This is a genomic window from Streptomyces sp. 3214.6 (assembly GCF_900129855.1).
Lineage (GTDB): Bacteria > Actinomycetota > Actinomycetes > Streptomycetales > Streptomycetaceae > Streptomyces > Streptomyces soliscabiei.
Map to the genome: position 1 here is coordinate 2,686,814 of NZ_LT670819.1, position 57,671 is coordinate 2,744,484.

40 protein-coding genes, 1 tRNA gene, 3 rRNA genes and 1 pseudogene (2 of these 45 running past the window's edge) are annotated in these 57,671 nt (G+C 68.4%); 13 read left to right on the forward strand and 32 right to left on the reverse strand.

Annotated features, from left to right (window positions below):
• The 3 genes from B5557_RS11955 to B5557_RS11965 form a co-directional block, all read left to right on the forward strand.
• Positions 1-3,815: the 3' portion of an ATP-dependent helicase gene (locus B5557_RS11955; protein WP_079659107.1), read on the forward strand. It extends 1,150 nt beyond the left edge of the window; only the last 3,815 of its 4,965 coding nucleotides appear in the window; its start codon lies off the left edge, out of view; the stop codon is at positions 3,813-3,815.
• A 61-nt stretch (positions 3,816-3,876) separates the two neighbouring features.
• On the forward strand, positions 3,877-4,719 hold the full coding sequence (locus tag B5557_RS11960) for an Fpg/Nei family DNA glycosylase (protein WP_079659108.1): 843 nt from the start codon (positions 3,877-3,879) through the stop codon (positions 4,717-4,719).
• A 47-nt stretch (positions 4,720-4,766) separates the two neighbouring features.
• A complete protein-coding gene (locus tag B5557_RS11965) occupies positions 4,767-5,531 on the forward strand; it encodes an SDR family NAD(P)-dependent oxidoreductase (RefSeq protein ID WP_079659109.1) in 765 nt (254 codons plus the stop codon).
• Positions 5,532-5,601: 70 nt separating this feature from the next.
• On the opposite strand, the gene B5557_RS45030 is transcribed toward B5557_RS11965, so the two are convergent.
• The 10 genes from B5557_RS45030 to B5557_RS12015 all read right to left on the reverse strand — a co-directional run bounded on the left by B5557_RS45030 (position 5,602) and on the right by B5557_RS12015 (position 20,512).
• The gene (locus tag B5557_RS45030) at positions 5,602-5,871 is read right to left on the reverse strand and encodes a hypothetical protein (protein WP_099935825.1); all 270 of its coding nucleotides are present in this window, start codon (positions 5,869-5,871) and stop codon (positions 5,602-5,604) included.
• Positions 5,872-6,006: 135 nt separating this feature from the next.
• Positions 6,007-6,477, reverse strand: coding sequence for a Dps family protein (locus B5557_RS11975; protein ID WP_079659111.1), 471 nt, complete (start codon positions 6,475-6,477; stop codon positions 6,007-6,009).
• A 240-nt stretch (positions 6,478-6,717) separates the two neighbouring features.
• Positions 6,718-7,098 (reverse strand): helix-turn-helix domain-containing protein, encoded by a 381-nt coding sequence (locus B5557_RS11980; RefSeq protein WP_015657463.1) that lies wholly within the window; start codon positions 7,096-7,098, stop codon positions 6,718-6,720.
• 109 nt (positions 7,099-7,207) lie between these two features.
• Positions 7,208-7,753, reverse strand: a complete 546-nt coding sequence (locus tag B5557_RS11985; RefSeq protein WP_079659112.1) for a CinA family protein — start codon at positions 7,751-7,753, stop codon at positions 7,208-7,210.
• Positions 7,750-8,526, reverse strand: coding sequence for a CDP-diacylglycerol--glycerol-3-phosphate 3-phosphatidyltransferase (gene pgsA / locus B5557_RS11990; RefSeq protein WP_079659113.1), 777 nt, complete (start codon positions 8,524-8,526; stop codon positions 7,750-7,752). Before pgsA ends, B5557_RS11985 begins: the two co-directional genes overlap by 4 nt.
• Positions 8,523-9,992, reverse strand: coding sequence for a 30S ribosomal protein S12 methylthiotransferase RimO (gene rimO, locus B5557_RS11995; RefSeq protein ID WP_079659114.1), 1,470 nt, complete (start codon positions 9,990-9,992; stop codon positions 8,523-8,525). Before rimO ends, pgsA begins: the two co-directional genes overlap by 4 nt.
• An 89-nt stretch (positions 9,993-10,081) precedes the next feature.
• On the reverse strand, positions 10,082-10,921 hold the full coding sequence (locus B5557_RS12000; RefSeq protein ID WP_079659115.1) for a helix-turn-helix domain-containing protein: 840 nt from the start codon (positions 10,919-10,921) through the stop codon (positions 10,082-10,084).
• 254 nt (positions 10,922-11,175) lie between these two features.
• Positions 11,176-13,905, reverse strand: a complete 2,730-nt coding sequence (locus B5557_RS12005) for a DNA translocase FtsK (RefSeq protein ID WP_173877668.1) — start codon at positions 13,903-13,905, stop codon at positions 11,176-11,178.
• A 196-nt stretch (positions 13,906-14,101) separates the two neighbouring features.
• Entirely contained in the window at positions 14,102-14,788 is a 687-nt protein-coding gene (locus B5557_RS12010) for a response regulator (RefSeq protein ID WP_079659117.1), read from the reverse strand.
• Positions 14,789-15,049: 261 nt separating this feature from the next.
• A complete protein-coding gene (locus B5557_RS12015; RefSeq protein WP_099935828.1) occupies positions 15,050-20,512 on the reverse strand; it encodes a HAMP domain-containing protein in 5,463 nt (1,820 codons plus the stop codon).
• Between the two features lie 376 nt (positions 20,513-20,888).
• Between B5557_RS12015 and B5557_RS12020 the strand changes: the two genes are divergently transcribed.
• Complete coding sequence (locus B5557_RS12020) at positions 20,889-23,630, forward strand: SpoIIE family protein phosphatase (RefSeq protein ID WP_079659119.1); 2,742 nt, start codon at positions 20,889-20,891, stop codon at positions 23,628-23,630.
• Between the two features lie 58 nt (positions 23,631-23,688).
• Here the strand turns inward: B5557_RS12020 and B5557_RS12025 are convergent.
• The 8 genes and pseudogenes from B5557_RS12025 to thyX form a co-directional block, all read right to left on the reverse strand.
• Positions 23,689-23,761, reverse strand: a tRNA-Thr gene (locus tag B5557_RS12025).
• A gap of 75 nt (positions 23,762-23,836) precedes the next feature.
• Positions 23,837-23,923: pseudogene (locus B5557_RS45035) on the reverse strand (DegT/DnrJ/EryC1/StrS family aminotransferase); the annotation flags it as partial.
• A 104-nt stretch (positions 23,924-24,027) separates the two neighbouring features.
• A 5S ribosomal RNA gene (gene rrf, locus B5557_RS12030) occupies positions 24,028-24,144 on the reverse strand.
• Between the two features lie 87 nt (positions 24,145-24,231).
• Positions 24,232-27,352, reverse strand: a 23S ribosomal RNA gene (locus B5557_RS12035).
• A gap of 313 nt (positions 27,353-27,665) precedes the next feature.
• Positions 27,666-29,191 (reverse strand): 16S ribosomal RNA (locus B5557_RS12040).
• The 16S, 23S and 5S rRNA genes sit together here, the layout of an rRNA operon.
• 527 nt (positions 29,192-29,718) lie before the next feature.
• Positions 29,719-31,404 carry a ribonuclease J gene (locus B5557_RS12050; RefSeq protein ID WP_079659120.1) on the reverse strand — a complete coding sequence of 562 codons (1,686 nt, stop codon included), beginning with the start codon at positions 31,402-31,404 and terminating at the stop codon, positions 29,719-29,721.
• Positions 31,405-31,532: 128 nt separating this feature from the next.
• Positions 31,533-32,432: a 4-hydroxy-tetrahydrodipicolinate synthase gene (gene dapA, locus B5557_RS12055; RefSeq protein ID WP_079659121.1), complete on the reverse strand. Its 900-nt coding sequence runs from the start codon at positions 32,430-32,432 to the stop codon at positions 31,533-31,535.
• Between the two features lie 215 nt (positions 32,433-32,647).
• Positions 32,648-33,388 carry an FAD-dependent thymidylate synthase gene (thyX, locus tag B5557_RS12060; protein WP_079659122.1) on the reverse strand — a complete coding sequence of 247 codons (741 nt, stop codon included), beginning with the start codon at positions 33,386-33,388 and terminating at the stop codon, positions 32,648-32,650.
• A 216-nt stretch (positions 33,389-33,604) separates the two neighbouring features.
• Between thyX and B5557_RS12065 the strand changes: the two genes are divergently transcribed.
• Together B5557_RS12065 and B5557_RS12070 are read left to right on the forward strand one after the other, a co-directional pair.
• Positions 33,605-33,841 (forward strand): hypothetical protein, encoded by a 237-nt coding sequence (locus B5557_RS12065; RefSeq protein ID WP_079659123.1) that lies wholly within the window; start codon positions 33,605-33,607, stop codon positions 33,839-33,841.
• 91 nt (positions 33,842-33,932) lie between these two features.
• The gene (locus B5557_RS12070) at positions 33,933-34,487 is read left to right on the forward strand and encodes a hypothetical protein (RefSeq protein WP_079659124.1); all 555 of its coding nucleotides are present in this window, start codon (positions 33,933-33,935) and stop codon (positions 34,485-34,487) included.
• A 68-nt stretch (positions 34,488-34,555) separates the two neighbouring features.
• Here the strand turns inward: B5557_RS12070 and B5557_RS12075 are convergent, their stop codons facing one another.
• The 5 genes from B5557_RS12075 to rpsO form a co-directional block, all read right to left on the reverse strand.
• On the reverse strand, positions 34,556-35,011 hold the full coding sequence (locus B5557_RS12075; protein WP_079659125.1) for a hypothetical protein: 456 nt from the start codon (positions 35,009-35,011) through the stop codon (positions 34,556-34,558).
• A 13-nt stretch (positions 35,012-35,024) separates the two neighbouring features.
• A complete protein-coding gene (gene dapB / locus B5557_RS12080) occupies positions 35,025-35,777 on the reverse strand; it encodes a 4-hydroxy-tetrahydrodipicolinate reductase (protein WP_079659126.1) in 753 nt (250 codons plus the stop codon).
• Between the two features lie 26 nt (positions 35,778-35,803).
• Positions 35,804-37,183 carry a M16 family metallopeptidase gene (locus tag B5557_RS12085; RefSeq protein ID WP_079659127.1) on the reverse strand — a complete coding sequence of 460 codons (1,380 nt, stop codon included), beginning with the start codon at positions 37,181-37,183 and terminating at the stop codon, positions 35,804-35,806.
• Positions 37,180-39,423, reverse strand: a complete 2,244-nt coding sequence (locus B5557_RS12090) for a polyribonucleotide nucleotidyltransferase (RefSeq protein WP_079659128.1) — start codon at positions 39,421-39,423, stop codon at positions 37,180-37,182. Before B5557_RS12090 ends, B5557_RS12085 begins: the two co-directional genes overlap by 4 nt.
• Positions 39,424-39,808: 385 nt before the next feature.
• Positions 39,809-40,096 (reverse strand): 30S ribosomal protein S15, encoded by a 288-nt coding sequence (gene rpsO / locus B5557_RS12095; protein ID WP_003993372.1) that lies wholly within the window; start codon positions 40,094-40,096, stop codon positions 39,809-39,811.
• Between the two features lie 286 nt (positions 40,097-40,382).
• Between rpsO and B5557_RS12100 the strand changes: the two genes are divergently transcribed.
• Positions 40,383-40,676, forward strand: coding sequence for a DUF397 domain-containing protein (locus B5557_RS12100; protein WP_079659129.1), 294 nt, complete (start codon positions 40,383-40,385; stop codon positions 40,674-40,676).
• 111 nt (positions 40,677-40,787) lie between these two features.
• Here B5557_RS12100 and eccD read toward each other — a convergent pair whose 3' ends face one another.
• Positions 40,788-42,299: a type VII secretion integral membrane protein EccD gene (gene eccD / locus B5557_RS12105; RefSeq protein WP_173877669.1), complete on the reverse strand. Its 1,512-nt coding sequence runs from the start codon at positions 42,297-42,299 to the stop codon at positions 40,788-40,790.
• A gap of 229 nt (positions 42,300-42,528) precedes the next feature.
• Between eccD and eccCa the strand changes: the two genes are divergently transcribed.
• From eccCa to B5557_RS12135, 5 genes are all read left to right on the forward strand, one after another.
• Complete coding sequence (eccCa, locus tag B5557_RS12115) at positions 42,529-46,509, forward strand: type VII secretion protein EccCa (protein ID WP_079659130.1); 3,981 nt, start codon at positions 42,529-42,531, stop codon at positions 46,507-46,509.
• A gap of 179 nt (positions 46,510-46,688) precedes the next feature.
• Positions 46,689-47,123, forward strand: coding sequence for a hypothetical protein (locus tag B5557_RS12120; RefSeq protein ID WP_079659131.1), 435 nt, complete (start codon positions 46,689-46,691; stop codon positions 47,121-47,123).
• A gap of 18 nt (positions 47,124-47,141) precedes the next feature.
• A complete protein-coding gene (locus B5557_RS12125; RefSeq protein WP_079659132.1) occupies positions 47,142-48,950 on the forward strand; it encodes an alpha/beta hydrolase in 1,809 nt (602 codons plus the stop codon).
• A gap of 44 nt (positions 48,951-48,994) precedes the next feature.
• Positions 48,995-49,525, forward strand: coding sequence for a hypothetical protein (locus B5557_RS12130; protein WP_079659133.1), 531 nt, complete (start codon positions 48,995-48,997; stop codon positions 49,523-49,525).
• A gap of 110 nt (positions 49,526-49,635) precedes the next feature.
• Positions 49,636-50,082, forward strand: a complete 447-nt coding sequence (locus B5557_RS12135; protein WP_079659134.1) for a hypothetical protein — start codon at positions 49,636-49,638, stop codon at positions 50,080-50,082.
• 637 nt (positions 50,083-50,719) lie between these two features.
• Here the strand turns inward: B5557_RS12135 and B5557_RS43655 are convergent.
• Positions 50,720-50,935, reverse strand: coding sequence for a hypothetical protein (locus B5557_RS43655; RefSeq protein WP_143688169.1), 216 nt, complete (start codon positions 50,933-50,935; stop codon positions 50,720-50,722).
• Positions 50,936-51,433: 498 nt separating this feature from the next.
• On the opposite strand from B5557_RS43655, the gene B5557_RS12150 reads away from it, so the two are divergent.
• Positions 51,434-51,721, forward strand: coding sequence for a GntR family transcriptional regulator (locus B5557_RS12150; RefSeq protein ID WP_079659136.1), 288 nt, complete (start codon positions 51,434-51,436; stop codon positions 51,719-51,721).
• A 194-nt stretch (positions 51,722-51,915) separates the two neighbouring features.
• On the opposite strand, the gene B5557_RS12155 is transcribed toward B5557_RS12150, so the two are convergent.
• The 7 genes from B5557_RS12155 to B5557_RS12185 form a co-directional block, all read right to left on the reverse strand.
• The gene (locus B5557_RS12155; RefSeq protein WP_079659137.1) at positions 51,916-52,218 is read right to left on the reverse strand and encodes a WXG100 family type VII secretion target; all 303 of its coding nucleotides are present in this window, start codon (positions 52,216-52,218) and stop codon (positions 51,916-51,918) included.
• Between the two features lie 86 nt (positions 52,219-52,304).
• Positions 52,305-52,643, reverse strand: a complete 339-nt coding sequence (locus B5557_RS12160) for a WXG100 family type VII secretion target (protein WP_079659138.1) — start codon at positions 52,641-52,643, stop codon at positions 52,305-52,307.
• Between the two features lie 92 nt (positions 52,644-52,735).
• Positions 52,736-54,010, reverse strand: a complete 1,275-nt coding sequence (locus B5557_RS12165) for a S8 family serine peptidase (RefSeq protein ID WP_079659139.1) — start codon at positions 54,008-54,010, stop codon at positions 52,736-52,738.
• A gap of 28 nt (positions 54,011-54,038) precedes the next feature.
• On the reverse strand, positions 54,039-55,751 hold the full coding sequence (locus B5557_RS12170; RefSeq protein WP_079659140.1) for a WXG100 family type VII secretion target: 1,713 nt from the start codon (positions 55,749-55,751) through the stop codon (positions 54,039-54,041).
• On the reverse strand, positions 55,751-56,185 hold the full coding sequence (locus B5557_RS12175; RefSeq protein ID WP_231976339.1) for a hypothetical protein: 435 nt from the start codon (positions 56,183-56,185) through the stop codon (positions 55,751-55,753). Before B5557_RS12175 ends, B5557_RS12170 begins: the two co-directional genes overlap by 1 nt.
• Positions 56,186-56,340: 155 nt before the next feature.
• A complete protein-coding gene (locus tag B5557_RS12180; RefSeq protein WP_173877670.1) occupies positions 56,341-56,880 on the reverse strand; it encodes a hypothetical protein in 540 nt (179 codons plus the stop codon).
• Positions 56,858-57,671: the 3' portion of a WXG100 family type VII secretion target gene (locus B5557_RS12185; protein ID WP_079659142.1), read on the reverse strand. 476 nt of this gene lie beyond the right edge of the window; only the last 814 of its 1,290 coding nucleotides appear in the window; its start codon lies off the right edge, out of view; the stop codon is at positions 56,858-56,860. The genes B5557_RS12180 and B5557_RS12185 overlap by 23 nt, the downstream gene beginning before the upstream one ends.

Sequence of the window (57,671 nt, forward strand, 5' to 3'; positions counted from 1 at the left end):
TGGTGGTCCAGGTCGAGTCCCCGCCCTCGGTGGCCTCCGGCCTCCAGCGAGTCGGCCGCGCGGGACACCAGGTGGGCGCGGTGTCCACGGGCGTCGTGTTCCCCAAGTACCGCGGCGACCTCGTGCAGGCGGCGGTGGTCACCGAGCGGATGCGCACCGGCTCGATCGAGTCCCTCAGGGTGCCCGCCAACCCGCTGGACGTCCTCGCCCAGCAGCTCGTCGCCATGACGGCGCTGGACACGTGGCAGGTGGACGACCTGCTGGCCACGGTCCGCCGGGCCGCCCCCTTCGCCTCCCTCCCCGAGTCCGCGTTCACGGCCGTCCTGGATATGCTCGCGGGCCGCTACCCGTCCGACGCGTTCGCCGAGCTGCGCCCGCGCGTGGTGTGGGACCGCGTCGCCGGCACGGTCACCGGCCGCCCCGGTGCCCAGCGTCTCGCCGTCACCTCCGGCGGCACGATCCCCGACCGTGGCCTCTTCGGTGTCTTCCTCGCGGGCGCCGACCCCAAGAAGGGCGGTGGCCGGGTCGGCGAACTCGACGAGGAGATGGTCTACGAGTCCCGCGTCGGCGACGTCTTCACCCTCGGCACCAGTTCCTGGCGCATCGAGGACATCACCCGCGACCGCGTCCTGGTCTCCCCTGCCCCGGGTGTCCCGGGCCGCCTGCCCTTCTGGAAGGGCGACCAGCTGGGCCGCCCGCTCGAACTCGGCCGCGCGGTGGGCGCGTTCCTGCGCGAGGTCGGCTCGCTGGCCAAGGAGGACGCCCGGCTCCGCCTGCTCACCGCGGGCCTGGACGCGTGGGCGGCCGACAACGTGCTCTCCTACCTGGACGAACAGCGCCAGGCCTGCGGCCATGTCCCGGACGACCGCACGATCGTCGTCGAGCGCTTCCGCGACGAACTCGGCGACTGGCGGGTCGTCGTCCACTCACCCTTCGGCGCCCAGGTCCACGCCCCCTGGGCTCTGGCCCTGGGAGCCAAGCTCTCCGAGCGCTACGGCATGGACGCCCAGGTGATGCACGCCGACGACGGCATCGTCCTGCGGCTGCCCGACGCCGACCTCATGGGCCTGGACCTCCTCGACCAGGAGCCGATGAAGGCCGGCACGGAGTACGACGCCGAACAGGCGCCCGTCGGCGCGGCGGACGTCGTCTTCGACAAGGGCGAGGTCGACCAGATCGTCACCGACCAGGTCGGCGGCTCGGCCCTGTTCGCGGCGCGCTTCCGCGAGTGCGCCGCCCGCGCGCTGCTGCTGCCGCGCCGCAACCCCGGCAAGCGGACCCCGCTGTGGCAGCAGCGCCAGCGCGCCGCCCAACTGCTCCAGGTGGCGAGCGAGTTCGGTTCGTTCCCGATCGTCCTGGAAGCGGTCCGCGAGTGCCTCCAGGACGTCTTCGACGTTCCCGGGCTCGTGGAGCTGATGGGCGACCTGGAGTCCCGCAAGGTGCGCCTGGTCGAGGTCACCACCCCGGAGCCGTCCCCGTTCGCACGCTCCCTCCTCTTCGGCTACGTCGCGCAGTTCCTCTACGAGGGGGACTCCCCGCTCGCCGAGCGCCGCGCCGCCGCCCTCTCCCTCGACTCACGCCTGCTGGCCGAGCTGCTCGGCCAGGCGGAACTGCGCGAACTGCTCGACGCCGAGGTACTCACCGAACTGGAACGGGAACTCCAGTGGCTGACCGAGGACCGCCGGGCCAAGGACATCGAAGGTGTCGCGGACCTCCTGCGCCTCCTCGGCCCGCTCACCGACGCCGAGCTGGCCGAGCGTGGCGCCGAACCGCACTGGGCGCGGGAGCTGGCCGCCGCCCGCCGCGCGATCCGGGTGCGCATCGCGGGCGCCGACCACTGGGCCGCGATCGAGGACGCGGGCCGGCTGCGTGACGCACTCGGCACGGCACTGCCGGTAGGCGTGCCGGAAGCGTTCACGGAGCCGGTCAAGGATCCCCTCGGCGACCTTCTCGCGCGCCACGCCCGGACCCACGGCCCGTTCACGTCCACCACCGCGGCCGCCCGCTTCGGCCTCGGTGTGGCGGTGACGGAGGGCGCCCTGCAGCGGCTCGCGGCGAGTGGGCGCGTCGTCCAGGGCGAGTTCCATCCGGCCGGCATGGGCCAGGAGTGGTGCGACGCCACGGTCCTGCGCAGGTTGCGCCGCCGCTCCCTGGCCGCGCTTCGGCACGAGCTGGAGCCGGTCCCGCCGCCCGCGCTCGCCCAGTTCCTGCCGCAGTGGCAGCACATCGGCACGGGCCACTCCCTGCGCGGCATCGACGGACTGGTGCGGGCCGTCGAACAGCTCCAGGGAGCCTCCGTTCCCGCCTCGGCCCTGGAGAAGCTCGTCCTGCCGTCCCGGGTGCGGGACTACACCCCGGCGATGCTCGACGAGCTCACCGCGGCCGGAGAGGTCGTCTGGGCGGGGGCGGGCGCCCTCCCCGGCAAGGACGGCTGGGTCTCCCTGTACGTGGCGGACGCGGCGCCTCTGCTGCTGCCCCCGCCCCACCCCCTGGAGCTGACGGCACTGCACCAGTCCGTCCTGGATGCCCTCTCCGGGGGCTACGGCCTGTTCTTCCGCCAGATCGCCGACCAGATCCGCGCCACCACCCACCCCGACGCCACCGACCCCCAGCTCGCCGACGCCGTCTGGGACCTGGCCTGGTCCGGCCGGCTCACCAACGACACCCTCGCCCCCATGCGTTCCCTGCTGGGCTCGGGCCGCACAGCAGGCTCCACGGCCCACCGCGCCAAACGCACCATCCCGCGCGGCCGCTACGGTTCGCTGACGGCCGCGGCGCGCCCCGCCTCCCGCAGCGGCCCGCCGACCGTCGCCGGCCGCTGGTCGCTGCTCCCCGCCCACGAGCCCGACCCCACCGTCCGCGCGCATGCTCTCGCCCGCACGCTCCTCGACCGGCACGGTGTGGTGACCCGGGGCGCGGTCGCCGCCGAGGGCGTCGAGGGCGGCTTCTCGGCGACGTACCGCATCCTGTCGGTCTTCGAGGAGAGCGGTCAGGCGCGACGCGGCTACGTCGTGGAAGGCCTCGGCGCCGCACAGTTCGCCATGGACGGCGCCGTGGACCGTCTGCGCGCCGTAGCAGCCGCCCGGGACCGCGGCGAGCCCCTGCCCGGCCCGAACACGGCCACGAACACCGGCACGGACAGAGGCACAGGCACGCCCAACGGCTTCGCCTTCCCCGACGGCCTCCCGTCCGACGACGCATGGGACCTTCCCGACCTCGACGCCGCGTTCTCGTCCCCCTTCGACGCCCCGAAGGCCCCCGCCGCGCCGGATGAGTACGTCTCCCCCCGGGACTTCGCCTCCCCGGGCGCCGGCGGCCCCCGGGGTGGCGGCTTCCCGACCGGCTCGGGCTTCCCCGGCCGTCCCGACCGCGGCCAGGCCCCCCACGGCCGCGGCCCCCACCGCACCACGTCCCGGGCCTCCCGCGCCGTCGTCCTCGCCGCCGCCGACCCGGCGAACGCGTATGGCGCAGCCCTGGGCTGGCCCGAGCCGCCGAGCGGCGCCGGGCACAAACCGGGCCGCAAGGCCGGTTCCCTGGTGGTGCTCGTCGACGGCGAGCTGACGCTCTACATGGAGCGCGGCGGCAAGACCCTGCTGGCCTGGCCCGCCACCCCGGACGGCGAGGACACGCCCGCCCACGACCCCCGACTGCACGCCGCCGCCGAGGCCCTCGCCGATGCGGCGCGCGCGGGCTCCCTCGGCACGGTCACGGTGGAGCGGGTCAACGGCGCCTCGGCCCTCACCTCCCCCATCGGCGCCCTCCTGGAAGGAGCGGGCTTCATCGCGACCCCACGGGGCCTACGGCTGCGCGCATGACAATAAACCGTGTGCCCCGTCACCTGCCACACGGCCTCCACCCGCATGTCACCCTTGACCCATGCCCGAAGGTGACACGGTCTGGCAGGCCGCGAGGCGACTGCACGACGCCCTCGCCGGCAAGGTACTGACCCGCTTCGACCTCCGCGTCCCCAAATACGCGACCACCGACCTCACCGGCCGCACCGTCCTTGACGTCACCCCGCGCGGCAAACACCTCCTCACCCGCATCGAAGGCGGCCTGACACTCCACTCGCATCTGCGGATGGACGGCTCCTGGAAGGTGTACGCGCACGACCAGCGCTGGACCGGCGGCCCCGCGCACCAGATCCGGGCGATCCTCGGCACCCCCGACCGCACCGCTGTCGGCTACCGCCTGCCCGTCCTCGACCTCCTGCGCACCACCGACGAAGAACGAGCCGTCGGCCACCTCGGCCCCGACCTGCTGGGCCCCGACTGGGACCCCGAGCGCGCCCTCGCCAACCTCCTCACGGACCCCGCCCGCCCCCTCGGCGAGGCCCTCCTCGACCAGCGCAACCTCGCCGGCATCGGCAATGTCTACAAGAGCGAACTCTGCTTCCTCCTCGGCGCCACCCCGTGGCTCCCCGTCGGGGCGCTCCCCGCCGACCGCGCCGGGAAACTGCCCGGCCTCGCCAAGAGACTGCTGGAGACCAACCGCGACCGCCCGGTCCGCAGCACGACGGGCCGCCGCGGCCAGGACCTGTTCGTGTACGGCCGCGCGCCCCGCCCCTGTCTGCGCTGCGGCACACCGGTGTGCGCGGCCGACCAGGGCGATGGTTCCCGCGAGCGCCCGACCTACTGGTGTCCCACCTGCCAGACAGGCCCCGCCCCCGCTCCGGGCTCCTCACCGACCCGCCGCATCCGTCCGCGCACCACCCGCTGACCGCCGACCAATTGACGGGCCGTCAGAAACGCTCGTACCGTCCTTTCATGGCCGTGAAGGCGTACGACCTCACCGGACGCACCGCATTCGTCACCGGCGCCGCAAGCGGAATCGGCCGCGCCTGCGCCGTACTGCTCGCCCAGGCTGGCGCCACCGTGCACGGCGCCGACCGCGATGCACAGGGCCTGCACGAGACGGCGACCCTGATCAAGGACCAGGGCGGAACCGCACACACCCACCACCTCGACGTCACTGACCGCGTCCAGATCCGGCAGGCCGTCGAGTCCTGCGAGCGGCTGGACGTCATGGCGGCGGTCGCCGGGATCATGCACAGCAGCCCGGTCCTGGAGACCCGCGACGAGGACCTGGACCGGGTCCTGGCCGTCAACTTCAAGGGCGTGCTGTACGCCTGCCAGGAGGCGGCCCGGCTGATGCTGGCGCGCGAGAGCGGCGGCAGCATCGTCACCATGGCCTCGGGCGCCGTGGACACCGGCGGCCCCGGGCTGCTCTGCTACGGCGTCGCCAAGGCCGCCGTGGTCCAGTTGACGAAGACGCTCGCCACCGAGGTCGGCCGGTACGGCATCCGCGTCAACGCCGTCGCCCCGGGCTGGATCCGCACCCCCATGACCGACCGACACGACGCCGGCACACAGGCGCACACCGAGGCGCTCATGTCGCGCATGTCACCCCTGGGGCGGGTCGGCGAACCGGAGGACATCGCCCACGCCGTCCTCCATCTGGCCTCGGACGCCTCGTCGTTCACGACGGGCCAGATCCTCCGTCCGAACGGCGGAGTGGCCATGCCGTGGTAGCCGCCTCTCCCACAGCCCGCTCGGGCCCCGTTCACAACTCACCCAGGCCCCTTCCCCGGCGGACAGTCCCTCAACAGCCTTGACGACCTCGGCCTCGCTCCGGCCCTGATGCACTACCGCCCGCTGCCCCTCCTCCACCTCCGGGCCTTCGCCTCCCCTCGCGCCGCACCGCCCGCCAAGCACTCCTCCACCGACCTCCCGCGAGGGCCCCCGCCGCCCGCGCCTTGGCCACGCAGTGCACCGGCAGCAGGCTCAGCCCCCACCCCCCGGCGGCCACCGCCCCCTCCAGCACCCCGGCGTCGGACGTCACGGCGAGCCTCACCACGGCCCACCACCACATCGCACCCAGTCCCAGTGCGAGCCCCAGAACGGCGCCCCGTCCCGCTGTTCGCCCCGCCGCGGCCGTCACGCCAACCACACCACCCGAAGGGCCCCTGCCCGCCGTTTCACACGCCTCAGGCGTCTCACAGGCGTCTCACGCGTTCTCCGCCTGGAACATCCAGTGATGCTTCTCCAGGTCCGCGGTGATCCCGATGAAGATGTCCTGGCTCACAGGATCCGGGTCACCTGTGGCCGCCACCCGTTCCCGCATCCGGGTGATGACCGCGCCCAGCGCCGCGACCAGCGTCCCGACCGCGTCGGTGTCCTTGACCCAGCCGTCCGACACCGCGCCGATCCCGCTGCCTGCCGCCACCGTCGCGGCCCGCCCGTCCGGCGAGACACCCAGCGCCGAGGCCCGCTCGGCCACCGTGTCGGAGTGGGCACGGGCGACGTCCACGACCTCGTCGAGCTGAAGGTGCACGGACCGGAAGCGAGGCCCCACGACGTTCCAGTGGACCTGTTTGGCAACGAGGGACAGGTCGACCAGGTCGACGAGCGCGCCCTGCAGTGCCTCGGAGACGGTCTTCAGGTCGGCGTCGGACAGGGGACTCTTCACGACGTACATCCGTACCTCCGGTGGTCGGCCCCCATGGCATCCGTGGCTCCCCACGGCTCCCACGCGTCCGCGGCTCCCCCCGCGCCCCTCCACCATGACCTCAGCGCCCAACACCGGCAAACGGACGCGAAAAACCCCGACCGCACTCCTCCGGGTCTCCCCGGAGAAGCCCCGGCCGGGGCCTCACACATTCCTGCCTGCGTGCCTACAGGTGCCTGCGTGGCTTCACACGCCCCCGCGGGTGAAATCTCACGCGGCGACCACGTCCACCGCCTCGGCGGGCGCCTTGATGGTCACCCGCTCCGGTGGCACACCGGTCACCGACACGGAACCCAGCATCGGACGAACCGACGTGGGCACAGGCTCGCTGGGGGTTGCCGCTGCAGACTGGGCCAGCTCGGCGAGAGCGAGCTCGTCGCTCACTTCCCGCATGAGCTCGGACATCCGTACGTCCAGCGCGTCGCAGATGGCGGAGAGCAGCTCGGAGGAAGCCTCCTTCTGCCCCCGCTCCACCTCGGAGAGATAGCCGAGTGAGACTCGGGCGGACGAGGAGACTTCGCGCAGAGTACGGCCCTGGCGCTGGCGCTGCCGACGCAGCACGTCACCCAGCAGGCGACGGAGCAGAATCATCGGTGGCTCCCTCCTCGGACCGCGTAGCCGCATCCTTCACGCCCCACCGTACCGCCTTGCGCTGCGGCCGTGCGGGGAGCGATGTCGTGTTCACTCAGGGCTGCAAACATCAAAACCCCCCGTTCTGTTCCGTATCCTGTGCCCGCTCGTTCCCGGTGTGTTCGCCCGCCAGCTCTGTCAGGAGCAGTGCGAGTACGCTCCGTACACTCTCTCTACGAATTTCCGCCCGGTCGCCGTTCAACCGCAGGGCCTCCACTTTTCCGCCAGCGGCGGAACCGGAATCCGCCCCGAACGGACCGTCCACGGCCACGAAGACCGTTCCGACCGGCTGCCCGTCCTGAGGATCGGGACCGGCCACCCCGGTCGTAGCGACGCCCCAGTCGGCGCCGAACGCCCTGCGCACGCCGGCCGCCATCTCTGCCGCCACCTGCGCGTCCACCGCTCCGCGAGCGGCCAGCAGACCGGCGTCGACGCCGAGCAGCTCGTGCTTGAGGCCAGTGGCGTAGGCGGTGACCGAACCCCGGAAGACCTTGGACGCCCCCGGAACCGATGTGATCTCCGCCGCCACCAGACCACCGGTCAGCGACTCGGCCACGGCGAGCGTCTCTCCGTTCACTGTGAGTAGTCGCACCACGTCGGTGGCCGTGGAATTCACGCTTCCGTCTCCTCCGACGCGGCCCGACGCTCGGCGATTCCCTGCCTGCGCAGCACAATGGCCTGTCTTACGTAGTCGAGTCCGGTCACCACGGTCAGCACGACCGCCGCGGCCATCACCCACCACCTCAGGGTGGCCAGCCACCCCGTCAGCGCCAGGACGTACATCCCGACGGCCACGCCCTGGGTGAGCGTCTTGAGCTTGCCGCCCCGGCTCGCCGGGATGACGCCGTACCTGATGACCAGAAAACGCAGCAGCGTGATCCCGAGTTCCCGGCCGAGGATCACGATCGTCACCCACCACGGCAGGTCGCCGAGCGAGGAGAGACAGATCAGCGCCGCTCCCATGATCGCCTTGTCGGCGATGGGGTCGGCGATCTTCCCGAAGTCGGTGACGAGGTCATACGTCCGTGCCAGGTGCCCGTCGAACAGGTCGGTGATCATGGCGACGGCGAAGGCCGCCCAGGCGAGCGAACGCCACGCCGGGTCGTAGCCGCCGTCGGCCAGCATCAGCGCGACGAAGCCGGGCACCAGGACCAGCCGAAGCATGGTCAGCAGATTGGCGATGTTCCAGACGCTCGCCTGGTTGACGGCGGCGGCCGCCAGCTTCGCACCCCGCGGGGGCCTGCCGGCCTCCTGGCCGTCGACGGCGGCAAATGGGACGTCGGAGGCATCGGACGCGTCGGAGGCCGGGCCGGAGACCGGGCTTGCGGGCACGGCGCTGCTCTTGGCCTGCGAGGAGCCGCCCGCAGCCGATGCCGGAACACCCGTCATCTGCCCGCCTCCTCACTACACCCGAGCGAACCCTGCAGAGGCTCGGCCACCAGGTCGACACCCTCCGTACCGACCACCTTCGCCTCGACCATACGGCCGACGCTCAGACTTTCGCCCGATGTGAGCAGCACCTGGCCGTCCGTCTCCGGCGCCTGGTGCGCGCCGCGGCCGTACACGCCCTCCTCGTCCACCGACTCCACGAGGACGTGCACGGTCTCGCCGAGGCGCTCCTCGGCGCGCTGCGAGACGAGTTCCTCGGCGAGCCGGGAGACCCGGGCGAGCCGCTCGGCGACGACGTCCGCGTCGAGCTTGTCGTCGTACGTCGCGGCCTCGGTGCCTTCCTCGTCGGAGTAGCCGAAGACGCCGATCGCGTCCAGCCGCGCACCGTTCAGGAAGCGCTCCAGCTCGGCCAGGTCGGCCTCGGACTCGCCGGGGAAGCCCACGATGAAGTTGGAGCGCACGCCCGCCTGGGGCGCCTTGCCGCGGATGGTGTCGAGCAGCTCCAGGAAGCGGTCGGTGTCGCCGAAGCGGCGCATCGCGCGCAACACGCCGGGCGCGGAGTGCTGGAAGGACAGGTCGAAGTAGGGCGCGATCTTGGGCGTGGAGGTCAGCACGTCGATCAGGCCGGGCCGCATCTCGGCCGGCTGGAGGTAGCTGACGCGCACCCGCTCCAGGCCGTCGACCTCGGCGAGCTCGGGCAGCAGCGACTCCAGCAACCGGATGTCACCGAGGTCCTTGCCGTAGGAGGTGTTGTTCTCGGAGACCAGCATGATCTCCTTGACGCCCTGCTCGGCCAGCCACCGCGTCTCGTTCAGCACGTCGCTCGGCCGGCGGGAGATGAACGAGCCACGGAAGGACGGGATGGCGCAGAAGGAGCAGCGCCGGTCGCAGCCGGAGGCGAGCTTGACCGAGGCAACAGGCGCGCCGTCCAGCCGGCGGCGCAGGGGTGCGCGCGGGCCGGAGGCCGGAGCGAGCCCCTCCGGGAGGTCGGTCGGGCCGTGCCCCGGGAGCGCGACCGCAGCGGCCGATTCCTGCCGCTCGGCCGGGCTGATGGGCAGCAGCTTGCGCCGGTCGCGCGGGGTGTGGGAGGCGTGGATGCCGCCGTTCAGGATGGTCTGGAGGCGGTCGGAGATGTCGGCGTAGTCGTCGAAGCCGAGCACGCCGTCGGCCTCGGGCAGGGCGTCGGCGAGTTCCTTGCCGTACCGCTCGGCCATGCAGCCCACCGCCACGACGGCCTGGGTTCTGCCGTGCCCCTTGAGGTCGTTGGCCTCCAGCAGGGCGTCGACGGAGTCCTTCTTGGCGGCGTCGACGAAGCCGCAGGTGTTGACGACGGCCACGTCGGCGTCCTCGGCGTCCTCCACGAGCTGCCAGCCGTCCGCCTCCAAACGGCCTGCGAGCTCCTCCGAGTCCACCTCGTTACGGGCGCAGCCAAGGGTGACGAGTGCGACGGTACGGCGTTCAGGCATGGGCTCAAGACTACTTTGTCGCACCGACAGTCAACGTCGACGGGGTTGGTGAAGATCACCAACCCCGTATGCGCCAGGCCCCGCCCGGTTCATCCGACCTGCGGGTCGCCCTTCGTGTAGGTCAGGCGCTCCACCGCGCCGGGCCGGAAGTCGTCGTTGATCTTCTTGCCGTTGACGAACAGATCGATCGCTCCGGCGTCGCCGAGGATCAGGCTGATCTTCTCGCTGTCCTGGAAGGTCTTCGAGTCGCCCTGCTTGAGGAAGCCGTCGAAGATCAGCCGGCCGTTGTGGTCCTTGGCGGAGATCCAGCTGCGCCCGTCGGCGGCGCTGACCTGGACGGTCACCTTGTCCTGTGGGGCCGCGGCGATGGCGCTGTCGGACGGCGCCGGCGTGGTGCCGGCGGGCTTGTCGGTCTTCGGCGTGGGCGAGGCGGTCTTCGCGGTCGCCGGGGTGGCACCGTCGGCGACCTGCTCCTTCGACCCGCCGTCGTCGCCGCCCCTGAACGCGGTGAAGCCGACGAAGCCGACGACGGCGACGATCGCGGCGACCATGGCAGCGGTCCAGTTCGGCCCGCGCCGCTCGGGGCGGATACGTTCCGCCTCGAACAGCGGCGCGGCCGGGGTCGGCGCGGGCCGGCCGCCGTGGGTGGCGTCGTACCGGTCGATCAGCGGGGCGGGGTCTAGGTGGACGGCCCTGGCCAGGGTCCTGATGTGCCCGCGCGCATAGACGTCTCCGCCACAGGGAGCGAAGTCGTCCGACTCGATGGCGTGCACGATGGCGATGCGGACCCGGGTGGCGCTGCTGACGTCGTCGACGGTCAGCCCGGCCGCGATGCGCGCCTGCTGCAGGGCACGGCCGATGGAGAAGGGGGCTTCCTCGGACGGGTCTTCGAACGGACGCTCGTCTTCAGGGGAGTTGCCGATGGACACGGGGGCGCCTTTCGAGCGTGTAGCCACCTGTGCTGGAAGTTCAGTCTAGGGGGGGTGCCAAAGGGAGGGGCAACCGGGCGGTACGACTTTGTACGCCATCGGTATGGCCGGACACGCCGATGACGGGCCGGTTACGGCCCCGGCGGGAGCCGCACCTGTCCTCTCGCTCAACTTGACGTACGTCAAAGGGAAACGGTTGTGCGCCGCTCTCTAACGGGTGAGTCACGACCGGCCCCCGCTTCCCGCGTCGACGTCTACCCCTGAGACTCCCCCCGGATCACCGCGAGCACGCCGTCCAGCTCGTCCGGCTTCACGAGAACGTCACGCGCCTTGGAGCCCTCGCTGGGCCCGACGATGTTCCGCGACTCCATGAGGTCCATCAGCCGGCCGGCCTTGGCGAAGCCCACGCGCAGCTTGCGCTGGAGCATGGACGTCGACCCGAACTGGGTGGAGACCACGAGCTCGGCCGCCTGGCACAGCAGGTCGAGGTCGTCGCCGATGTCCTCGTCGATCTCCTTCTTCTGCTTGGTGCCGACGGTGACGTCGTCGCGGAAGACCGGTGCCATCTGGTCCTTGCAGTGCTGGACGACGGCCGCGACCTCGGCCTCGGTCACGAAGGCGCCCTGCATTCGGGTCGGCTTGTTCGCGCCCATCGGCAGGAACAGCCCGTCGCCCTTGCCGATCAGCTTCTCGGCGCCCGGCTGGTCGAGGATGACCCGCGAGTCGGCGAGCGAGGAGGTGGCGAAGGCGAGCCGCGACGGCACGTTCGCCTTGATCAGGCCGGTGACGACGTCGACGGAGGGCCGCTGCGTGGCGAGCACGAGATGGATGCCGGCCGCGCGCGCGAGTTGTGTGATGCGCACGATCGAGTCCTCGACGTCACGCGGCGCGACCATCATCAGGTCGGCGAGCTCGTCCACGATCACCAGCAGATACGGGTACGGCTGAAGCTCGCGCTCACTGCCCTCGGGCAGCTTGACCTTGCCGTTCCTTATGGCCTCGTTGAAGTCGTCGATGTGCCGGAAGCCGAACGCCGCCAGGTCGTCGTAACGCAGATCCATCTCCCGTACGACCCACTGAAGCGCCTCGGCGGCCCGCTTCGGGTTGGTGATGATCGGCGTGATCAGGTGAGGGATGCCCTCGTAGGCGGTCAGTTCGACGCGCTTGGGGTCGATCAGGACCAGCCGCACGTCTTCGGGGGTCGCGCGGACCATGATCGACGTGATGAGGCAGTTGATGCAGGACGACTTGCCGGAACCAGTGGCTCCGGCCACCAGGACGTGCGGCATCTTCGCCATGTTGGCCATCACATAGCCGCCCTCGACGTCCTTGCCGAGCGCCACCAGCATCGGGTGGTCGTCCTCGGCCGCGTCCGCGAGCCGCAGCACGTCCCCCAGGTTGACCATCTCCCGGTCGGTGTTGGGGATCTCGATGCCGACCGCGGACTTGCCCGGGATCGGGCTGATGATCCGCACATCGGGACTGGCGACGGCGTACGCGATGTTCTTCGCCAGCGCGGTGATCCGTTCGACCTTCACGGCGGGCCCGAGCTCGACCTCGTACCGCGTGACCGTCGGCCCGCGGGTGAAGCCGGTCACGGCGGCGTCGACCTTGAACTCGGTGAAGACGTTCGTCAGCGAGGCGACGACGGCGTCGTTCGCGGCGCTGCGCGCCTTGCCGGGGCCGCCGCGCTCCAGGAGGTCGAGCGAGGGCAGGGAGTAGGTGATGTCGCCGGACAGCTGAAGTTGCTCGGCGCGCGGCGGCAGCTCGCGCATCTCCTCCGGTGCCGACTTGGTCAGGTCGGGGACCGCCCCGCCGACCTTGAGCCTCTCCTGCCGAGGACGGGAGGCCGGCGCCGGGACGGGCGTTGGCGTCGTCGGCTCCCGGTCGCCGATGCTCACGCCCTGAGTGAGGTCGGCGACGATCGGCGAGGGCGGCATGCCGTGCAGAACGGCGCCGTCGAGGTCGGCCGCGGCCGCCGCGGCGATGTCCACGGCGTCCAGCTGCCGGTCCATGGCCGGCTGCGGCACCGCGGAGCGCCGGGGACGGCCGCGCCGCCGGGAGAGCGCCTCCTGCTCGGCGTCGTCGGGGTCGTGTGACTGAGGGGCGCTCGAGCGCCGCCGGGGGCGCCCTGGCAGCGCCTCGCGCCACTGCTCGTCGTAGCGCGCGTCGTCGTCGCCGAACTCGTCGTACTCGTCGGCCGCCGGGTCGTGCAGTACGCCCAGCCGCACCCCGAGCTGCCGCAGCCGCTGCGGGATGGCGTTGACCGGGGTCGCCGTGACGACCAGCAGCCCGAAGATCGTGAGCAGCACCAACAGCGGCACGGCGAGGACCTCGCCCATGGTGTACGTCAGCGGGGTCGCCGCGCTCCAGCCGATGAGACCGCCGGCGTCCCTTATCGCCTGCATGCCGTCGCTGCGGGCGGGCGCGCCGCAGGCGATGTGGACCTGGCCGAGCACGCCGATGATCAACGCGGACAGGCCGATCACGATGCGGCCGTTGGCCTCGGGCTTCTCGGGGTGCCGGATGAAGCGCACGGCGATCACGGCCAGCAGGATCGGCACCAGCAGGTCGAGCCGGCCGAAGGCGCCGGTCACCAGGATCTCGACGAGGTCGCCGACCGGTCCGCGCAGGTCGGCCCAGGTGCCCGCGGCGACGATCAGCGCGACGCCGAACAGCAGCAGCGCGACGCCGTCCTTGCGGTGGGCCGGGTCGAGGTTCTTCGCACCGTTCCCTATGCCGCGGAACACGGCCCCGACGGCGTGCGCCAGCCCGAGCCAGATGGCGCGTACGAGTCTGTAGATGCCCCCGGTGGGATTGGGAGCCGGTGCGGGCGCGGGCGCGGGCTTCTTGGCCGCGGCTTTCTTGGCGGGCGCCTTCTTCGCCGGGGCCCTTTTCGCAGCGGCCTTCTTCGCCGGAGCCTTCGCGGGAGCAGCCGCCTTCTTGGCGGGCTGCTTCTTGGCTGCGGAGGGACGTGAGGCCATGGGTGTGAGGTTACCGGTGGAGACCACAGCGGACACGTGTGCCTACTGCTTCACCCGTTCGTGTCGCCCCCGCGTGGGCACGGAACTGACGCGTCCGCTGTGCCGGGAACGGGAACTGACGCGTCCTCATGCACAACTCCATGTGCCGCACGCGCCAGTTCCGTTCCGTGGTGTCGGTCGATTGCGTCAGTTCCGCTCAGTTCTGCGACGGCACCGAGGCCGCGCCACTGCCGGCGCCCGGTTCAAGGGCGTCCAGCGCCCGGCGCAGACCGGTGAGTTTGCGCTCCAGGTGCGCCGCCGTGGCCACCGCCGCCGCGTCCGCCGACTCGTCGTCGAGCTGCTTGGACAGCGCCTCCGCCTGCTCCTCGACGGCCGCGAGCCGCGCGGAGAGCTCGGCGAGCAGCCCCGCCGGCTCCTTGGCGCCGCCCGCAGCGCTCTTGCCGCCACCGCCCTCCAACTGCAGCCGCAGCAGCGCCGCCTGCTCACGCAGCTGGCAGTTCTTCATGTACAGCTCGACGAACACCGAAACCTTCGCGCGCAGCACCCACGGGTCGAACGGCTTGGAGATGTAGTCCACCGCGCCCGCCGCGTAACCGCGGAAGGTGTGGTGCGGCCCGTGGTTGATCGCGGTGAGGAAGATGATCGGGATGTCCCTGGTCCGCTCTCGCCGCTTGATGTGCGCGGCCGTCTCGAAACCGTCCATTCCCGGCATCTGGACATCCAGCAGAATGACCGCGAAGTCGTCCGTCAGCAGTGCTTTGAGCGCCTCTTCCCCGGACGATGCCCGCACCAGCGTCTGATCGAGCGCAGAGAGGATCGCCTCCAGCGCCAGCAGATTCTCCGGCCGGTCATCGACCAGGAGGATCTTGGCCTTCTGCACCATGGCCCGCCCTCCTCGCCCCGGCAGTGCACCGGGCGCCGCCCCTGGGGACGACTCCTTTGCGCCGCCCTTCCTTGTGCCGGTCATGGTAGCCGCACCCCGACCGTCGCCACACCCTGTCACCGTGATGTCACTGTGCACGTAGCAGGAACGCAGCAGGAGACCAGAAGGTTCCCCGAATTCCGCCTCGCTACACGGCGACCGCCACCCTGAGTCAGCAACTCGGGGCGCACGCCGAAGGTTCCCGTCACGCCGTGGTTCCCCTCACGCGTCCCGCATCCACTGCTGCATCACCGACAGCAGGTGATCGGGGTCGACCGGCTTCGTCACGTAGTCGGAGGCACCCGACTCGATCGCCTTCTCCCGGTCGCCCTTCATCGCCTTCGCGGTCAGCGCGATGATCGGCAGCCCCGAGAACTGTGGCATCCGCCGGATCGCCGTCGTCGTCGCGTAGCCGTCCATCTCGGGCATCATGATGTCCATCAGGACGACCGCCACGTCGTCGTGCTGCTCCAGGACCTCGATGCCCTCCCGGCCGTTCTCCGCGTACAGCACCGACAGGCCGTGCTGTTCCAGAACGCTGGTCAGCGCGAACACGTTGCGGATGTCGTCGTCGACGATCAGCACCTTCTCGCCGCCGAACCGGATGCCCACGCGCGCGCGGGCCCCCGCCTCCTGCCCGCGGGCCGGCCACTGCTCAGGACGCCCCACCTGCTCGCCGCCGCTCACCAGACGGCGCCGGCGCCTGAAGAGGGCCGCCGGACCGTTCTGCGCGTCCTGGTACGACCTCACCTCGGCCGGCGTCTCGATCTCCACGCCGGACAGCTCCGACAGCTCCAGCGCCCCGTTCTCCGAGGCCACCAGATCGCCGGCCTCCAGCGCCGGCACGACCTGCTGGTAGCCCTGCGGCGGCAGCTCGCTCGGGTGCAGCGGCAGATACAGCGTGAACGTCGAACCACGGCCCGTCTCGCTCTGTGCGTAGATCTCACCGCCGAGCAACTGTGCGATCTCCCGCGAGATGGACAGCCCCAGGCCCGTGCCGCCGTACTTACGGCTGGTGGTGCCGTCCGCCTGCTTGAACGCCTCGAAGATCACCCGCATCTTGCTGGCCGCGATCCCGATGCCGGTGTCCGTCACCGAGAACGCGATCAGAGGGGCGTCCGGATCGGTGAGCGAACCGGCCTCCAGCAACTGCTCCTTGATCGCCACCGGCACATCCGCCCCGGCCGGCCGGATGACCAGCTCCACCGACCCGGAGTCGGTGAACTTCACCGCGTTGGACAGCAGGTTGCGCAGCACCTGCAGCAGCCGCTGCTCGTCGGTGTGCAGCGTGGCCGGCAGCTCCGGCGACACCCGCACCGACAGATCCAGGCCCTTCTCCGCGGTCAGCGGCCGGAACGTGGCCTCCACGTAGTCGACGAGCTGGACCAGTGCGATCCGCGTCGGCGACACGTCCATCTTGCCCGCCTCGACCTTCGACAGGTCCAGGATGTCGTTGATCAGCTGGAGCAGATCGGAACCCGCCCCGTGGATCGTCTCGGCGAACTCGACCTGCTTCGGCGACAGGTTGCCCTCCGCGTTGTCGGCGAGCAGCTTGGCCAGGATCAGCAGCGAGTTGAGCGGCGTACGCAGCTCGTGCGACATGTTGGCGAGGAACTCGCTCTTGTAGCGCATCGACACCGCGAGCTGCTCGGCACGCTCCTCCAAGACCTGCCGCGCCTCCTCGATCTCGGTGTTCTTCACCTCGATGTCCCGGTTCTGCTGTGCCAGCAGCTCGGCCTTCTCCTCCAGTTCGGCGTTGGACGCCTGCAGAGCCTTCTGCCGCTGCTCCAACTCGGCCGACCGCTCCCGCAGTTGCTCGGTCAGCTCCTGCGACTGCTTCAGCAACAACTCGGTCTTGGTATTGACGGAGATGGTGTTGACGCTCGTCGCGATCATCTCGGCGAGCTGGTTGAGGAAGTCCTTCTGGATCTGTGTGAACTTCGTGAACGACGCCAGCTCGATCACGCCGAGCACCTTGCCCTCGAACAGCACCGGCAGCACGATCACCTGCGCGGGCGGCGCCTCACCGAGCCCAGAGGAGATCTTCAGATAGCCGCTCGGGGCGTTCGCGACGAGGATCGTGCGCTTCTCCTCCGCGGCCGTCCCGACCAGCGCCTCACCCGGCCGGAACGACGTCGGCATGGAGCCCATCGAGTACCCGTACGAGCCCAGCATCCGCAGCTCGTACTGGTCGGCGTCGCCGTCGGTCGGCGGCATGGCCAGGAAGAAGGCACCGTGCTGCGCGGCCACCAGAGGCGGCAGCTCGCTCATGATCAGCGAGGCCACGTCCGCCAGGTCGCGCCGCCCCTGCATCAGAGCGGACACGCGCGCGAGGTTGCCCTTGAGCCAGTCCTGCTCCTTGTTGGCGATCGTGGTGTCGCGCAGGTTGGTGATCATCTTGTTGATGTAGTCCTGGAGTTCCTGGATCTCCCCGGACGCGTCCACGTCGATCTTCAGGTTCAGGTCGCCACGGGTCACCGCGGTCGCCACGCGCGCGATGGCACGCACCTGACGGGTGAGGTTCCCGGCCATCTCGTTGACGGACTCGGTCAGGTCACGCCAGGTGCCGTCGACGTCACGCACGCGTGCCTGACCGCCCAGCTGCCCCTCCGTACCCACCTCGCGGGCAACGCGCGTGACCTCCTCGGCGAACGACGACAGCTGGTCGACCATCGTGTTGATGGTCGTCTTCAGCTCGAGGATCTCCCCGCGCGCGTCGATGTCGATCTTCTTCGTCAGGTCACCCTTGGCGATCGCCGTCGTGACCATGGCGATGTTGCGCACCTGGCCGGTCAGGTTGGACGCCATCTGGTTCACCGACTCGGTGAGGTCCTTCCACGTGCCCGCCACACCCGGCACATGTGCCTGACCGCCGAGGATGCCGTCCGTGCCCACCTCACGGGCCACCTTGGTGACCTGCTCGGCGAACGAACTCAGCGTCTTCACCATGGTGTTGATGGTGTCGGCGAGCTGCGCGACCTCGCCGCGCGCCTCGATCGTCACCTGCCGCGTCAGATCGCCGTTGGCCACCGCCGCCGCGACCTGCGAGATGTTGCGCACCTGCGTGGTCAGGTTCTTGGCCATCAGGTTGACGTTGCCGCTGAGGTCCTTCCAGATGCCCGTGATACCCGGAACGTGCGCCTGGCCGCCCAGGATGCCCTCGGTGCCGACCTCACGGGCCACCCGGGTCACCTGCTCGGCGAACGACGACAGCTGGTCGACCATCGTGTTCACGGTGGTGACGAGCTCCAGGATCTCGCCCTTGGCGTCGACTGTGATCTTCTTCGACAGGTCGCCCTTGGCGACGGCGGTCGTGACCTCCGCGATCTGGCGCACCTGAATGGTCAGGTTGTTCGCCATGAAGTTCACGGACTGCGTGAGGTCCTTCCAGGTGCCGGAGACACCCTGCACCTCGGCCTGCCCGCCGAGTTGCCCCTCCGTACCCACCTCACGGGCCACTCGCGTGACCTCCTGGGCGAACGACGACAGCTGGTCCACCATCGTGTTCAGCGTGTTCTTCAGCTCGAGGATCTCCCCGCGCGCGTCCACGGTGATCTTCTGGGACAGGTCACCGCGGGCCACCGCGGTGGCGACCTGCGCGATGTTGCGCACCTGGGCGGTGAGGTTGCCGGCCATGCCGTTCACCGAGTCGGTCAGGTCGCGCCACACACCGGCCACACCGGGCACCTGTGCCTGCCCGCCGAGCCGCCCGTCCGTGCCCACCTCACGCGCGACCCGGGTCACCTGATCGGCGAAGGCAGACAGCTGATCCACCATCGTGTTGATGGTGTTCTTCAGCTCCAGGATCTCCCCGCGCGCGTCGACGTCGATCTTCTGCGAGAGGTCACCCCGGGCCACCGCGGTCGTCACCTGGGCGATCTGCCTCACCTGAGAGGTGAGGTTGCCGGCCATGAAGTTGACGGAGTCGGTGAGTTCCTTCCACGTACCCGACACACCGTCCACCCGGGCCTGACCGCCCAGCCTGCCCTCGGTGCCCACGTCCCGGGCCATCCGCGTCACCTGGTCGGCGAACGACGACAGCTGGTCCACCATCGTGTTCACGGTGTTCTTCAGCTGCGCCATCTCGCCGGACACGTCGACGGTGACCTTCTGCGAGAGGTCGCCGTTGGCCACGGCCGTGGTGACCTGCGCGATGTTCCTCACCTGTCCGGTGAGATTCCTGAACGCCGTGTTGACGGAATCCGTCAGGTCCTTCCACGTCCCGGCCACACCCGACACCTGAGCCTGACCGCCCAGCTCACCCTCGACCCCGATCTCCCGCGCCACGCGGGTGACCTCGGCACCAAAGGCCGACAGCTGGTCGACCATCCCGTTGACGGTGTTCTTCATCTCCAGCATCTCGCCGGCCACGTCCACGGTGACCTTCTGCGACAGATCGCCGCTGGCCACGGCCGTCGTCACCGCGGCGATGTCCCGCACCTGAGTGGTGAGGTTGCGGAACACCGTGTTGACGGAGTCCGTCAGGTCCTTCCACGTCCCGGCCGCACCCGGCACGTTCGCCTGACCGCCGAGCTGCCCTGCCGCCCCGACTTCGTTGGCCACGCGCGTGACCTCGTCCGCGAGAGTCCGCAGCGTCTCGGTCATCTGGTTGATCGTGTCGGCGAGCTGCGCGATCTCGCCCCGCGCCGAAACCGTCACCTTCTGCGACAGGTCGCCGTTGGCGACCGCCGTCGTCACCTCCGCGATCCCGCGCACCTGGGCCGTCAGGTTGCCGGCCATGGTGTTCACCGAATCGGTGAGCTCTTTCCACACCCCGTCCACGCCGGACACCTGCGCCTGACCACCCAGGATGCCCTCGGTCCCCACCTCGCGCGCGACCCGGGTCACCTCGACGGAGAAAGCGGAGAGCTGGTCCACCATCGTGTTGACGGTGTTCTTCAGCTCGAGCATCTCGCCCTCGACGTGAACCGTCACCTTCCTTGACAGATCACCCTTGGCCACGGCCGTCGTCACCAGCGCGATGTCCCGCACCTGCGCCGTGAGCCGCTCCGCCATCGTGTTGACGGACTCCGTGAGGTCCTTCCACGAACCCGACATACCACGCACCTGGGCCTGACCGCCCAGCTTGCCCTCGGTACCGACCTCGCTGGCCACGCGGGTGACCTCGTCGGTGAACGTCGACAACTGGTCGACCAGGTTGTTCACCGTCCGCCCGACCTTCAGGAACTCCCCGCGCAGCGGATGCCCGGTCCCCTCCGGCGTGTGCGTCCGAAGCTCCATCCGCGGCGACAGATCACCCTCCGCCACCGCCGACAGCACCCGCCCGACCTCGGACACAGGCCGTACGAGGTCGTCGACCAGCGCGTTCGAGTTGTCGATGGCGGTCGCCCAGGACCCCTCGCAGGCGCCCGTCTCCAGCCGCTCGGTGAGCTTTCCCTCACGTCCCACCATGCGTCGCACCCGCGACAGCTCACCCGTGAGGTGGAGATTTCGGTCCGCGACCTCGTTGAACACGGCCGCGATCTCCGACATCACGCCGTCGCCGGACACCGTGAGCCGCTTGCGGAAATTGCCGTCCCGCATGGACCCGAGAGCGACCAGCAGCCGGTCCAGGGCCGCCGTGTCCACGACGGTGGTCCCGCCGCGTGGTGTGCGCTGCCTGCTCGGGGACTGTCCGCCTTTCGCGCGCGTCTTAGTGCCCCGCGTCGCTGCGCCAGACTCCACTTGTCCCTCCCGCAGGGGTCGACCGTTGCCTCTGTACCTGGGTGCTGCTGCTCGCCATACGTGATGCCGCTGGGGTTTTCCGCCTGATGAAACCAGGCGGGCCCCGGGGGCTGCTGCCCCCTGTGCGCAGAAGACACCCAGTCTGCCCGGACCTTCACAAGAAGCTTGCCCAGTGTTTCACCCTTGCCGAACCCGGCCATAACAGTTCGGCAGCTTCGCACATCGTCCGCACACGCTCGGGCGGAAACACTGGTGACCGGCATCCGCGGGGACCGGGAAGGTAAGTAACCTTGCATGCGGCTGTCCAGCCGCGCCGGTCCGTCCGGCCTGGGCGGTGGCACGAGCACGAGCGGGCATCGGAGGGGCGGCCGCACACATGACCACCGGACTGATCCCGGGGGGACAGCCCCCGGACCCCCGGCCTTCAGGCATGCGTCCACCGCAGCAGCGGTGCGACCAGAGCGGCCAGGGATCCCCGCACGTCGACAACCGGTCGAGGAGTTCTGTGATCACCGCGCGCGCGGCCGCCAGCTTCGAGCCCGTCGGGCGATCGGTAGCGACCGCCCGCTCCTTCGTACGCGACACCCTCCAGGGGTGGGGCTTCGCCGACATCGTCGACGACGCCGTGGTCCTCACCAGTGAGCTGGTGACGAACGCCGTCGTCCACGCGGGCACCCACGCCGACGTCCTGTGCCTGCGCAGCGACGACGGCGTACGCATCGAGGTGGCCGACCGGTATCCCGAACGTGAGATCCCCCTCCAGGGTTCCCCAGCCACCATGGGCAGCCCCGACCGCGAAGGCGGCCGCGGCCTCCAGCTCTGCGCGGCCATCGCCGGCCGCTGGGGCGTCGAGTACACCCCCACCCACAAGCAGGTCTGGTTCCAACTCGACCTCCCCGACCGCCCGGTGGGCACCCGCGCGGCCGGCCCGTCCCTCCCGGCCGACCTCCTCCCGCTCGCCGACAGCCGGGTGCGGGTGGCGGTCATCCAGATCGACCGCGCGGGCGCCATCTCCGCCTGGAACGAGGACGCGGAGGAACTCTTCGGCTATCCGGCCGACCAGGTCATCGGCAAACCCCTCACCGACCTCGCCGCCTGGCCGCACACCCCCGGCACCAGCACCGGCATCGCGGAAGCCCTCCAACTCTCCCGCTGGGAGGGCAGCTACGGCATCCGCGGCGCCAACGGCCGCGTCACGCCCGTCTACGCCTCCCACCTCCGTGTCCGCGACACCGACGGCGAGCCCTCCACGGTCTGTCTCCTCGTCCGCGACCACGAACGCGCGGTCCTGCAGACCCCGTTGCGCGTTCCGGCCTCCGACACGACCACCGGCTCCGACGGCCAGAGCACCGACCCCTTCGAGGTGTTCATCGGCTCCCCGGCCCCGGACGACCTCGACGGCCTCCTCCAGCGCACGGTGGAACGGGCCCGCGACATGCTCGACGCCGACTCCGCCTTCCTCCTCCTGGCCACCGACGACGAGACGGAGTTGGAGGTCCGCGCCTCCACCGGCCTGCCCTCCGCCCGCCAGCGCTTCGCGCGCGTGCCCGTCGAGGCAGGCCCCGGCCGCTACGGCTCGGCCCGCATGCCGGCCGTCCACGAGGACCTCCTGGCCGTCCCCGGCGCCCTCCCCCTGTTGAGCGGCACGGGCATGCGCTCGGTCGTCACGGTCCCGCTGAAGGTCGAGGGCCGTCTGACGGGCTCCCTGGGCGTCGCGGCCGAGGCTCCCGGCCGCTACTCCAACGAGGAAGCTCTGCGCCTGCAGTTCGCGGCCGACCGCATCGCGCTGGCCGTGGAGTCGGCCCGTCTGGGCGAGCTGGAGCGCCTGCGCCGGGGCTCCCTGAGCTTCCTCGTGGAGGCCTCCGACCTCCTCGCGGGCACCCTGGACCGCGACCAGACCCTGGCCCTGATGGCCCAGATGACGGTCCCGACCCTGGCGACCTGGTGCGCGGTCTACACGATCGCCGACCAGGCCTCCGACCCGTACCTGTCGTACGTCCTGCACGAGGACGAGGAACTCATCGACGGCATCAAGTCGTTGCTGTCGAAGATCGCCCCGCCGGACCCGGTCCCCACCCCCGGCGCCCGGGTCTGGGCCGCCCCCGCGGAGGCCGCGCACGACGCGGCTCTGCGCAGTTCGATGCGCAGCCTGGGCCTGACCGGCGGCCCGACCCACCAGGTCTCCTCGGGCATCGGCCCCACCCTGGCGACGGCGTCGGCGGTGGGCGGCGAGACCGTCGTCCTTCCCCTTGTCGCCCGCAACCGCGTCATCGGCATGCTGACCCTCGGCAAGCCCACCGACGAACACTTCCGCCAGGAGATCCTGGAACTGGCCGAGGACCTGTCCCGACGCGCCGCGCTCGCCCTCGACAACGCCCGCCTCTACTCCGAGCGGACCGCCATCAGCCAGTCCCTCCAGCGCAGCCTGCTGCCCCCGGAGACCCCCAAGATCGACGGCGTCGAGGTCGAGGTCATCTACCGCGCGGCCGGCGAGGGCAACGAGGTCGGCGGCGACTTCTACGACGTCTTCCCCATCAGCGACGGCGCATACGGCTTCGCCATCGGCGACGTCTGCGGCACGGGCCCGAACGCGGCGGCGGTGACGGGCCTGGCCCGCCACGCGCTGCGGCTGCTGGCTCGCGAGGGCCTCAGCGGCCCCGCCGTCCTGGAACGCCTGAACTCGGCGATCCTCGACGAGGGCGCCCGCAGCCGCTTCCTGACCCTCCTCTACGGCGAGATGCGCCCACAGGAGGACGGCAGCGCCGAGCTGAAGGTGGTCTGCGCCGGCCACCCGCTCCCCCTGCGCCTTCGTCAGGACGGCACGGTCGAGGCGGCAGCCGAACCCCAGCCGCTCCTGGGCGTCATGGAGGACCTGGAGCTCTACGAGCAGACGGTCACCCTCGACCGGGGCGATGTCCTGCTCTGCGTCACGGACGGCGTCACGGAGCGCCGTGAGGGCACCCGCATGCTGGGCGACGACGGTCTCGCCGACGTCCTCTCCACCTGCACCGGCCTCACCGCCGGCGCGGTCGCGGCCCGCATCATGCGCGCGGTCGAACGCTTCGCGTCGGACGCCCCCTCGGACGACATGGCGATCCTGGCGATGCGGATGGCGTGAGGGGAAGCGGGACACGAAAAAAGCCCCCGCCCGAATGGGCGGAGGCTTTTTTTCGCGGAGCCCCCTAACGGAATCGAACCGTTGACCTTCTCCTTACCATGGAGACGCTCTGCCGACTGAGCTAAGGGGGCCAGCTACTTTTCGAGGTTTCCCTCGCGGCAACGGAATAGATCATACCCCGAACAAGCCGATGTTCCCAAACTCGTTCAGCAGGCGGGCTGAAACAGTCCGTCGAGCGTGTGGCATGCCGACACGATCCGCCGCATGTCCCGCTTCGTCAACGAGGCATCGACCCCGGCATAGGTGTGTCCGTCTCCATCGTCGGGCATCCGCTGACCACAAACAAAAAGGGTTGGGCACCGAACCGAAGTTCAGAGCCCAACCCTTTTGAATGATTGTTCGGCGGTGTCCTACTCTCCCACAGGGTCCCCCCTGCAGTACCATCGGCGCTGTAAGGCTTAGCTTCCGGGTTCGGAATGTAACCGGGCGTTTCCCTCACGCTATGACCACCGAAACACTATGAAACTGTCCAGCCGCACCACGCTGTGGCAACGTGGGGCTGTTCGTGGTTTCAGAACCAACACAGTGGACGCGAGCAACTGAGGACAAGCCCTCGGCCTATTAGTACCAGTCAGCTTCACCCATTACTGGGCTTCCACATCCGGCCTATCAACCCAGTCGTCTACTGGGAGCCTTACCCTCTCAAGGAGGTGGGAACACTCATCTCGAAGCAGGCTTCCCGCTTAGATGCTTTCAGCGGTTATCCCTCCCGAACGTAGCCAACCAGCCATGCCCTTGGCAGAACAACTGGCACACCAGAGGTTCGTCCGTCCCGGTCCTCTCGTACTAGGGACAGCCCTTCTCAATGTTCCTGCGCGCGCAGCGGATAGGGACCGAACTGTCTCACGACGTTCTAAACCCAGCTCGCGTACCGCTTTAATGGGCGAACAGCCCAACCCTTGGGACCGACTCCAGCCCCAGGATGCGACGAGCCGACATCGAGGTGCCAAACCATCCCGTCGATATGGACTCTTGGGGAAGATCAGCCTGTTATCCCCGGGGTACCTTTTATCCGTTGAGCGACGGCGCTTCCACAAGCCACCGCCGGATCACTAGTCCCGACTTTCGTCCCTGCTCGACCCGTCGGTCTCACAGTCAAGCTCCCTTGTGCACTTACACTCAACACCTGATTGCCAACCAGGCTGAGGGAACCTTTGGGCGCCTCCGTTACTCTTTAGGAGGCAACCGCCCCAGTTAAACTACCCATCAGACACTGTCCCTGATCCGGATCACGGACCCAGGTTAGACATCCAGCACGACCAGAGTGGTATTTCAACGACGACTCCACCTGAACTGGCGTCCAAGCTTCACAGTCTCCCACCTATCCTACACAAGCCGAACCGAACACCAATATCAAACTGTAGTAAAGGTCCCGGGGTCTTTCCGTCCTGCTGCGCGAAACGAGCATCTTTACTCGTAGTGCAATTTCACCGGGCCTATGGTTGAGACAGTCGAGAAGTCGTTACGCCATTCGTGCAGGTCGGAACTTACCCGACAAGGAATTTCGCTACCTTAGGATGGTTATAGTTACCACCGCCGTTTACTGGCGCTTAAGTTCTCAGCTTCGCCACACCGAAATGTGACTAACCGGTCCCCTTAACGTTCCAGCACCGGGCAGGCGTCAGTCCGTATACATCGCCTTACGGCTTCGCACGGACCTGTGTTTTTAGTAAACAGTCGCTTCTCGCTGGTCTCTGCGGCCACCCCCAGCTCGAGCAGCAAGTGCTCTCACCAAGCGTGGCCCCCCTTCTCCCGAAGTTACGGGGGCATTTTGCCGAGTTCCTTAACCATAGTTCACCCGAACGCCTCGGTATTCTCTACCTGACCACCTGAGTCGGTTTAGGGTACGGGCCGCCATGAAACTCGCTAGAGGCTTTTCTCGACAGCATAGGATCATCCACTTCGCCACAATCGGCTCGGCATCAGGTCTCAGACTATATGAACGGCGGATTTGCCTACCATTCGCCCTACACCCTTACCCCGGGACAACCACCGCCCGGGATGGACTACCTTCCTGCGTCACCCCATCACTCACCTACTACAAGTCTGGTCCGTCGGCTCCACCACTTTCCATTCCCCGAAGGGTCCGGAACGGCTTCACGGACTTAGCATCGCCTGATTCAATGTTTGACGCTTCACAGCGGGTACCGGAATATCAACCGGTTATCCATCGACTACGCCTGTCGGCCTCGCCTTAGGTCCCGACTTACCCTGGGCAGATCAGCTTGACCCAGGAACCCTTAGTCAATCGGCGCACACGTTTCTCACGTGTGAATCGCTACTCATGCCTGCATTCTCACTCGTGAACCGTCCACAACTACCTTCCGGTGCTGCTTCACCCGGCACACGACGCTCCCCTACCCATCACAGCCGCCGTTGGGCGTATTGCTGCAATGACACGACTTCGGCGGTACGCTTGAGCCCCGCTACATTGTCGGCGCGGAATCACTAGACCAGTGAGCTATTACGCACTCTTTCAAGGGTGGCTGCTTCTAAGCCAACCTCCTGGTTGTCTCTGCGACTCCACATCCTTTCCCACTTAGCGTACGCTTAGGGGCCTTAGTCGATGCTCTGGGCTGTTTCCCTCTCGACCATGGAGCTTATCCCCCACAGTCTCACTGCCGCGCTCTCACTTACCGGCATTCGGAGTTTGGCTAAGGTCAGTAACCCGGTAGGGCCCATCGCCTATCCAGTGCTCTACCTCCGGCAAGAAACACACGACGCTGCACCTAAATGCATTTCGGGGAGAACCAGCTATCACGGAGTTTGATTGGCCTTTCACCCCTAACCACAGGTCATCCCCCAGGTTTTCAACCCTGGTGGGTTCGGTCCTCCACGAAGTCTTACCTCCGCTTCAACCTGCCCATGGCTAGATCACTCCGCTTCGGGTCTTGAGCGTGCTACTGAAACGCCCTGTTCGGACTCGCTTTCGCTACGGCTACCCCACCCGGGTTAACCTCGCAACACACCGCAAACTCGCAGGCTCATTCTTCAAAAGGCACGCAGTCACGAGATATGTGCAAGCACATATCCGACGCTCCCACGGCTTGTAGGCACACGGTTTCAGGTACTATTTCACTCCGCTCCCGCGGTACTTTTCACCATTCCCTCACGGTACTATCCGCTATCGGTCACCAGGGAATATTTAGGCTTAGCGGGTGGTCCCGCCAGATTCACACGGGATTTCTCGGGCCCCGTGCTACTTGGGTGTCTCTCAAACGAGCCGCTGACGTTTCGACTACGGGGGTCTTACCCTCTACGCCGGACCTTTCGCATGTCCTTCGCCTACATCAACGGTTTCTGACTCGTCCTGTCGCCGGCAGACGACAGAAGAGAGATCCCACAACCCCCACGACGCAACCCCTGCCGGGTCTCACACGTCGTAGGTTTGGCCTCATCCGGTTTCGCTCGCCACTACTCCCGGAATCACGGTTGTTTTCTCTTCCTGCGGGTACTGAGATGTTTCACTTCCCCGCGTTCCCTCCACATACCCTATGTGTTCAGGTATGGGTGACAGCCCATGACGACTGCCGGGTTTCCCCATTCGGAAACCCCCGGATCAAAGCCTGGTTGACGACTCCCCGGGGACTATCGTGGCCTCCCACGTCCTTCATCGGTTCCTGGTGCCAAGGCATCCACCGTGCGCCCTTAAAAACTTGGCCACAGATGCTCGCGTCCACTGTGCAGTTCTCAAACAACGACCAGCCACCCATCACCCCCAACCAACAGGCTGGAGTTCACTGGGGCCGGCATCAGAAGGACGACCACACGGCCGTGCCCTCAGACACCCAACAGCGTGCCCGGCACCCCCGCCACTCGTGATCAGCTTTCCACGCTCCGAAGAGCAGTACTTACAGCCCGAGATGACTGAGAATGCCGAATAATCAACGTTCCACCCATGAGCAACCAGCATCGGACGTACGCCGATGTACTGGCCTCTGGACAACCTCGCGGCTGCCTAGAAGTGCTCCTTAGAAAGGAGGTGATCCAGCCGCACCTTCCGGTACGGCTACCTTGTTACGACTTCGTCCCAATCGCCAGTCCCACCTTCGACAGCTCCCTCCCACAAGGGGTTGGGCCACCGGCTTCGGGTGTTACCGACTTTCGTGACGTGACGGGCGGTGTGTACAAGGCCCGGGAACGTATTCACCGCAGCAATGCTGATCTGCGATTACTAGCAACTCCGACTTCATGGGGTCGAGTTGCAGACCCCAATCCGAACTGAGACCGGCTTTTTGAGATTCGCTCCACCTCACGGTTTCGCAGCTCTTTGTACCGGCCATTGTAGCACGTGTGCAGCCCAAGACATAAGGGGCATGATGACTTGACGTCGTCCCCACCTTCCTCCGAGTTGACCCCGGCAGTCTCCTGTGAGTCCCCATCACCCCGAAGGGCATGCTGGCAACACAGAACAAGGGTTGCGCTCGTTGCGGGACTTAACCCAACATCTCACGACACGAGCTGACGACAGCCATGCACCACCTGTACACCGACCACAAGGGGGCGACCATCTCTGGCCGTTTCCGGTGTATGTCAAGCCTTGGTAAGGTTCTTCGCGTTGCGTCGAATTAAGCCACATGCTCCGCTGCTTGTGCGGGCCCCCGTCAATTCCTTTGAGTTTTAGCCTTGCGGCCGTACTCCCCAGGCGGGGAACTTAATGCGTTAGCTGCGGCACCGACGACGTGGAATGTCGCCAACACCTAGTTCCCACCGTTTACGGCGTGGACTACCAGGGTATCTAATCCTGTTCGCTCCCCACGCTTTCGCTCCTCAGCGTCAGTAATGGCCCAGAGATCCGCCTTCGCCACCGGTGTTCCTCCTGATATCTGCGCATTTCACCGCTACACCAGGAATTCCGATCTCCCCTACCACACTCTAGTCTGCCCGTATCGAATGCAGACCCGGGGTTAAGCCCCGGGCTTTCACATCCGACGCGACAGACCGCCTACGAGCTCTTTACGCCCAATAATTCCGGACAACGCTTGCGCCCTACGTATTACCGCGGCTGCTGGCACGTAGTTAGCCGGCGCTTCTTCTGCAGGTACCGTCACTTTCGCTTCTTCCCTGCTGAAAGAGGTTTACAACCCGAAGGCCGTCATCCCTCACGCGGCGTCGCTGCATCAGGCTTTCGCCCATTGTGCAATATTCCCCACTGCTGCCTCCCGTAGGAGTCTGGGCCGTGTCTCAGTCCCAGTGTGGCCGGTCGCCCTCTCAGGCCGGCTACCCGTCGTCGCCTTGGTGAGCCATTACCTCACCAACAAGCTGATAGGCCGCGGGCTCATCCTTCACCGCCGGAGCTTTCAACCCCCACCCATGCGAGTGGAAGTGGTATCCGGTATTAGACCCCGTTTCCAGGGCTTGTCCCAGAGTGAAGGGCAGATTGCCCACGTGTTACTCACCCGTTCGCCACTAATCCCCACCGAAGTGGTTCATCGTTCGACTTGCATGTGTTAAGCACGCCGCCAGCGTTCGTCCTGAGCCAGGATCAAACTCTCCGTGAATGTTTACCGGTAATCCGGTGCACACACACGAGAGCGGAACAGCCAGGCGGAATAAGCCCGGCCGTTCACAGCGTCCTCGCTGTGTTTTTTCAAAGGAACCTCATCCTCGGCTATCACTGCCGGGGACGGGGTATCAACATATCTGGCGTTGATTTTTGGCACGCTGTTGAGTTCTCAAGGAACGGACGCTTCCTTTGTACTCACCCGAGAGACTCTCTCAGGCTTTCCTCCGGGCGCTTCCCTTCGGTCTTGCGTTTCCGACTCTATCAGATCTTTTTCTGATCCGATTTCCTCGGTGCTTTCCAGGTTCTCCGCGTTTTTCGTTTCGCGGTTTCCCTTTCCGGCGGTTCCGACTTTATCAGAAGTTCTGAGTCGGTTTTCCCGGCCCCTCCCGGGGACTGCTTCCGGGGGCGTGAAGCTCCCGGGTTCCCGTTCAGGCGGAGACGTAAACGTACTGGAGCGGGGCTCCCCGATGCAAATCGGGGAGCCCCGCTCCAGGTTCACGCGTACGGCTGGCCGTACGTCGCTCAGACCTCGACCACGACCGGGAGGATCATCGGCCTGCGGCGATAGGTGTCGGAGACCCACTTGCCCAGGGTGCGGCGGATGAGTTGCTGCAGCTGGTGGGGTTCGACCACGCCGTCCTGGGCCGAGCGTTCCAGGACCTCGGCGATCTTCGGGGCGACGTCCGAGAAGGCCGAGTCCTCGATGCCCGAGCCGCGGGCCTGGATGTGCGGGCCACCGGTGATCTTGCCGGTGGAGGAGTCCACGACGACGAAGACCGAGATGATGCCCTCGTCGCCCAGGATCTTCCGGTCCTTCAGGGCCGGCTCCCCGACGTCACCGACCGAGAGGCCGTCGACGTAGACGTAACCCGCCTGGACCTTGCCGGAGATCTTGGCCTTGCCCTCGACGAGGTCGACGACGACGCCGTCCTCGGCGATGACGATGCGGTCGTGCGGGACGCCGGTCATGGCGCCCAGCTCGGCGTTGGCCCTCAGGTGGCGCCATTCGCCGTGCACCGGCATCAGGTTCTTCGGGCGGCAGATGTTGTAGAAGTACAGGAGCTCGCCCGCGGACGCGTGGCCCGAGACGTGGACCTTGGCGTTGCCCTTGTGGACGACGTGCGCACCCCAGCGGGTCAGTCCGTTGATCACGCGGTAGACCGCGTTCTCGTTGCCGGGGATGAGCGACGACGCCAGGATCACCGTGTCGCCGGGGACGATGCGGATCTGGTGGTCGCGGTTGGCCATGCGGGACAGGGCCGCCATCGGTTCGCCCTGGGAGCCCGTGCAGACCAGGACCACCTCGTGGTCCGGAAGGTCGTCGAGGGTCTTGACGTCCACGACCAGACCCGGCGGCACCTTGAGGTAGCCCAGGTCACGGGCGATGCCCATGTTGCGGACCATCGAGCGGCCCACGAAGGCGACCCGGCGGCCGTACTCGTGCGCCGTGTCCAGGATCTGCTGGATGCGGTGGACGTGGCTGGCGAAGCTCGCCACGATGATCCGCTTGCGGGCGCCCGCGAAAACTGTGCGCAGGACGTTGGAGATGTCCCGCTCGGGCGGCACGAAACCGGGGACTTCGGCGTTCGTGGAGTCGGAGAGAAGGAGGTCGATGCCTTCCTCGCTCAGACGTGCGAACGCGTGTAGATCCGTGAGACGGCCGTCCAGCGGGAGCTGGTCCATCTTGAAGTCGCCCGTGTGGACGGCCATGCCCGCCGGTGTGCGGATGGCGACCGCGAGGGCGTCCGGGATCGAGTGGTTGACGGCGATGAACTCGCAGTCGAACGGGCCGATGCGCTCGCGGTGCCCCTCCGCCACCTCGAGGGTGTACGGGCGGATCCGGTGCTCCTGGAGCTTGGCCTCGATGAGCGCGAGAGTCAGCTTGGAGCCGATCAGTGGGATGTCCGGCTTCTCCCGCAGGAGATAGGGGACGGCGCCGATGTGGTCCTCGTGGCCATGGGTGAGGACGATGCCCTCGACGGCGTCGAGGCGGTCCCTGATGGACGAGAAGTCCGGAAGGATCAGGTCGATTCCGGGCTGCTCCTCCTCGGGGAACAGCACACCGCAGTCGACGATCAGCAGACGGCCGCCGTACTCGAAGACCGTCATGTTCCGGCCGATTTCGCCGAGGCCGCCGAGTGGGGTGACCCGGAGGCCTCCCGCGGGGAGCGGCGGGGGCGGGGCGAGTTCGGGATGCGGATGACTCAAAAGACTCTCCTCAAACACGCGCGCCACGTACCGGTGGGCACGTGGCGCGCATGACGTTCGTGCAGAAGCAGTTGTCGTTGTGGATTGCAGGCACCGGTGGCCTGCCTATTCAGTTGTGAAGTCTGTTGTCAGAGCTGTACCCCGCCCGCGGCAAGATCGATCTTGAGCTGTTCGATCTCTTCGGGTGAGCACTCGACCATGGGCGAGCGCAGCGGGCCGGCGGGCAGGCCCTGCAGAGCGAGCGCCGCCTTCGTCGTCATGACGCCCTGGGTGCGGAACATGCCCGTGTAGACCGGGAGCAGCTTCTGGTGGATCTCGGTGGCCTTCTGGACGTCACCGGCGGTGAACGCCTCGACGAGGGCGCGCAGGTCCGGCGTGACCACATGGCCGACCACGGAGACGAAGCCGACCGCGCCCACGGAGAGCAGCGGCAGGTTCAGCATGTCGTCGCCGGAGTACCAGGCGAGGCGGGAGCGCGCGATGGCCCAGCTCGCGCGGCCCAGGTCACCCTTGGCGTCCTTGTTGGCGACGATCCGCGGGTGCTCGGCGAGGCGGACGAGTGTCTCGGTGCTGATCGGGACGCCGCTGCGGCCGGGGATGTCGTAGAGCATGACCGGTAGGTCGGCGGCGTCGGCGACGGCCGTGAAGTGGCGGTAGAGGCCCTCCTGCGGGGGCTTGTTGTAGTACGGGGTGACGACCAGGAGGCCGTGCGCGCCCGTCCGCTCCGCGGCCTTGGCCAGCTCGACGCTGTGGTGGGTGTCGTTGGTGCCGACGCCGGCGACCACGTGGGCGCGGTCTCCGACGGCCTCCAGGACGGCTCGTACCAGGTCCGATTTCTCCGCGTCGCTGGTGGTGGGTGACTCACCGGTGGTGCCGTTGACGATCAGGCCGTCGTTGCCTGCGTCCACCAGGTGGGTGGCGAGCCGCTGGGCGCCGTCGAGGTCGAGTGCGCCGTCCGCCGTGAAGGGCGTGACCATGGCGGTGAGGACCCTCCCGAAGGGGGTCTGCGGAGTGGAGGTCGGAGCCATGGGTAACACGCTACTCGTTGCTCGCCGTCGGGTCTGCCTTCGGGGGGTGTGGAAAAGTCATGACAAAGAAGGAGCCCGGCACTGCCTGCTCGGGGGTTCAAGCAGTGCCGGGTCCGTTTGATCAGGCTAGATGAACTTCTCCAAATGCCGCAATACGGACACTTCGCCCGGATGATCCGTACATACGTCTCCGTCGCTCGACTCCGTAACGCCCCTCAGGGCGCGACGCGGCCATTGGCGTTGAAGGCGGCGTACGTCAGGGGCATGAGCTTGGCCCACTCCGCCTCCATCCTCTCGCCCACCATCTCGATCTCCCGCTGCGGGAAGGACGGGACCTTCGCCAGCTCGTGCTGGGTGCGCAGGCCCAGGAAGTGCATCAGCGAGCGGGCGTTGCAGGTGGCGTACATCGAGGAGAACAGGCCGACCGGGAGGACCGCGCGGGCGACCTCGCGGGCGACGCCGGCGGCGAGCATCTCCTGGTAGGCCTCGTAGGCCTGGCGGTAGGAGTCCTCCATGGTGCGGCCGACAAGCTCCTGCTGGGCCTGGGTGCCCTCGACGAAGACGTACTTGCCGGGGCGGCCCTCCTGGACCAGCTTGCGGGAGGCGTCGGGGACGTAGAAGACCGGCTGGAGCTCGCGGTAGCGGCCCGACTCCTCGTTGTACGACCAGCCCACGCGGTGCCGCATGAACTCGCGGAAGACGAAGATCGGGGCGCTGATGAAGAAGGTCATCGAGTTGTGCTCGAACGGGCTGCCGTGCCGGTCCCGCATCAGGTAGTTGATCAGCCCCTTGGAGCGCTCGGGGTCCTTGCCCAGCTCGTCCAGCGACTGCTCCCCGGCGGTGGAGACGCGGGCGGCGAACAGCACGTCGGCGTCGGAGGCCGTGTGCTTGATCAGCTCGACGGTGACATCACTGCGGAAGCCGGGCTTGAGGTCATCGGCTGGGGTGTCGGTCACGGTGCGGAGGGTCCTTCCATCGCGTCTTCGGAGCGGCGCCAACTTTACGGGGGCCGTTGAGCCGGACGGTCACGGGCATGCCGCGAGATTCGTGTGGGACGTCTGCTGATATTGGGCACGTTTTCGGGCACTCGCTCGTCTGTATCAGTGACGACGTCCAGTGACGACGTCCAGTGACAGCGTCCACTCGAAAGCTCCCAGGAGGAAGTACCCACCATGTTCCGCCGGCGTGAACCCGTACCCTTCGCCTTCCTCGCCGAGGCCGACAGGTTCCGTAGCAATGTCGCTCCCCCGCCTCCCGAGCGGTCCTCCGTGAGTCAGATAGCCGGGCGGTGGCTGCTGGGGCTCACCATCGTGGCCGCGCTCGTCGGCTCCCTGGTCATCGGCATGCCGGCGCTGAGCCTGGACCACTCCTCCGAGACACAGCAGTCACAGGCGTCCCACGGGCGCTGACGCCATCCGGACCCCTGATAGTGGTGAGCGGGGACACAGGCGGATAGCCTCACCGGGCACAGCCCCAGCATGGATCGAGTGAGGACCAGCCGTGCCCCTGCCCTTCCTGACGGCCGACCGCGCGTTCGAGGCGGCGGAGGACGTCGCGTTGCCCTTCGACGACCGTGAGCGCTGGCGGCGCCCCTACCGGCCCGGGCCCTGGCGGGTCGGCGTGGCCGCGTTGGCGCTGCTGCTCGCCTCGTACGTGCTGTTCGCTGCCGTCATCATCGCGTTGACGGGGTCGGTGTCGGAGGCCGGCGCGGTCTTCGGCTGTTCCCTGCTGGTGATCGCCTGCGCGCTGCGGCTGCTGCGGGTGGGCGTGTGGGTGAGCGACCGTGGGCTGCGGCACGTGGGCTTCCTCTTCACGCGCACGCTGTCCTGGGACCGGGTCGTGGCCGTGCGGACCGTGCAGCAGCCGGTGCGCTGGCTGGGGCTGCCGCGGACCGTCCAGGGCCAGGCCCTGACGATCGTGCGGCGGGATCGGCCCGCCGAGGCGGGCGCGCCGCTGCTGACCACGCACGGGGCGGACTTCCTGTCGCGCCCCGAGGCGTTCGACCGGGCGTCGGACGCGGTCGAGGCATGGGCCGCGGAGAACCGGCGCGACTGATTCCGCGCACACGTGCGAAGGGGCCGGTCCGCCACAGGTGCGGGTCGGCCCCTTCGTCGGTGGGCGGCTCAGGCCGGCTCGATGTGCTTGCCGTCGTGCAGGCTGATCGCCCGTTGCATCGCCTTGCGGGCGCGCGGGGTGTCGCGGGCGTCGTGGTAGGCGACGGCGAGGCGGAACCAGCTGCGCCAGTCGTCTGGGGCCGCCTCGGTCTCGGCCTTGCGCTTGGCGAAGACCTCGTCGGCCGAGTCGCGGTCGACGCGACCGCCCGGGGTGCGCTTCAACTCGTCGACGGGCAGGCCGCCTTCGGCGTCGAGTTCGGCGGCGAGGGCGTTGGCCCGGCGGACGAACTGGGTGTTCTTCCACAGGAACCAGACGCCGATGACCGGCAGGATCAGCACCGCCACACCGAAGGTGACGGTCAGCAGCGTGCCGGACTGTATGAGCATGACGCCGCGGCTGCCGACCAGGACGAAGTAGAAGACCAGGACGGCTGCCGTGAGGGCGTAGGAGAGCTTGGCTCGCATGTCGGTCTCGGTCTCAGCCGAGGTCCAGGAAGTGTTCCAGGCCGAAGGTGAGGCCCGGCGTCGTCACGACCCGGCGGGCGCCCAGCAGGATGCCCGGCATGAAGCTGCTGTGGTGCAGCGAGTCGTGGCGGACCGTGAGGGTCTCGCCCTCGCCGCCCAGCAGGACCTCCTGGTGGGCCAGCAGGCCGCGCAGGCGGACGGCGTGCACGGGGATGCCGTCCACGCTGGCCCCCCGCGCGCCGTCCAGGGCGGTGACCGTGGCGTCGGGCGCGGGGGCCGTGCCCGCCTCGCGACGGGCCTCGGCGATGAGCTGGGCGGTGCGGGTGGCGGTGCCGGACGGGGCGTCCACCTTGTTGGGGTGATGGAGTTCGACGACCTCGACGGATTCGAAGTACGGGGCGGCGATCTGGGCGAACTTCATGGTCAGGACGGCCCCGATGGAGAAGTTGGGCGCGATGAGCACGCCCGTCTCCGGGGAGTCGGCCAGCCAGCCCCTGAGCTGCGCGAGGCGCTCGTCGGTCCAGCCGGTCGTGCCGACCACGGCGTGGATGCCGTGGCCTACGCAGTAGTCGAGGTTGTCCATGACCGAGGCGGGCGTGGTCAGTTCGACCGCGACCTGGGCGCCGGTCTCGGTCAGCGTCCGAAGCTTGTCGCCGCGGCCGAGGGCGGCCACCAGCTCCATGTCCTCGGCGGCCTCGACCGCCCGTACCGCCTCGGAACCGATCCGGCCGTTGGCGCCGAGGACCGCCACGCGCAGCTTGCTCATCGTTGTCGTTTCCTTACGGGAGTGGATCAGGCCACAGCGTCGTGCAGCCGGGAGGCCTGCTTGTCCTTGAGCGGGCCGATGACCGACAGCGACGGGCGTCGGCCCAGGATGTCGCGGGCCACGGCCCGCACCTCGTCCGGGGTCACGGCCGCTATCCGGGTCAGCATGTCGTCGACCGACATCTGCTCACCCCAGCACAGCTCGCTCTTGCCGATGCGGTTCATGAGCGCGCCGGTGTCCTCCAGGCCGAGGACCGTGGAGCCCCTGAGCTGGCCGATGGCGCGGCCGATCTCGTCGTCGGACAGGCCCTGCTCGGCGACCTGGTCGAGTTCGTCCCGGCAGATCTTCAGCACGTCGTGGACCTGGGACGGCCGGCAGCCCGCGTACACGCCGAAGAGGCCGCAGTCGGCGAAGCCGGAGGTGTACGAGTACACGCTGTAGGCCAGGCCGCGCTTCTCACGGACCTCCTGGAACAGGCGGGACGACATGCCGCCGCCGAGGGCCGTGTTGAGCACGCCGAGAGCCCAGCGGCGGTCGTCCGTGCGGGCCAGGCCGGGCATGCCGAGGACGACGTGCGCCTGCTCGGTCTTGCGGCCGATCAGCTCGACGCGGCCGGCCGTGCGGATCGCGCGCCGTCCGTCGCGCGGGGCGATGGGTGCGGCGTCGGGGCTGTTGAGGGCGCCCGCCTTCTCGAAGGCCGCCCGGACCTGGCGTACGACCTTGTTGTGGTCGATGTTGCCGGCGGCCGCGACCACGAGGTGGGTGGGGTCGTAGTGCTTCTTGTAGAAGCGGCGGATGCGGTCGGCGGTGAGGGCGTTGACCGTGTCGACGGTGCCGAGGACCGGGCGGCCGAGGGCGTTGTCGCCGAACATCGTGTGGGCGAAGAGGTCGTGCACGCAGTCGCCGGGGTCGTCCTCGGTCATCGCGATCTCTTCGAGGATCGCGCCGCGCTCGACGTTGACGTCCTCCTCGAGGATGAGCGAGCCGGTCAGCATGTCGCAGACGACGTCGATGGCGAGCGGCAGGTCCGTGTCGAGCACGCGCGCGTAGTAGCACGTGTACTCCTTCGCGGTGAACGCGTTCATCTCGCCGCCGACGGCGTCGAGCGCGGAGGAGATGTCCAGCGCGGACCTGCGGGTCGTCCCCTTGAAGAGGAGGTGCTCCAGGTAGTGCGTGGCGCCGTTCAGGGACGGCGTCTCGTCGCGGGAGCCGACGTGCGCCCAGATACCGAAGGTGGCCGAGCGCACCGAGGGGAGGGTTTCGGTGACGATCCGCAGGCCGCCCGGCAGGGTGGTCTTGCGGACGACGCCGATGCCGGCCGTGCCCTTGATCAGGGTTTGGGTACGGGCGACGGCCCGCGCCTCCGAAGAGGTGCGGGCCGTCGCCGTGGAGCTACGAGACGTCACTTGTCGGTGTCGTCCTTCTTGTCGTCGTCACCCGCGGCGGAGCCGCTGTCGGACTCGGCTTCGCCCTCGACCACGGGGATCAGGGAGAGCTTGCCGCGGGAGTCGATCTCGGCGATCTCGACCTGGACCTTCTGGCCCACTCCGAGGACGTCCTCGACGTTCTCCACGCGCTTGCCGCCGGCGAGCTTGCGGATCTGCGAGATGTGCAGCAGACCGTCCTTGCCCGGGAGCAGCGACACGAACGCGCCGAAGGTCGTCGTCTTCACGACGGTACCCAGGTAGCGCTCGCCGACCTCCGGCATGGTCGGGTTGGCGATGCCGTTGATCGTGGCGCGGGCGGCCTCGGCCTGCGAGCCGACCTGGGCACCGATGTAGATGGTGCCGTCGTCCTCGATCGTGATCTCGGCGCCGGTGTCCTCCTGGATCTGGTTGATCATCTTGCCCTTGGGGCCGATGACCTCGCCGATCTTGTCCACGGGGATCTTGACGGTGATGATCCGCGGGGCGTTGGGGGACATCTCGTCCGGCGTGTCGATCGCTTCCATCATCACGTCGAGGATGTGGAGGCGGGCGTCGCGGGCCTGCTTGAGGGCCGCGGCCAGGACGGACGCCGGGATGCCGTCCAGCTTGGTGTCGAGCTGGAGGGCGGTGACGAACTCCTTGGTGCCGGCGACCTTGAAGTCCATGTCGCCGAAGGCGTCCTCCGCACCGAGGATGTCGGTGAGGGCGACGTAGTGCGTCTCGCCGTTGATCTCCTGGGAGATCAGGCCCATGGCGATGCCGGCGACGGGGGCCTTCAGGGGCACACCGGCGTTCAGCAGCGACATGGTGGAGGCGCAGACCGAGCCCATGGACGTCGAGCCGTTGGAGCCGAGGGCCTCGGACACCTGACGGATCGCGTAGGGGAACTCCTCGCGCGTCGGCAGGACCGGCACGATGGCGCGCTCGGCGAGGGCGCCGTGGCCGATCTCGCGGCGCTTCGGGGAGCCGACGCGGCCGGTCTCGCCGACGGAGTACGGCGGGAAGTTGTAGTTGTGCATGTAGCGCTTGCGGGTCACCGGGGAGAGGGTGTCCAGCTGCTGCTCCATGCGGAGCATGTTGAGGGTGGTGACGCCCAGGATCTGGGTCTCGCCACGCTCGAACAGCGCCGAGCCGTGCACGCGCGGGATGGCCTCGACCTCGGCGGCGAGCGTACGGATGTCCGTCAGCCCGCGGCCGTCGATGCGCTTCTTCTCCTTGATGACGCGCTCACGGACCAGGGACTTGGTCAGCGAGCGGTACGCGGCGGAGATCTCCTTCTCGCGACCCTCGAACTCCGGCAGGAGCTTCTCGGCGGCCAGACCCTTGACGCGGTCCAGCTCGGCCTCGCGCTCCTGCTTGCCCGCGATGGTCAGCGCGGAGGCCAGCTCCGGGCGGACGGCGGCGGTGAGCGCCTCCAGGACGTCGTCCTGGTAGTCGAGGAAGACCGGGAACTCGCCGGTGGGCTTGGCTGCCTTGGCGGCGAGGTCGGCCTGGGCCTTGCAGAGCACCTTGATGAAGGGCTTCGCGGCGTCCAGACCGGAGGCGACGACCTCCTCGGTCGGCGCCTCGGCGCCGCCCTTGACCAGCTGGATGGTCTTCTCGGTGGCCTCGGCCTCGACCATCATGATCGCGACGTCGCCGTCCTCCAGGACGCGGCCCGCGACGACCATGTCGAAGACGGCGTCCTCGAGCTCGGTGTGCGTCGGGAACGCGACCCACTGGCCGTTGATCAGCGCGACGCGGACGCCGCCGATCGGGCCGGAGAAGGGCAGACCGGCCAGCTGCGTGGACGCGGAGGCGGCGTTGATCGCCACGACGTCGTACAGGTGGTCGGGGTTGAGCGCCATGATCGTGGCGACGACCTGGATCTCGTTGCGCAGGCCCTTCTTGAAGGACGGGCGCAGCGGGCGGTCGATGAGGCGGCAAGTGAGGATCGCGTCCTCGCTCGGCCGGCCCTCACGGCGGAAGAAGCTGCCGGGGATCTTGCCGGCGGCGTACATCCGCTCCTCGACGTCCACCGTGAGGGGGAAGAAGTCGAGCTGGTCCTTGGGGTTCTTGGATGCGGTGGTGGCCGACAGCACCATGGTGTCGTCGTCCAGGTACGCCACGGCGGAGCCGGCGGCCTGCTTGGCCAGGCGGCCCGTCTCGAAGCGGATGGTGCGGGTGCCGAAGGAGCCGTTGTCGATGACGGCCTCGGCGTAGTGGGTCTCGTTCTCCACTAGCGTTTTCTCCTCGTCTTCGTCCCGCGCTCTGCCCGTGTGGCAGGGGGACGGTTGTGGAGAGGCGCGCCGTGCGGTGCGGGCCGGTCTTCGATCGAAGCACCCGGGGATCTCTTTCCCGGGGGCCACTACCGAGGACCGGCGGCGGTGAGGTGCGCTTCTCCTCGTTCGGTGTTGCGTGGTGACGTTTACCCGCAGCGAGTACACGTCATCACGCTGTGTCGTACGTATTGCGTTGTGCTACCACACTACAAAGCGTTGGTGACACTCCGCACGTTTCCGCACGAAGGCGGGGTGTACGACGGCCCCTGCCATGCGTCCTGTCGTGCGTACAGCAAAGGGGAGCGGTCCCGATGATCACGGGAACCGCTCCCCTCACGGCGTCCTACTTGGCGCCCGCCGCACCGCGGCGGATGCCGAGGCGGTCGACCAGCGCACGGAAGCGCTGGATGTCCTTCTTGGCGAGGTACTGCAGCAGGCGGCGACGCTGACCGACCAGGATCAGCAGACCACGACGGGAGTGGTGGTCGTGCTTGTGGGTCTTGAGGTGCTCGGTCAGGTCCGAGATCCGGCGCGACAGCATGGCGACCTGGACCTCGGGGGAGCCGGTGTCGCCCTCCTTCTGGCCGAACTCGGTGATGATCTGCTTCTTCGTAGCGGCGTCGAGCGGCACGCGTACTCCTCGTAGTCTTTTCAGGGCCACCGAGTGCCCCCGGTCTGTGTCTCGGGGGAGCTTCCGTTACTCGGGAGGCGGGGATCCGCTGGGCGCGACCTCCAGAGCCTTCAGGGAGTGCCTGAGGGTTCTTCCGGGGGTGCGTACACAAACGGCCGTCATTGAGGGTACCAGGCAGCTGGGGGCGCTCTCGCACGGGTCCGCGAAAGCCGGGGGCCGGCGCGGAGGCGGCCACTAGGGTGAGCGCACAGATCGTTTTCGTACGTCGGGAAGGGGCCGTTGCGGCATGGCGGAGACGGAAGAGCAGATCAAGGCGCGCAAGGAGCGGGAGCGGGACGAGCTGTACGCGCTCGACATCTCCGGCGTCGAGTGGAAGTGCGCTCCGGGCACGGAGGAGCACGAGGAGCGCGTCGAGATCGCCGAGCTGCCCGACGGGGCCGTGGCGATGCGGTCCTCGCTCGACCCGGAGACGGTGCTGCGGTACACCGAGGCGGAGTGGCGGGCGTTCGTGCTGGGCGCCCGGGACGGCGAGTTCGATCTGGAGCCGGCGCCGCACAACGGGGGTCTGGCGGCGGAGTAGCGCGGTCGGCCGGAAACGCGGGCGCCCGGAAACGGGGGCGCACAGCGGTGGACCGGTGGAGCAGCCGTGACAGCGATCGTCGCGGCTGCTTCTTCGTGCTCGGCCCGCGGGTCAGCCGGTCATCGAGCGGGCGGTCGCGTACACGTCGAAGACGGCCAGGGCCAGCGGTACGAGGGTCAGCAGGACGAAGCCCTCGGCGATCTCCGTGAACCGGCCCCAGAACGGCGTGAGACCGCCGCGCGAGGTGATCAGGCCGACGGCGGTGACGATCGCGGAGGCCGCGGCGATCGCGGCGACGAGCCAGATCGTACGGATGTCCAGGTCGGCGCGGTCGCCCGTGAGGGCGGCGCGGATCGCCGAGTGGGGCGGGTCGAGGGCCAGGCCGAGGCCGAGCAGGACGAGGGAGGCGAGGCCCGCGGCCAGCACGGGCGCGACCTGGGCGGTGTAGCGGAAGAGGTGGGCGCGCATCAGCAGGGCGATGCCCGTGGCCAGCGCGAGGAGCTGGGCCCAGACGTCGTCGGAGAACCCGAGGACCGTGCAGGCGCCGACCGTGATCACCGCGCAGCCGCCGACCAGGCCCACCAGCAGTTCGTGGCCGCGGCGGGCCTGGGCGGCGATCCGCTCGGCGTCGACCGGCTCGCGGGGGGCGGGGTCGGTGCCGTAGGCGCTGCGCGTACCGGAGTCCGGGGTGTCGAAGCCGATCGGCAGGCGGGCGAAGCGCATGGACAGGCCGGGCAGGAAGGCCAGGGCGCCCACGCCGACGGGCGCGCACAGGGCGGCGGTCTCGGCCGGGGTCCAGTGCGCGAGGGTCGCCGTGAACACCGCCGCCAGGCCCGCGCCGGAGGCGACGACGAAGGCGACGAAGGGGCCGTCGCCGCGGGGGGAGCACAGGGTGAGCAGCACCGAGGCCAGCAGGACCGCGGCGCAGGCCAGCAGGAACTGGAGTTTGCCGATGCCCTGGCCGTCGGAGAGCGGGAGCAGCCCGGAGCCCGCGACCGCCACGCTTGGCAGGGCGCCGAGTCCCAGGGCGACGGCGGAGCCGCGGTCGTCGTAGACGCGGGCCCGGACACAGGCGAGGGCGACCAGCAGGACGCCGACGACCGCGGCGAGAACGCCGGGCAGGCTGTTCATGTCGTGGTGCGGGTCGCCGGTCCAGGCCACGAAGGCGAGCAGGGCCGGCAGGACGCCTCCGCCCACGAGGCCTGCGGCGCGGGTCAGGTCGCCGTTCCACAGGGTGTGCTCGCGCGTCACGGCGGAGGCGACCGCCTCGGACACGTCGTCGAAGACGGCGGGCGGCAGCGACTCGGCGAAGGGGCGCAGGGTGAGGAGTTCGCCGTCGAGGATGTGCTGGGCGGCGAACGAGCGTGAACTGTCGAGGACGGCGCCGTCCCGGCGGACGAGGTGGTAGCCGACCGGGGCGCCCTCGGCGGGGCTCTGCCGGGAGAGCCTGAGGATCTCCGGGTAGATGTCGGCGACGGGGACGTCGTCGGGCAGTGCCACGTCGATCCGGCTGTCGGGGGCGACGATGGTGACCCGGCAGAAGCCGAGCCCCGTCGCCGCCGCGGGAGCGGTTCCGTTGCCGCGCCCTTCTCCGGTGGCTGCCGCGGAGGCCGCGATACTCACCTGCTGCTCCCCCTCAGTGATGGTTCCGCGTCGACGGTGTGAAAGTGCGGTGTGGCGTCCCGCTCCGGTGCGTGCGCCGGGCCGCCCGCGGGTGTGCTCACGCGAACATCCGGCACCCTACCGCCCCCCGGTCGCAGGGTCAGTCAGTAGGATCACGCGGCGGCCTGCGTCCGCCTGACACGGGGTGGCGGACGGTACTTCGGGGGCCTCGCAAGGGGATTGGTGAGCAGTGAGCCATATCGTCGTGAAGCGTCCGCCACGGGCGCTGCCGTCCGAGGTACCCATGGGCGAGGTCGTGCTGCAGCCTCCGCCGGAGCTGCCGCGGGGGCATCAGGAGAGCGTGCTGATGCAACTGCTGCCGACGCTCGGCATGGGCGGCTCGGTGGTCTTCTTCTTCACGAGCGGGCAGCCGTTCATGAGGATCATGGGCATGGTCATGATCGCCTCGACGGTGGCGATGTCGATCGCGATGGTGGTGCGCTTCCGCCGCGGCTCGCAGGGGCAGTTGGCGGACATGCGCCGGGACTACCTGGGCTATCTGGCGCAGACCCGGCGCACCGCGCTCGACACCGCGCGGGCCCAGCGGGACGCTCAGTACTACCTGCACCCCTCCCCCGAGCAGTTGTGGGCGCTGGTCGCCGAGGGCAGCCGGGTGTGGGAACGGCGGCCCGGGGACGAGGACTTCGCCCAGGTCCGCGTGGGCCTGGGCGTCCAGGCGCTGGCCACCCCGCTGCTCGCCCCCGAGACCGGCCCGGTGGAGCAGCTGGAGCCGCTGACGGCGGGCGCCCTGCAGCGCTTCATCGCCGTCCACGACAGCCTGGACGACCTGCCGATGGCCGTGTCGCTGCGCGCCTTCTACCACGTCACGGTCAGCGGTGAGCCGCAGTCGGCGCGCTCCTGCGCCCGTGCCCTGGCCGGTTCGCTGGCGGCGCTGCACTCGCCTCAGGACCTGGTCCTCGTCGTCGCGGCGGGCCGGGAGGAACTGCCGCACTGGGACTGGGCGAAGTGGCTGCCGCACGTCCAGGCCGCCGGTGCCGTGGACGGGGCGGGCAGCCGCAGGCTGATCGGCGCCGACACCCGTGGGCTGGAGCAGCTGCTCGGGGCGCGGCTCGCCGGCCGGCCGCGGTTCCATCCGAACGCGGCGCCGCTGCCCGACGAACCGCACATCGTCGTCGTCCTGGACGGCGTTTCGCTGCCCCCGGACTCTGTCCTGGCCAACCCCGAGGGGCTGCAGGGGGTGACGGTGCTCGAGATCGTCCCCGGGGAGCTCACCGGGGCGGGCGGCGAGCTGGACATCGTCGTACTGCCCGGCGCGTTGCGGTTGGAGTCGGCGCACGGGGCCGTCTACGAGGGGACGCCCGACGCCCTCTCGCCGGAGTCCGCCGCGGCGCTCGCCCGGCAGCTCGCCCCGCTGCGGATGGCCTCCGGCGGGGACGACGACGAACCGCTGCTGGCCAACCTGGAGTTCACCGACCTGCTGAGCCTCGGGGACGCGGCGTCCGTGGACCCGTCGCGCACCTGGCGGCCGCGTTCGCTGGCGGAGCGGCTGCGGGTGCCGATCGGGGTGGGCGAGGACGGCCGTCCGGTGATGCTGGACCTGAAGGAGGCGGCGCAGGAGGGCATGGGGCCGCACGGGCTGTGCGTGGGCGCGACGGGCTCCGGCAAGTCCGAGCTGCTGCGCACCCTGGTGCTGGGCCTGGCCGTCACCCACTCCTCCGAAACCCTGAACTTCGTGCTCGCCGACTTCAAGGGCGGCGCGACCTTCGCCGGCATGGCGCAGATGCCGCACGTGGCGGCCGTGATCACCAACCTGGCGGACGACCTGACGCTGGTCGACCGGATGGGCGACTCCATCCGGGGCGAGCTCAACCGCCGTCAGGAGCTGCTGCGGGACGCGGGCAACTACGCCAACATCCACGACTACGAGAAGGCGCGGGCCGCGGGCGCGGCCCTGCAGCCGATTCCCTCCCTGGTCCTGGTGATCGACGAGTTCAGCGAGTTGCTGACGGCGAAGCCGGACTTCATCGAGATGTTCGTGCAGATCGGCCGGATCGGCCGCTCGCTCGGCGTGCACCTGCTGCTGGCCTCCCAGCGTCTGGAGGAGGGGCGGCTGCGCGGCCTGGAGACCTACCTGTCGTACCGCGTCGGTCTGCGCACGTTCTCCGCGGCGGAGTCGCGGGCGGCGCTGGGCGTGCCCGACGCGTACTCGCTGCCGAACGTGCCGGGTTCGGGCTTCCTGAAGTTCGGCACGGACGAAATGGTGCGGTTCAAGGCGGCGTACGTGTCCGGGGTCTACCGCTCGGGCGGTCAGCGGGCGGCGGCGGGCGGCGGCCCACTGCCGGTGGACCGACGGCCGGTGCTGTTCACCTCGGCCGAGGTGCCGGTGCGGTACGCGGCCGTGCCGCAGCAACTGCGTTCCGGGGACGTTCCCGAGGTCGACGAGGCCCTCGCCGACACCGTCCTCGACGTGATCGTGCGCCGGCTGGAGGCGCAGGGCCCGGCGGCGCACCAGGTGTGGCTCCCGCCGCTGGACAGCCCGCCGTCGCTGGACGCGCTCCTGCCGGGGCTCACCGCCGTGCAGGGCCGCGGACTCACCCAGCCCGGTTACGAGGGCGCGGGCCGGCTGGTCGTGCCGGTCGGTCTGGTCGACAAGCCGTTCGAGCAGCGCCGCGACTCCCTCTGGGTGGACTTCTCCGGCGCGGCGGGCCACATGCAGATCGTCGGCGGCCCGCAGTCCGGCAAGTCGACGCTGGTGCGCACGCTGATCTCGGCGTTCGCCCTCACCCACACACCGCACGAGGTCCAGTTCTACGGCCTCGACTTCGGCGGTGGCGGCATGGCGACGGTGGCCGGCCTGCCACACGTCGGCGGGATCGCCTCGCGGCTGGACCCGGAGCGGGTGCGGCGCACGGTCGCCGAGGTGTACGGCGTGCTGACCCGCCGCGAGGAGTACTTCCGCTCGGCCGGAATCCCGTCGATCGCGGACTTCCGGGCCAGGCGGGCGCGGGGCGACATCTCGGTGACGGACCAGCCGTGGGGCGATGTCTTCCTGGTCATCGACGGGTGGGGCAACTTCCGCGCGGACTACGAGGCGATGGACCAGATCATCCACGAGATCGCGGCGCGCGGCCTCGGCTACGGCATCCACCTGGTGCTGACCGCCTCGCGTTCGATGGAGGTCAGGGCCGCTCTCAAGGACCATCTGATGAACCGCCTGGAGCTGCGGCTCGGCGACACGATGGACTCCGAGATCGACCGCAAGGTCGCCGCGAACGTCCCGGCGGGCGTTCCGGGCCGCGGCCAGTCCCCGCAGAAGCTGCACTTCATGGCGGCGGTGCCGCGGATCGACGGCCTCACCTCCGACACCGACCTGTCCGACGCCACCCAGGCGCTGGCCACGGAGGTCGCCCGGCACTGGCAGGCCCCGCCGGCTCCCGAAGTACGGCTGCTGCCGCGCGAGTTCCCGGCCGCCTCGCTGCCGCCGGGGAGCCGGTTCCCGCGCCGCGGCGTCGCCTTCGCCCTCGACGAGAACGCCCTCGAACCCGTCTACGTCGACTTCGAGCAGGACCCGTTCTTCCTCGTCTTCGGCGAGAGCGAGTCCGGCAAGTCGAACCTGCTGCGGTTGCTGATCAAGCAGTTGACGGAGCGGTACTCGGGCGACGAGTGCAAGCTGTTCGTCGTCGACAACAGGCGCTCCCTGCTGGACGTGACCCCGTCCTCCCACCTGGCCGAGTACATCCCGATGTCCAACGCCATGGAGCATCACATGGCAGCTCTGGCCGACCTGATGAAGCGCCGGACGCCGACGGCCGACGTGACGGCACAGCAGCTCCGGGACCGGAGCTGGTGGCGGGGGCCGACCGTGTTCGTCGTCATCGACGACTACGACCTGGTGGCGACGTCGAGCGGCAATCCGCTGGCCGGACTGACGGAACTGCTGCCGTTCGCCCGGGACGTGGGCGTGCGGTTCATCGTGGCCCGGTCGACGGCGGGCGCGGGACGGGCGTCGTACGAGGCGTTCATGCAGCGCATCAAGGAACTGGGCGCCCAGGGCGTGGTGTTGGCGGGCGACCCCGGGGAGGGGGACCTCCTGGGGGGCGTACGGCCTCGTCCGATGCCTGCGGGGCGGGGGGTCTTCGTGTCGCGGCGGCGGGGGAAGCCGTTGGTGCAGGTGGGGTGGGTGCCGGAAGGGACGGATGAGCGGGCGTAGTTGGCGGGCCTAGCTTCACCCGCCGTCAAGCCGTGCGGGGTGAGTTGTGGAAAGTATGGTGAGATCCGTGAACTCACTTGAACCGAGTTCACGGATCTGGCTGCTGGGAGCGGGCGTAACTGTCCCGTCCAGCGGACGGGTTTCACGGGGACACGGGGACACGGGGAAGGGGTTCACGCGTGGCGTGGGAAGAGTGGGAGCAGCTCAAAAGTGCGGCGGCCGAGCAGCACGCGGCCCAGATGCAACTGAACCACGTACCGCTCGACCCGGGCGGTGGCACCGGCACGCTGGTGTCGAACAAGCCCGCCTGGTCCAAGGCCGGTCAGGACGTCGGCTCGCTCCGCGAGGACATCAGCAAGGCGCTGGGCAAGCTGACGGACGGGCAGAAGGGCCTTGGCGAGGACGCCGGCTGCCTGACCGCGGTGGCCCAGAAGGACGTCCACGACTCGTGGGAGACCTACGTCAAGAACGTGAGCGCGCGCTGCGGGAAGCTCTCGGCTCTGCTGGAGAAGGCGGGCAACGACCAGCTGAAGACCGACGAGGCGATCGAGGTCGAGATCGGCAACCTGAAGGTGGAGTACGCGGATACTCCGGCCGTCGGCGGCAAGGGCTGAGGGCGGTAACGAGACATCATGGACCTCGCAACGCTCAAGACCCTCAAGCCGACCGAATACTCGGAAGCCGCCGACGGATACCGCAGCACCTCTGACATGGCGAGTGCGGCCAAGGACCGCATCGAGAACCAGATCGCCGTGGCCATGAGGAACTCCCTGAAGGGCGAGGCGGCGACCGCGGCAATCAAACAACTGGGTGAGCTGGGCAAGAACTTCCACTACATCCAGGTGGAATGCGGTCTCGTCAGCACCGCGCTGGAAGCCTTCTCCTACGAGGTGGGAGCCGCCAAGTCCAAGCTCGACACGGCGCTCGCGGGCGCCCAGGCCGCCAAGCTCACGGTGCACGCCGACGGCTCGGTGTCCTATCCAGCGGGCGGGGAGAAGGACGCCGACGGCAAGATCCCCGACGGCGGCACGGTGAGCGGTCTGACGGACGGCACGGCCGCCGCGATCGGCCGCCAGTCTGCCAACGTCGACCCCAACCCCAACCACCGCCTCGCCCAGGACTACGCCGACCAGATCGCCGCGGCGCTGAAGGAAGCAACGGAGGCCGACGAGAAGTGGGCCCCGAAACTGCGCGCGCTGAAGGCGGACGACGACCTGACCGTCTCCGACGGCGACTGGGCCGACGCGTCCTCGGACACGAAGGGCGTGACCGAGGCGGGCAAGAAGTACCTCGACTCGCTCCCGCAGCCTCCCAAGGACGGCAGCCCCAAGGACAACGCGGAGTGGTGGAAGGGACTCGACGCGGAGCAGCAGGCAGCGTGGATCTCCATGCGCCCCGATTCCGTGGGCGCGCTCGACGGACTGCCGGCCACGGTCCGGGACGAGGCCAACCGCATCGTGTTCGACGAGGCGCGGGGATCAATGCAGACAGAGCTGAACTCCATCCCGAAGCCGCCGCTCAACGAGTGGACCTACATCACCGCCGGGGGCTACCCGTCCAAGGTTCACACCGATGAATGGATGGAGTGGCACAACAAGTACGGCGATCGGTACGAGCTGCTCACCAGCAATCTCAAGGGAATGCAGAGCATCCAGACGCGCTTCGACCAAACCGGCACGAACGGACTGCCCGAAGCTTATCTGCTGGGATTCAGCGCCGAAGGAGACGGCCGGGCGATCGTCGCCAACGGAAACCCTGACACCGCGGATCACACGGCGGTCTATGTTCCCGGTACGACGTCGGACTTGCCGGGAATCGAGGGGAACATCAACCGGATGATCAATGTCTGGCATGCGGCCGATGCCAAAGCCCCTGGACAATCCGTTTCCACCATCACCTGGCTCGGCTACGACGCACCTGATGACGTCGTGAAGGACGCACCGTTCGAACACTACGCGTACGACGGCGCGCCGGCGTTCCGCGGTTTCATGGATGGACTTGACGCATCTCACTCCGGTGATTCACCGTCCCACACCACCGTGATCGCGCACTCGTACGGAACAACCCTCGTAGGTGCTGCGGCCCAGACGGGCCATCTCAACGCCGATGACATCGTCTTCGCAGGCAGCCCTGGCGTCAAGGTGTCCGGTGCCGATGAGCTGGACGTCCCCAGCGGTCATGTATGGAACGAGGAGGCTGACGGAGACGTGGTTCCGGACCTCGGCCGCTTGGGCCACAGTGGGAAAGACTTCATCATCCCCAGCGACCCCGAATTCGGCGCCAACCAGATGACCACGGACACCGAAGGACACAGCGGGTACTGGGATACGGGGTCGGACGGGGACTCGACGAGTCTGCAGAATCAGGCCCTCGTCGTCGTCGGAAAGGGCGACAGCGTGCCGCTGAAGCCGTCGCCCGACCCGTGGGCGCATGTGAAGTAGGAACACCGGCCCACAACCCCGCCCGACGAAGTAAGGCTTCTGACGTGAAGAGCAAATTGAGCGCTCTTGTGCTCACAGTCTCCCTGGCCCTCACCACTCTCACCGGATGCAGCATGACTGACGACGATTCCAACGCAATTCCGTCCTCCGGCACGAGCACTTCGCGTGATGCCTCAGATGCGATGGAGAAGGTGTCCAGCACTATCTATGACCTGATCGGCGTCAAGGGAAAGGCATCCGACAGCCGTCCGACAGTCCTGGACTGTTCGGGAAAAGACACGAAGACGTACTTCCGAATCTTGCACCCTTGGAGCTTCGTCCCGGTGTCGGTGAGCGACCTCGACGTAGCGATGAAACGACTTAAGGAGCAACTGCCGAAGAATGGGTGGGAGATCGTCAACTACGGGCCGGACACCAGCAAGAACAAGAACATGAATCTCACCGCTGACAATGACAAGAAGAAGGCCAGTGTCAAGGTCGTCGCCATGGCGAAGGACGACCCACCGATGTTGAGCCTGGACCTCATCTCCGGGTGCTACAAGGTCCCCGACGGCCAAGAGGTCGAGCGGTTCTGACAGATCAGCCCGTGGCCGCCGGCGCGCCCCGTAGCAGCGTTGCAAAACTTATGTATGTAATGGCGGCCTGCGCTCTGCTGGCGGCATGCTCACAGGAAAGTGAGAACTCGTTGGACTACGAGCCGAAGTCCCGGTCCACCGATACGGTCAAGACCGAAATCTCGGAGCTTTCCAGCCGGATTTTTGATGCCATGAGCATCAAGAGCAAGGCCACGAAACCGGGGCCGAATGTTCAGCCCTGTGACTCCGGTGACGGCGACTCGGGGAAGCTGTACAGGATCCGGCACCCCTGGTCGGCGTATGGGGCGGGGAACGACGCCATGGAGAAGGGCATGGCCAATCTGCGTCAGGGACTCCCCCACCAGGGCTGGAAGATCGAGAAGGTCGGCAACGACGGCAGCAGGAACAAGAACATGCAAATCCTGGCTGTCCACGAAAAGACGCTCAGCCAGGCTGAAATCACCTGGCTCAAGGGACTGGACGGCCACGAGCCGCTCATCGAGGTAAACCTGTACTCAAGGTGCTTCCGGTCGGCGAATGACTCAGCGCAGGGATGAGCTTCGAATATCGGCCGCGGTCGCGTCCGGCTCCACTTCCTACGTGACGACGCCCCGCTCGCCCGCCGCTGGGCCGAGCAAACCATCGAGCGGCTGCGCTCAGGTGGCCCGGTGCTGCCGGAGATCATGGAAGCGCCGCCCGCGCCCAGGGTCCCGTCTCGGCCACGGATCCCACACCGCCGCCGTCTCCTCTTCCTCAGGCCCCGTTCTCGGACGGCTGAACCGTTTGAGTACCGGCCTGAGTGACAGCACTCAGGCCCTTACAGCGGAAACGGCGGCGGGGCGGCCACAACAAGCAGTACCGCAGCACCTTCGCATCGGCACCACCGTCATGGGCACGGGTCTGGATCAGGCCGATACGTCGGCCCGATCCAGACCGAGCGCTAGATGGTCAGCGTCGGACGTTAGGCACCGGCTCGGACGAGGTGCCAGCGCTCACTTTGGTCCCCCTCCGCCAACGGGCGGTGGCAGGCGCAGCTGCAACGGCGCACCAGCAGCAGGCCCCCGCCATGCGGGAGCGGGATATCCCGCAGGCGGCGGCACGAGACATGTACGTCCTCGTACCCGGGCCGATGCGCCAGCGTGCACTCCGGCGACAACTCCCGCGTCTCCCCTGCCGTTCCGGAAGACCGCGCCCTCACTGCTCACCGCCGGCTCGGCGGGACGGAGGTAGGACGGTGAGGACGTCCGGCTGCGGCGGGTAGTACGCGGCGCACGTCTGGCAGGCGTACACGACGAAGCCCGGCCCCGAGTTCTGGTGGACAACGCCGACCACCACTGGGGCCTCGGTCGTCACCTGGCAGCGCACGCACATCCGCACCGGCGGACGCGTTGTCTTGTCTCCTGTCGCCATCACGCCACCCTCTCCGCACCGATGACAGGCCGGTCGAGGTCGATACCGAAGTCCGCCGCCACACGACGCTGTGACTGCCTTGCCTGCTCACACTCCTGTTCCCGGTGAGCCCGCTCCGCCGCAAGCATGTACGGGCGGATTGGGGCCGTGGATGCGCCATCGAGGGGCTCGGGCAGCCCGTACGGAGATCGTGGTGCGGGGAGCCATACGACCATTGCGCCGGGACTCCTGGGGATGCAGTTGGGGACTGGTAGCGCGGAGTGTGTACCCGCCCTCCGCCTGCCGGTGCCAGGCGCGAACACGCCCAGGATCCAGCGCAGCAGCGCATGGATAATGCTCACTGTCATCAACCTCCACAGGGTTGGTGGCCATGCCCCCGGACGGCTCCACCCGTCGCGGGGGTCTTACGCCATTCACCTAGCGTGATGTAGCTTGATGCATCCAGCTGTAGCTAGAGCTAAAGGTGCCAAGCCTGGTACGTCTACCTACGGTCGAGGAATGTCCCTTGACCCCGAATCAGGCCGACCGCTGTACATGCAGCTCGCTGACGTGATCGAGTCCAGGATCCGCAGCGGGGAGTACGCACCCGACCGCATGATCCCCGCGTCACTCCGACTCTCCGAGGAGTACGGCATTGCCCATATGACCGTGCGCCGGGCTATGCGAGAGCTGCGTGAGCGTGGCTTGATCTACACCGTGTCCGGCAAAGGGTCCTATGTGGTGCCCAAGCCACCAATCATCACCCCCGAAGTCGACACGGCCACGAGCGACGAGTCCACCGACTGAGGGTGCCAGGGTGCGGCCCGCCTGAAGTCCTGGCGAGTCATCCGCGAAGCCCGGCGCAGCCCCAACGGAAGTCGTCCACCGCGCAACCTGCTCAGCCTGGAGCGGAAACGCTGAAAACGCGGACGACGCGGCAGAGCACAGGGTGGGCACCTCCCGTGCGTGCCCACCCTGTGCTCCAAAGTACGTGCTTGCTACTACATGAAGTAGCTGGCGCCCTTCAGGTCGCCGCCTCGGTAGTCACCGCCGGCGCCGTGGACCTGGTGCGAGATCTGGAGCAGCGCCGCGTGGATGCCTCGGGCGTGCTTGTTCCACTCCTCGCTCTTGCTCTGGAACTGCTGGAACGCCTCGCCGCCCCAGCCCGAGGACACGTTGAGCACGGCCTGCCTCAGCGCTTCGAGGTCTTCCTCGAGCTTCGTGGCCTGGTTACCGAGCTCGGTGGCGAGCGCGTCCATGGTGCCGTAGGTGACGGCAAGTTCCTCGTAATGCGCTCCGGACATGTTTCCCTCGTTTCTCTGAAGACTTCAGCCGGACTTCGCGGTCCGGGCAACGGTGTGGTTCAGCGCGACCAGTGGCTCCGTGCTCGTCAGTAGCTGTTGAGCGCCGAAGTCTTTCCGCCGAGATCCTCGACCGAGATCTTGGTCATGTCCGACGTGATCTGGTCTTCGAGGTTCTGCTTGTCGGTCTTGGTCATGTGGATGCCCTCGAGGAAGTCGTCGAGCATCTTGCCGATCGCGACCATGTGGCCGTTGATTTCCGTCTGCTTGGTGTTGAACGCGTTGGCACCCTGGCCGGTCCACGCCTTCTCGATCATGTCGATCGTGCCCTGCAGTTTCGCGAGCGAGCCCCTGATGTTGTCGTATCGATCGATGACTTCCTTTTGGAGCTTCTGTACGTCGCCGTCATTGAGCTTGCGGTCGACCATTTCGGCACTCCTTTTCGTCAGCTGTGGTTGGTTGCTGCGCGCCTCGCTGCGCCAGAACCGTTGTGTGTGACCGGTCGTCGTGTGTGGGTCGCTCAGGCGCCCCGCCGGGAGCGGATCACGGCGAAGGCGCCGCCGCCGATCACCAGGACAGCCGCCGCGGCTCCGAGCGCAACCCACATTGTGGAGTTGTCGGAGGTGTCGGAAGTTGATCCTGCCGCCGAAGTCTGGCCGTCTGAAGTGCCCTTCGAGGCCTGTGACGAGGTTGATGCGGAAGCGGAGGGTGAGTTGCCCGCCGCATCCGTGACACCCGTCGCGTTCTCCTTGGCGAGCGGGTCGGTGTTGGCCGGGCCGGGGTTGAAGTCGCTTTTCTCCAGCACCATGCGGGGGCGGATCAGTCCGTATCCGAGGTACGTGCTCGGGTCGTCCTTCGCCCAGTCACGCCCGGCGGTGTCGATCAGGCTGGCGAGGACCTGGTTGGCCGTCCACTTGGGGTGGGCGGACCAGACGAGGGCTGCTGAGGCGGACGCGATGGCTGTGGCTTGGCTGGTGCCCTTGCCTGCGCAGTACGAACGGAACGTCTCGTCGCACCAACTCGGGACGTTGAGGCCGGGAGAAGCGAGGTCAACGTAATTGCCGTGATCCGAGAATTTTCCGACGGTTCCGTTCTCGTCCGAGGCAGCGACTCCGACCACATAAGGGTATGCAGCCGGATAGCCGATGACGCTCTTCTTCTCCCCGTCGTTGCCAACGGCGGCGAACATCAACTTGCCCTTGGATTGGGCGTACTTGATCGCCGCCGCCTCCTCCGCACTGTCTCCAGGGCTACCGTAGGACATGTTGATGATTTTGGCATCGCTGTCAGCAGCGGCCCTAATCGCTTGCGCCGAATTCGCGGTCTTCTTCCTCTCGGCTTTGTCCTTGAGATCGTCATACGCAATCCGGTAAGGGACGATCTTTGCTCCGGGGGCAAGACCTTTCAGGCCGTCGCCGACACCAGTACCAGCGATCAACTCCGCCATGGTCGTTCCGTGGCCCGTGTAGTCCTTTGTGGCACCGTAGGCGACGGCTGTCGGCACCTCGGCGGAAAGTACCTGCCCCTTCAGAGAGGAGGTTGCAGGGTTGACGCCCGAGTCAATGACAGCAACCTTGACTCCCTTGCCAGTGCTCACCTTCCACATCTCGTCGGCCTTCATCGCCGACAGGTACCACTGCTCGGACTGAACGTCGGCGGCCGACGCGCTCGGAGCCAGACCTGCCGAGAGGACGGCCAAGGCACCGAGCGCTGAACAGACGGCGGAAACCCGTCTCCCGTTTCGTTCCGCGAAAGACGCGCTCCGCCCGCCGCGTCGGCTGCTCCCTGCCACCATGCCTCTGTCTGTCCTCGCTCTTGTGCGGTCAGTCGGTCGTCGACACGTCATCGCGCCGCTCGTCACGGCGCGAACGTGCCTCGCCTGAACCCTGATTGCGCGCAGAACCACGCGCCGCGCCCGGGCCGCCGGGCGTGTTTCCGTTGTTCCTACTTCCGGAAACTCGTCCCTTCGGCGTTCCGACCACACCCTCAGGGCTACCGACGGAGCGGCGAGCCGCCTGTCCCGCGCCCGTGCCCGTCGTCGAGCCGGGTGTCCCGATCACGCCACGCTGGCCGGGCCTCTCGCCCGCGACACGCGACGTGGGAGCGCCCTCACCGCCGACGACCGTGCCTCGCGGCAACCTGGAACTGTTGGCGCCGGGGGCGCCCCCGGTGACAGGCCTCCCGCCGACAACGCCATCGCCGGCACGTCCGGCGCCAGTGCGCCCAGCGCCCGAACGTCCGGGGTTCGTGGCACCCATGCTGGTGACGGGACCGCGTGGGACACCGCCAGTACGTCCTGCCGCCTGGCCACCGGCCTTCGGCACGCCGCCGACCACACCTCGCCCCATGGGACCAGTGGTGCGGCCGCCTGTCTTCCCTGTCGCAGCGGTACGTCCCGTCGGCCCCATGGGGCCGGTTCCCGTACGTCCTGCCGCGGTGCCGCCCGGCATACCGCCTACGCGCCCCTGCGCCGAGGTGGGCAACCTGCTTCCCGGTACGCCGCCGAACCCTGAGGTACGCCCGGCCGGCCCCCGGAAAGTGGGAGGTACACCAGTGGGGGCAAAGGGAGGAACTGATCCCGTTGAAGTTGCGCTGGGACCTGCCGTCGAGGGCGGCACAACGGTCATCGGCTTCGCCGTGTCCTGCGGCGGCAATGTACCGACGCTGTCGATCTCCGTACCGACGTGGTGGTCCGGGCCCGTGGCGGGATCGTCCAGCCCTCTGGCGGACGGCAGAGAGGCGTCCGACTGCGGCCGCTCGATCGAAGCATTCACCGAATGAGGACGCACGCTTTCCGAGCTGTGCGTGCCAGCACCAAGGCCTGTCTGTCCCCCAGGAGGCTCCACCTCCCTGCCACCGGTCGGCGCAGGCACCCCCACATCCGGCATCTTCGGAAACGTCGGCTCCTCCGCCAGCTCCATCATCCCGCTCGACACCGTGTAGAACGACGCCAGCCGGTACATCTGGTTGATCGCCTCTTGGCGGTCCTGCTCGGCCTTGACCGCTGCCGTGTACTCCGCGTTGCCGTCGACCCGCTGAGGCGTCGGGATGTCGTCGACCTTCTTGGGGACGATGCGGCTGTCGCGCGGGGGCATGGACTTGCGTACTGAGGCGAGGCCGGAGCTTGCTGCCAGGATCTGGGTGCCTACCTCGTCGGTGTAGCTGGCGAGCGCGAGGGCCGTGGTGGTGAGGTTCATGCCCCAGGTGTAGAAGGCGGTGTGGGCCTCGCCCTCCCAGTCGACATTGCCGAGGTTGCGGCTGAGTTCGTTGGCGGCGTCGTTGATGGCGTCCCGGGCGTCGACGAGGGCCGTGGCCGCGCTCTCCATGGTCTCCGGGCTCGCCGACTCGACGATGTCGATCATGGCGTTGAGGTCGTAGCCCTCGAAGCTGGTCTTGCCGAAGCCGCCAGGGCTGCCGGCGGGCGGGGGGCTGATCACCGCGGCCTTGTTGACCGCATCGTCCACGCCGCTGTTCTGCTGGGCGGCGTCCAGGCGTTCCGCCTGGTAGTGGTCCGGCTTCTTCCTGTCGCCGCTCATCAGTACCCCGCGTCGGTGTGGTCGGCGTTGTTGTCACGCTTGATCTGCTCGTGCACCATCGCCTCGCGTTCCTGGTTGACTTGGGCCCGGATCTGGTGGAACCGGTACCGAAGCTCCTCTTCGAGGTTGTCGAAGGTGACGTCCACGCCGTGCACGGCGATCTGCATCGCCTCCAACTGGAGTCCCAGCGACTTGGAGAGCGCCGTGATGCGCTCATGGACGCGGGCGTACTGGAGGTGGAGAGCCTTTGCCTCTGGGAAGTGCCCCGCGCCGAACGTGGCCTCCGACAGGTTGTGGTCCCCGACCTTCGCCGAACCGCCCGCGGATTTCTCGAAGGCCGTAAGCAGGTCGTCCACCCGCTTCTTGAACGTCGACAGCGCCATATAGCCACGCCGTACGTCAGGGGCGCCCCCGCCCATGTCCGCAGGAATCACGACAGCCCATCTCCCCGTTTTCCGCTGCCCGTCCTGAGCAGCTCAGCCCACGCCTCTCAAGTGTTCATGACCGCAACACAACCACTGTAATGACTTCCTCTGACAGTCCCAACTGCCCTATGCAACAACCGTGCTACTGCCGACAGCCTCAACCGTCATGTTCGGGATGTTCTGCCTTGCAGCCAGAGCCGGGCGCCGACTTCGCTGGGGTACTCGCGGACGGTGAGCATCGCCGCGGTCCACCCCAGGGCGAACGCGGCGAGTGCGGGCATGACGGGAGCGGCGATCAGCACGAGAGCGCGGCCGGCGACGGCCAGACCCGTGGAACGGCGGGTCTCGTCGCGTTTGCGCCTGCGGAACTCGTCGGGGTCCGGCGGATCCAGGAGGTCCTTGCGGTGGCGGCGACGCTGCACCGTCCACCCCCAGACCACGGCCACGCAGGATGCGACAGCTTGCGCCCAGTCCCACGCCGTGCGCGCGGTCGGTGGCAGGTCACTGCGGGGAACGCCCAGATACAGCCTGAGCGCGATGTAGCAGACGAAGGCCAGAACGAGAAGGAGCAGGACGGCCGTCCAGACCCGGCGTGCCCAGTAGCGCGCGCCTCGCTCGTACCAACTGGTGCCGAGTCCCGGCAGTTTGGGGATCCGGACCGGGGCCGCGGAGGCGGGAACGTCAGAAGATGCTCTTGATGCCATGCCAGACGTCATCCTTGAGTCGTACGAAGTCGTCCCCGGTCTCGGAGAGGACATGTCCGGTGCCGTGCAGCACCCCGCCGACCACGCCGTGGTCGTGGATGTCCTCGCTCCAGTGCTCGTGGAAGGAGTGGTCGATGATGCCGGTGGCGCCGATGACCACCAGGCCGCCGGCGACGGCCACGGCGGCGACGGGCGCCTCGAAGGGCAGGGCGGCCACGACGCCCGCCGTGATGGCCGTACCGGCCACCAGGCCGGCGACGTTCGCCCCGCCGTCGACGGCGACCGACTTCTGCCACGACCAGCCCTTGTCGTGGTCGTCAGAGGCTTCGAGGATCCCGCAGGCGCCGGCCGCGGCAACGTCCAGGACCGGGACTTCTTTGAGGAAGTCCGGCAGCTTCTCCAGGCTCTTGCCTGCGCGGAGCGCGTCCGCTGCGTCGGCCAGTTTGACGTTGAGGGCCCGGTCGTACGGCAGTGCCGTGCTGCCGTGGTCGGCGCGGGCCACGGCCTCTTCGAGCGAGTCCACCTTCATGACCGCGTCGGCGTACGCGCCCTTGGCCGGGAGGTCGTGGGGCAGGGCGCGGCCCGCCTTCTGGTATGCCTTGCGCTCGGCGCGGAGTTCCTTCTTGGCGGCGTTCGCCTCCGTCTTGGCGTCGTCGATCTTGGTGCGGGCCTTCGCTCCGCCGGCCCGGGCGTCCTCGGCGTCGTAGGCGTACAGCCCGCGCAGATAGTCGGCGATTGTGATCTTGTCGCCGGTTGACGCGGGCGCCGTCACCTGTGCGTACAGCCCCCGC

What these genes read in the sequence shown, in the direction of transcription:
- B5557_RS12160 (WP_079659138.1), bottom strand. Translation starts at nt 52,643, where the DNA reads ATGGTCGACCGCAAGCTCAATGACGGCGACGTACAGAAGCTCCAAAAG.
- B5557_RS12170 (WP_079659140.1), bottom strand. Translation starts at nt 55,751, where the DNA reads ATGAGCGGCGACAGGAAGAAGCCGGACCACTACCAGGCGGAACGCCTG.
- B5557_RS12005 (WP_173877668.1), bottom strand. Translation starts at nt 13,905, where the DNA reads ATGGCCTCACGTCCCTCCGCAGCCAAGAAGCAGCCCGCCAAGAAGGCG.
- B5557_RS43655 (WP_143688169.1), bottom strand. Translation starts at nt 50,935, where the DNA reads ATGGCGACAGGAGACAAGACAACGCGTCCGCCGGTGCGGATGTGCGTG.
- B5557_RS12180 (WP_173877670.1), bottom strand. Translation starts at nt 56,880, where the DNA reads ATGGCATCAAGAGCATCTTCTGACGTTCCCGCCTCCGCGGCCCCGGTC.
- B5557_RS12075 (WP_079659125.1), bottom strand. Translation starts at nt 35,011, where the DNA reads ATGCGAGCCAAGCTCTCCTACGCCCTCACGGCAGCCGTCCTGGTCTTC.
- B5557_RS45030 (WP_099935825.1), bottom strand. Translation starts at nt 5,871, where the DNA reads ATGTGGTGGTGGGCCGTGGTGAGGCTCGCCGTGACGTCCGACGCCGGG.
- B5557_RS12165 (WP_079659139.1), bottom strand. Translation starts at nt 54,010, where the DNA reads ATGGTGGCAGGGAGCAGCCGACGCGGCGGGCGGAGCGCGTCTTTCGCG.
- dapA (WP_079659121.1), bottom strand. Translation starts at nt 32,432, where the DNA reads ATGGCTCCGACCTCCACTCCGCAGACCCCCTTCGGGAGGGTCCTCACC.
- B5557_RS12155 (WP_079659137.1), bottom strand. Translation starts at nt 52,218, where the DNA reads ATGTCCGGAGCGCATTACGAGGAACTTGCCGTCACCTACGGCACCATG.
- B5557_RS11965 (WP_079659109.1), top strand. Translation starts at nt 4,767, where the DNA reads ATGGCCGTGAAGGCGTACGACCTCACCGGACGCACCGCATTCGTCACC.
- B5557_RS12150 (WP_079659136.1), top strand. Translation starts at nt 51,434, where the DNA reads ATGTCCCTTGACCCCGAATCAGGCCGACCGCTGTACATGCAGCTCGCT.
- B5557_RS12010 (WP_079659117.1), bottom strand. Translation starts at nt 14,788, where the DNA reads ATGGTGCAGAAGGCCAAGATCCTCCTGGTCGATGACCGGCCGGAGAAT.
- B5557_RS12020 (WP_079659119.1), top strand. Translation starts at nt 20,889, where the DNA reads ATGACCACCGGACTGATCCCGGGGGGACAGCCCCCGGACCCCCGGCCT.
- B5557_RS12100 (WP_079659129.1), top strand. Translation starts at nt 40,383, where the DNA reads ATGGCGGAGACGGAAGAGCAGATCAAGGCGCGCAAGGAGCGGGAGCGG.
- dapB (WP_079659126.1), bottom strand. Translation starts at nt 35,777, where the DNA reads ATGAGCAAGCTGCGCGTGGCGGTCCTCGGCGCCAACGGCCGGATCGGT.
- B5557_RS11960 (WP_079659108.1), top strand. Translation starts at nt 3,877, where the DNA reads ATGCCCGAAGGTGACACGGTCTGGCAGGCCGCGAGGCGACTGCACGAC.
- pgsA (WP_079659113.1), bottom strand. Translation starts at nt 8,526, where the DNA reads ATGACGGGTGTTCCGGCATCGGCTGCGGGCGGCTCCTCGCAGGCCAAG.
- B5557_RS12125 (WP_079659132.1), top strand. Translation starts at nt 47,142, where the DNA reads ATGGACCTCGCAACGCTCAAGACCCTCAAGCCGACCGAATACTCGGAA.
- B5557_RS12065 (WP_079659123.1), top strand. Translation starts at nt 33,605, where the DNA reads ATGTTCCGCCGGCGTGAACCCGTACCCTTCGCCTTCCTCGCCGAGGCC.
- B5557_RS11975 (WP_079659111.1), bottom strand. Translation starts at nt 6,477, where the DNA reads ATGTACGTCGTGAAGAGTCCCCTGTCCGACGCCGACCTGAAGACCGTC.
- B5557_RS11980 (WP_015657463.1), bottom strand. Translation starts at nt 7,098, where the DNA reads ATGATTCTGCTCCGTCGCCTGCTGGGTGACGTGCTGCGTCGGCAGCGC.
- rimO (WP_079659114.1), bottom strand. Translation starts at nt 9,992, where the DNA reads ATGCCTGAACGCCGTACCGTCGCACTCGTCACCCTTGGCTGCGCCCGT.